Source organism: Paenibacillus endophyticus (assembly GCF_014192395.1).
Taxonomy (GTDB): domain Bacteria; phylum Bacillota; class Bacilli; order Paenibacillales; family Paenibacillaceae; genus Pristimantibacillus; species Pristimantibacillus endophyticus.
Window position 1 is genome coordinate 230,685 of sequence record NZ_JACHXW010000006.1, and the last position, 57,671, is coordinate 288,355.

Consider the following 57,671-nt stretch of genomic DNA (forward strand, 5'->3'; position numbering starts at 1 on the left):
CGGACGTTTGTCGGCGGCGATCAGCGAGGAAGGAGCGGAGCTGTACGTGAACGGGGAGCGGGTAGATGAATCGTTGATCGAGAGGGTTGATAGGCTGACGCCGAAGTTTAGCAGCTAGCGGCTAGACCAGCAATGTGAAAAATGAAAAGCCGGCTTTCCATCCGCATGCGGACGGGAGTCGGCTTTTTATTGCTGGCCCGATCGAAGCGGGGACGTTGCGTACGCGCTAGAATCGCCGGACTCCTCCTATCGTTATAATAGAGACATCTATAACGGAGATTGAAGGCCGCTTGTGGGGAATAAGCTGTTCTGGATCGTGCTGCTGATCATATGCCTCATTCTAATTCTTGATCTAAAAAAGGCATGACTAAACGACGTACTTCATCGGTTGACGAGGTATCCATTAATTGGGTTCTTAGTTCGCTTGCACCTCTAAATCCGCGAACATAGATTTTGAAGAAGCGAAGCAGCGGTTTAAATGGACGCGGCAGATGTTCTTTGGAATATTCATCGTGAAGGTCCAGCTGCAGTAGAAGTAAATGGAGGTAATCCTTCGCGCTGTGTTCTTTTGGTTCTTTTTCAAAAGCAAATGGATTGGTGAAAATGCCGCGGCCAATCATGACACCATCAACGCCGTATTGTTCCACTAATTTCAATCCTGTTGCGCGGTCAGGAATATCTCCATTAATGGTTAACAGCGTATTTGGTGCAATTTCGTCGCGCAGTTTTTTTATTTCAGGGATGAGCTCCCAGTGTGCCTCAACTTTACTCATTTCTTTTTTTGTACGAAGGTGAATGGAAAGATTCGCAATATCTTGTTTCAAAATATGCCCTAACCAATCGCGCCACTCATCAATTTCATGGTAACCCAATCTTGTTTTAACACTGACCGGCAAACCGCCTGCTTTGGCTGCTTGAATAATTTCGGCTGCAACTGCAGGATGTTGAATTAATCCAGAACCTTTTCCATTGGATGCGACGTTCTGGACGGGGCATCCCATATTTAAATCGATACCGCGAAATCCGAGTTTTTTCATGTCGACACTCATCTGTTCAAAAAATGCAGGTTTATTGCCCCAAATATGAGCGACAATCGGCTGCTCATCTTCTGTGAACGTTAGCCGACCACGAGTGCTGTCTCTTCCTGCAGGGTTGCAATAACTATCTGTACTTGTGAATTCCGTGAAAAATACGTCGGGTTTTGCAGCAGTACTGACGACGTGTCGAAATACGACATCTGTGACATCTTCCATGGGTGCTAATATAAAAAATGGCTTTGGTAAATCAAGCCAAAAATTTTGTTCGTTACTCATATTATCTCCTCTTGTTGCAATATATAAAAACATTATAAGCGGTAGTAAAGTCCTTTACCCATCATACATAATATCATTTTTTTTTGTTTGATGCACAAAATCAATCCAGTGAGCGAGCTTCGCCAGCGGCATGTTTAAAAAAATAAAGTCAACTATAGAACCATAGTTTTATAGTTGACTCTATTTTGAACAAAATTAATCTTGAATGGCTTCGCGTTTCAATACATTCTCGACTTTATGTAAATGAGCTTGAATTAACTGGCTGGCAAGCTCGCTATTTCGAGCTGCTATTGCATCATATACGCATTGCTGTAGCAGCGGACCGTGAAGAAGCAGATAAACTGCTGTAGCGCATTTACTTCACTCGCCCGCCATCGCCCGACGACGATACTAGAGGATGCTACTGTACCACGGTCTAAGATTGCGGAAATGATATTGCGTACAAATGCAATCGCCTAAAAATACAATGTGAATATAGCGACCTTTGGGCATACAGGAGATGGATACCTGCATCCAACTGCAACGACTGACGCGCGTGACCATGAAGAGGTGAATCGTGTTGAGCAGGCATTTGCAGAAAATTTTGAAGCTGCTTTCTATGCAATTATCCGAGATGGAATCTATTTACCATCCGCCAGTTCGAAGGGTGTAGTCGAGAGTCTCGGTACTTTTTATCGAGCAAGGGGGAAAGCAATCGCCAAAGTTGTTATGGTGCGCTGCTCGTTGAATATGACCATCTTTACGCAGCATGAGAAAAGTACCGTGAGTGAACAAAGTTGTTTGCTTCAAGAGTGATCGCTGTCAGCAATAGCGAGGATACGAACTTGACCTCCGGGAATCGGAGAATAAGCATGACTGGATACGTACTTCAGGTTTTGAAAAGTAAACCAGGGAAGTCCATAGTTCGCGGCCATATAACTTAAAATCTGGGTATCTGGCATAAAGGGAGCGTGCTTGCCGGTGCCAGCTTGAGCCGGATACCATACCTGAACCATTAATTCTCTCTTACCATCTCTGGCTTCTTCGAAAATCTCTTCCCTCTTTGTATCCACTAAATGGAAGGTTTGTGTTCCTACCTTAAATTCGCCTGTCGGTTTAGGTAGTTTAAATACAGTAAAAGCATACATGAGACCCGCGGTTACAACTAGCATTATCGCTATAACGGTATAAGCTGAGCCAGACATTAAAAACTGTGGCGATCCCGCTTGCAACGATTATTGGAATTTTACGCCGTCCTTTTTTTAATCGGACTGTTAATGCAAACAAGCCTCATCTCGATTCTCCTTTTCAAAAAATGGTATTGTTGTTTGTTCCAATCTTATCCTGCGAGGCTGGCCTAAGCTATCGATTTGTCCTACATCTACCTTACAATGTTGTAATTCGGTCTTGCGGCATTGAAGGACTCATATAAAGAAAACCAGATCTAGTTAAGCGCAATCAAAAAGCGACAGTCTAGGACGTTATTCTCTCGTCCTTGGCTGTCGCTGTTTCAAATTATTTGTTCAGTCTGATCCTTTATGTACTGCCGACAGAAATGATTACTTCTTTAATGCGTCTATCATGTCGGAAATATGAGTATGCATGAGCTGCCTTGCCTGCTCACTGTGGCGTTCCTCAATGGCGACCGCAATTAAAATATGATAATGGGATGCTTTCGTACGCATATGAGGCAAGGTGTTTGTCTGTTTGCGGCCTTCGGAGAGTAGGGGGTAGATAGACTCCAGCATGCGCAATAAGACAGGATGCTGTGCCGATTCCGCAATGAGATGATGGAAGGAAAGGTCGGTATCTAGAAAGGGTCCCCCATCTTTCATCTGGTTAACCATAGAGTCAGCGAGCGCTCGAAGCTGCTTGACCTGCGTGCGGGTAGCATGCTCGGCGCTTAAGGCAGCAAGTTTGGGCTCAATGAGCAGTCTTGCTTCCAGTAATTTGAGGAGCGAAATATCCCCTAGTTCCTTAAGGTCTGCAGTAGGGTCTTCTAACAATAAGGGATCGTTACGTACATACATTCCCCGTCCATGCTCAATGCTGACATTTCCTTGGCTTTCCAGCGTCCGCAGCGCTTCTCTAACCGTAGATACACTTACAGCCAGCTCCTTGGAAATTTTTTGAAGAGTCGGAATGCGCGATCCTGGAGGCCATTCCCTACTAATAATTTTCTGTCTGAGGATTTCTATTGTTATTGAAAAGGTAGTTTTTTTCATCATCATAATCCCCGCTGTATTTTCATATTAAGTCTATATTAGCATAATCATACAAGCTCCTCCTAATCGTAATTACGTATTGACATCCAGAAATATAGATACTATGATACTTCCATAAAGATCAGATCTTTAACGAAAACAAGCCCTTTACTCGAATGTTATAGGTGATTATCTGCCTTTAGATAGGATCTATGTGTGATTAAATTGGATATATCTAATATAGATAGGATCATTGAAGTGAATGTCTGTCGTTATGAGAGGGGAGGAGGATCGAGGAACAATGATGAATAAAGAGGAGCAGCTAAAACGGTTAAAGGATTCCGGCATCGTGGCAGTCATTCGAAAGCCGGCCTATAACCAGGTCATTCAGATTACGGATGCACTGGTTTCAGGTGGCGTTGGAGCGCTGGAGATTACGGTCGATACAGAAAGGGCATATGAAATTATTGCTCAATTAAAAGTAAGATACGAAGGCAAAGCTTTAGTTGGCGCAGGCACAGCGTTAGATGAAAAAACAGCGAAGGAAGCGATTGAAGCGGGAGCGGATTTCATCTTCTCTCCGATCCTGGATGAAGCGACGATCCGTCTAACCAATCATTATGGGCGCATCTCGATTCCAGGAGTCATGACGCCGACAGAAATCGTGAAGGGGTATCAGTACGGGGCAGACCTAATTAAAATTTTTCCGGGCGCCTCACTAGGCGCTACCTATATAAAAGAATTAGCGGCTCCACTCGGACATATTCCGATGATTCCGACAGGCGGGATTACTTTGGACAATGTAGGCTCATTTATTCGCGCAGGCGCTGTGGCTGTAGGCATAGGAAGCTCTTTAACGGATATGAAAGCGATTGCGGAAGAGCGGTATGACGAACTGACAGGATTAGCTCGAACATTCAGGCTGGAAATCAAGAAAGCTAGAGAATAGGGAGCGGGTAAATATGAAAATAACAAAGTTTGAAACTTTTATCGTACCACCCCGGTGGTTGTTCCTAAAAATTGAAACGGATGAAGGAATCGTTGGATGGGGGGAACCTGTCATTGAAGGCAAGGCTCATACGGTACAAGCGGCTGTAGATGAGCTCATGGATCTGTTAATCGGGAAAGATCCGCTTCGCATCGAAGATCATTGGCAAGTGATGTATCGCGGCGGGTTTTACCGCGGGGGATCGATACTGATGAGTGCAATCGCCGGAATTGATCAAGCATTGTGGGATATTAAAGGAAAATATTTCAATGCCCCAATCTACCAGCTCCTTGGCGGGGCATGTCGTGATTCGATGCGTGTCTATTCCTGGATCGGCGGGGATCGACCGAGTGATGTTGGACTAGCGGCATTGGAGAAGCAGCAGCAGGGCTTTACTGCGGTTAAGATGAACGCTACGGAAGAGATGCAATATATTGATAGTTATCATAAGGTCGATCAAGTCGTGGAACGGATAGCAGCGATTCGTACAGAGACCGGACCAAACTTTGGCATTGGCGTAGATTTTCACGGTCGCGTTCATAAACCAATGGCGAAGGTGCTCGCTAAAGCATTAGAGCCTTTCAGGCTGATGTTTATAGAAGAACCCGTGCTTCCGGAAAATAATGAGGCGCTCCGTGATATTGCCAACCATACTAGCACGCCGATAGCGACAGGTGAAAGAATGTTCTCGCGCTGGGATTTCAAATCATTATTGGAAGATGGTTACGTGGATATTATTCAACCCGATTTATCGCATGCAGGCGGCATTACAGAGTGCAAGAAAATATTCGCGATGGCGGAGGCTTATGATGTTGCAGTAGCCCCTCATTGTCCTTTAGGACCTATTGCGCTAGCAGCATGTCTGCAAGTTGACGCAACGGCTCACAACGCAGTCATTCAGGAGCAAAGCCTTGGGATTCATTATAACCAAGGGAATGATCTGCTGGATTATGTAACGGACCCTAACGTATTCGCCTACGAAGATGGGCATGTGAAAATTCCGCAGGGACCAGGGCTTGGTATTACAGTTAATGAGGAGTACGTCCGTAAAATGGCGTCGGAAGCCCCGCATCGGTGGAGAAATCCGATATGGAGACACAAGGACGGATCGGTCGCCGAATGGTAGAAGCCAAGAGGCTTCGATAAGTTCATTGAACTTTTGAAAGTTCGCTTTGGCGCTTGGCAGCGCGATCGAAACGTTCTTCAAGCGGAAGAAGCTTCCATAATAAGATCAAGCAAGTAAGAGGCATGTCCCTTCCTTAGTGAGGCGGTCATGCCTTTTTATATGTTCATATTTCCAGTAACAATGGTCATTATCTTTATCGAAAATTAAAGTATTTGTAAACTCCTCCATCACACCCTATCTAGCATTGATTAAAAGGCAAACAATTTGTATGATAGGATAGGCAACAAGAAAACAATATAAACCACATAAAACTGCTATGTGAATGGTTGAAACGATGGGGAAAACATGCGATTTATCGTATAATTTAAGAAAAATGAGGGATAGGCTTAGCGATGAGTACGATCAGAGAGTCAGAGTTTAATCGCGAGATGAAAAAACTGGTCATTCCATCCGTGCTGCAAATGCTTGTTGGCAACTCATTTTCGTTAGTAAACATGCTAATGGTGACGAGCTTGGGGGACGGGGCAGTCGCCGTAACTGCCGCAGCGGGCAGAATCAGCTTCATTCTATCGATGATCCTTACCGCAATCTATGGGATGACCACCTATATGACCCAGTATTATGGCAAACAGCAGTATTCGCTTATGCGGGCAACATTCGGTTTTATGCTGCTGGCGGGAATCAGTACAAGTCTTCTAGCGTTTGTTGCCGTGTGGTCTTGGAAGGAGCCGATTCTGTATCTTTTTATTAAGGACATTGAATTACTGCCGCTAGGTATGCAATACGTTACGATTATGGCTTTTGTTTTTCTAATTAGTGCGATTAGGGATGCTTACGCTCAAGCGCTTGGATCTATAGGGAAGGTTAAAATTACGTTGTATGTCGGCTTATGTGCGATGGCGATCAATATTATATTGGACTATGGCCTGATTTATGGAAAGCTGGGTTTGCCAAAGCTTGGCGTTGCAGGAGCAGCATGGGGAACGTTAATCGCCTCAAGCGTAAGCTTGTTGTTTTTGTTTGTTTTCATTTATAGTCAATCGTATTATTTAAATATTGGGGTTCGAGAGCTTTTCACTCTCCCTCTTAAGCTGCGCAAGCAGGTGTTGAAAACGATAACGCCGCTCGTGTTCCACGAAGGCATGTGGTCGATCGGCAATATGCTGTATGCCGTCGCTTTCGGATCTCTAGGCATTGCGGCATTGACTACGTTCCAGCTTGCGAATACGCTTCAGGGCTATTTTATGATGGGAATCCACGGATTTGCTTATGCTGCAAAGGTCATGATCGGTCAAAAGCTGGGACAGGACAGGCATGAGCAGGCGCAGGATTATGCTCGGAGATTTACTCGCATTTCGGTAATTGCTGGTATAATTAGTAGTGTTGCCATAATTATCGTTTCACCGTTTATGTCCTCTGTTTTTCCTCATTTAAGTAGTGAGGTTCACGCTTCTTTAAGCCATGTGCTGCTGCTGCAGGCTTTGGCGATGACCGCATTTTTCTTGAATAACGTGTGGATTGTCGGTATGTTTAGAGCAGGCGGGGATAATTTGTTTACGATGAACATGATTTTAATTACAACATGGGTGATTGCATTGCCAACGGTATTCGTTGGCGCATATATGCTCCATCTGCCGCTCGAATGGGTTTATGGCCTTTTTTTATGTGAAGAAATAAGCAAGGCATTGATCGGATATAGACGTTATCGCTCTCAGAAATGGATGCGGAATTTGGTTGGGAATGTTCCTGACTCTCCATCAACCGCTGCATCTTTATAGAATATGGGTGCGTGAGAATAGTAGGGAAGAAGAATAGGAGGGTTTGCGATGTCTCTCGCGGGCGAAGAAAGAAAACTGAGTATTATGAACTTGCTGAACGAGCATGGGAAGGTCATTGCGAGCGACCTGGCCCGTATGTTCGAGGTTACAACCGAAACGATTCGTAGAGATCTGGATGATCTGGAGAAGGAAAACAAGCTTAAGAAGGTATACGGCGGCGCAATTAAGCTAAAGGTTGAGGTCGAGCCTACCTTGTTTGAGCGAGCATGCATCAATCAAGAGGCGAAGGAGAAAATTGGTTATCTTGCATTTACGCTCATTGAAGATTATGACGTTATTTTTATCGATGAAGGCACGACACCGCTTCAGATTATCCCCTTTCTATCTCAGAAGCAGCAGGTTACCGTATTAACGAGCTCGATATCCGCCATGATGTCCTTGATTGAGCTTAAGAAACGAGAGCAATTCGATGGCCGAATGATTATGCTTGGCGGGGAAGTGAATGTGAAGCATCTTCGCGTAACGGGAGCGATTGCGGAAGCGAATATGTCTGATATATTTGTGAACAAAGCATTCGTATCCGTCGATGCCTTATCGATCGAGCATGGATTTACGAGCTATGATTACGAGAAGGCTTCGCTTACCCGCAAGTGGATTCAGCAATCGGAAACGTCCATCATTTTGGCGGATTCATCGAAATGGAACAAGCGGTCTATGGTCAAAATATGCGATTTTCAAAACGTAGATATCGTAATTTCGGAATTAGAGCCTCCGGCAGCATGGAAAGCGCAGCTGGAAGAGGCAAATACGAGATGGATGATGCCATCGGAATCATAGTTTGAAACAAGTAGGAAAGCCAGTAGAGAAGCGAGTCTTCTCTACTGGCTTATTTTATATATAAGCATTTATCTGTTATTACATACCGCGAAACGAAAACTTATCCGTCAGAGGACGGCTTCAGCCGTTTACGCTTGACGTATAGGAAAGGATATGAGTTTGCATATCCTTTCTCTATACGTTTCGCCGAAACGATGGCGTCTATTGTAAGGACGCCGTCAGGCGTTTCTTCTTAATGTTGTTTGTTGTTGTGTAAAGATTGTAATCGCTATGTTAAATCTTTCGAATCGCATTGTAATGGTCATTTTTTCGCTGTAGAATAATTAAAACAACATAAATAAAAGAAAAAGCAATTAAAAGCAATATGTTGTTTGCGGTAGATGTAACAATTCCCAGCAGCGGGTTCGATTGGAACAAAGGACAACAAATAGGAGTGGTGACGATGAAGGACGCCGTATATTTGGATAAAAGCAAGCGGAAATACAAAGGGAACTTGCATATGCACACGACATGGTCAGACGGAACGCAGGAGGCAGCGGATGCTGTTTCTGCTTTCAAGGCGAAGGGCTACGACTTCATTAGCATAACGGATCATGATATATTCGCTCGTACCGCAGCGTATGACACGGAAACTTTTATTGTACTGCCGGGCATGGAGAGAGGCGGCTTGAATCTGGTGCCGGATGAAGATCCAGGCTATCACTTTGGGGTGCTGGACGATCCAACGATCGAACCTATGCAGGAAAGATTCCACCATTTGCAATCGTTTGAGGTCCCGATTCCTTGGGAAGGCCAACAATCCCCGCAGAAGCTGATCGACGATATGAGGGCGCATGGAAATCTGGTTGTATTCAATCATCCCGAATGGCATTTGACACGCTTTGAGGACATGGTTCAGTACGATGGATTCTTTGCAATTGAAATTTATAATCACGCAACGGAATGGACGGCGAGCTCTTCCTATGGAGCAGCTTACTGGGATCACGCCCTTCAGAATGGCAAGCGCGTGTTCGGTATCGCCGCCGATGACTCGCACGACCATGATCCAAGCTGCGAAATTCCTGAGTATGGCGGCGGCTGGGTTTCTGTCGAGGCAGAGGAGCTTTCGCAGGCAGGCATTATTGCGGCTCTAAAAAAAGGACAGTTTTATTCGAGCTCTGGACCTGAGATTACTGATTTCCGCGTAGAGAATGGCTTCGTCCATGTGGAGTGCTCGCCGTGCCAATACATCATGTTTAAAGCATTCCCGCTGCGTGGACCGTTCCACGTAGAACGGGAAAAGGGCGAATTAATGACCTCGGGAAGCATGGTGATCCAGAAGGGCATGAGCTATATTCGGGTGGAGTGCGTGGATGAGAAGGGCAGAGTAGCGTGGTCCAATCCGATCTTTGTAGCAGACTTGGCAGAGGAGGAGCAGCAATGAGAGATGCCATTATTTTGGATGCTGGGCGTCAAAAATATAAAGGCAATATACATTCGCACTCTGTTCGCAGCGACGGCGAATATACGGTAGAGCAAATGATAGAAGCTTACCGCTCAAAGGACTATGATTTTATGTGTTTAAGCGACCATGAAATCTATTTCCATAGCGATGCCTATGATACGGAAACGTTCATTATGCTGGACGGCTATGAAATGGCTTGCGAGATGGAACGTGAAACGACGGGCCAACAATATCATATGCATGGCCTGTTGGATCGTTCATTGCAGGCGGAGAAGCCCTTTCAGCATGATGAGGAGCATGCGAAGCCGGATTATGAGAGCTTGGAAACGATCCAGCAATTAATTAATGAGATGAGAAGCAAAGGCAATCTCGTCATTATGAATCATCCGGAATGGTCCAAAAACCGGGAAGAGGATTTGCTGAAGCTCGAAGGTTATGCCGCGATTGAAATTTATAATCACCAATCCGAGATTCAAGAGGCGGTAGGCTACGGCGTATCTTATTGGGATTATGTGCTGAAGCGGGGCAAGCGGATTAACGCTATCGCGGCAGACGATGCCCATGGCGGTCCGACGGACATGGCCGTTTCGGAATTTTATGGCGGCTGGATTGCCGTAGAGAGTGAGCGCTTAGAGCAGCAAGCGATTATCGATGCGATAAAGGCGGGCCAATATTATAGCTCCAATGGGCCGAAGATTTATGATCTGCGCATAGAGAACGATAAGTTGAAGGTCGTGTGCTCCCCTGTACGCACCATTCGCTTTATTACGTTTCCGGATAATGGCTTGGCGGAGTTGGACCCAACCGGTGAACTCATCACTGAAGCTGAATATTTCATTCAAAATAATGAGCAATATGTACGGGTGGAATGCGTAGACGCATCCGGAAAAATAGCGTGGAGCAATCCGGTCTATCCCAAATACGAGCTGAACGCATTGGAGGAATTATGAGCAATCCATATTTGTTATTAACGCCAGGCCCCCTATCGACAACCGCAACGGTTAAAGAGGCGATGCAAAAGGATTGGTGCACGTGGGATCATGAATATAAAACCATTGTCGAGCAGATTCGTCAGCAGCTGCTGGAGGTGGGCTGCGCATCTAAGGAGCATTATACGACTGTGTTCATGCAGGGCAGCGGCACCTTTGGTGTTGAAGCGACACTTGGATCTGTCATGCCGAGTGACGGCAAGCTGCTCGTTTTGATAAATGGCGCCTACGGGAGGCGTATGGAGGAAATCGCAAAGGTGCTCCGTATTCCGCATCTATCCATGGAATTTGATGCGAATATGCCGGTTGATCCGCATGCCGTTGAAAGGAAACTGATTGAGGATGCGTCGATTACGCATGTCGCTATGGTCCATTGCGAGACGACAACGGGCATTCTGAATCCGCTTGAGGCAGTCATGGATGTCATTAAGAGAAATCACCGCAAAGCAATCATCGATGCGATGAGCAGCTTTGGCGGAATTCCGATCGCAGTAGAAGAGCTGCAGATCGACTTTATCATCAGCAGCGCGAATAAATGCATCCAAGGCGTTCCGGGCTTCAGCTTTATTCTTTGCAGAAGGGATGAGCTTAAGAAATGCAAAGGGAGAGCGCGCTCATTATCGCTTGATTTGTATGACCAATGGGAGACGATGGAGCAGGACTCCGGCAAATGGCGCTTCACTTCGCCAACGCATGTCGTCCATGCTTTTAAGCAAGCACTCAAGGAATTAGCGGAAGAAGGCGGCGTAGAAGCACGTCATGAACGGTACCGCATGAATCAGCAAATCGTCGTGGAAGGGATGACGCAAGCCGGCTTCAAGGCTTACTTGCCGAGAGAGCTGCAATCTCCCTTGATTACAACCTTTTTGTATCCCACGCATATTCCATTCACCTTTGAACATTTTTATACCTTTTTGAAGTCGGCTGGCTTCGTCATTTATCCTGGCAAATTAACAGATATACATGTATTTCGTATCGGGAACATGGGTGACGTGCATCCCAAGGATATGGATCGGTTGAATGCGCACATATTACGTTATGTAGGAGAGAGCCAATATGCAAATTGAAGGCATTATATTTGATTGGGCAGGCACTACGGTTGATTATGGCTGCTTTGCGCCGGTACAGGTTTTTATCGGTATTTTTGAGGAGATAGGCATTCCTGTGACAATGGAAGAGGTTCGCGCGCCTATGGGACAGCTGAAGCGGGATCATATTCAATCGCTGCTGCAAATGCCAAGAATAGGAGCTGCTTTTCAGACGATATTCGGCCGCAGCTATACGGAAGCGGATATTGACGAGCTGCATGACCGGTTTGAGCCTAGGCTGCTCGCTATTCTCTCGCAGTTCGGAAAGCCCAATCCGCATGTTATAGAAACGGTAGAGCAGTTGAGACATCAAGGCTTGAAAATCGGAGCGACTACGGGCTATACCTCCACTATGCTTTCCATCGTGGCGAATGCGGCGAAGGATTACGGCTATGAGCCTGATCATTGGGTAACGCCCGATCAGGTTATGGACAAAGGCAGGCCCTATCCTTACATGATTTATGAGAATATGAAGCAGCTGGGCCTGCGCCATCACGCACAAGTGATTAAGGTCGGAGACACCACCTCTGACATGCAAGAGGCGAATAGTGCTGGCGTATGGGCGATCGGCATCGTGAAAGGCAGCTCCATGCTCGGGCTTACGGAAGTTGAGGTGCAGCAGCTGTCGGCTGAGGAAGAACGTCAAATGATCGCTGCTGTGAGTAAACAGTATATGGAAGCAGGAGCGCATGCCGTGATTGAAGACCTGTCTCAGCTGCCTGCAATGATTGATCATATTAATAATCGATTGCTGAATAAGGAGCTGCCTTATGGATATCCGCATCAATAGCCGTATAGAGGGAGATATCAATGGAACGGATGCTCGTCAGGCTTGGCAGGACGAGCATCTGAGCGAAGAGACGCTTGCTGTACTGGAACAGGACAGCAAGCTTTTTCTTCATCAGTCGATGTCTACCCCATGCTTGAATGCGATCGTCAATGCTGAGGGCATCTACCTGGAGGATCAGGATGGGCGCAAAGTGATCGATTTCCATGGAAACAGCGTGCACCAGGTCGGCTACAAAAATGAATATGTGATGAACGCAATCATTGCGCAGATGCAGCAGCTGCCATTTCTGCCGCGCCGCTATACGAGCAAGATTGCGATTCAGCTGGCGCAGAAGTTAATCGAGCTGGCGCCGGGAGATTTGAACAAGGTGCTGTTTGCGCCTGGCGGCACCAGTGCGATCGGAATAGCGCTGAAGCTTGCGCGCAGGGCAACCGGCAAGCACAAAATGATTTCGACATGGGATTCCTTCCATGGCGCAAGCTTGGATGCGATATCGGTTGGCGGCGAGTCCGTATTCAGAAGCGGGATAGGACCGTTGATGTCAGGGACGGAGCATATGATGCCTTATAACAGCTACCGTTCTATCTTCGGAGAAGGAGAAGCGGCCAACGCCAAAAACCTGGACTACTTAGCCTATATGCTGGAGAGGGAGGAGGATGTGTGCGCGGTCATTCTCGAGCCGATTCGGAGTACGGACGTACAGATTCCGAGCGTTGCTTATATGCAGCGGCTTCGTCAAATCTGCGACGATTATGGCGTGCTGCTCATCCTTGACGAAATACCAACGGCACTCGGCCGTACGGGCACCATGTTCGTTCACGAGCATTATGGAATCGTGCCGGATATTGTGGTGATTGGCAAAGGATTTGGCGGTGGGATTTTCCCCATGGCAGGCATTATTGCCAGAGAGCATTTGGATATCGCGGGGGATATTTCCCTCGGGCATTATACGCATGAAAAAAGCGCTGTAGGCTGTGCGGCTGCACTGGCTACCATTGCATATATCGAACAGGAAAACCTGCTTGAGCATGCGAAAAACATGGAGCGTTGGCTGCTGGTGCATCTTCAGGAGCTTCAGCGTAAATATGCCGTAATCGGCGATGTTCGCGTTAAAGGCATGCTGGCGGCAATCGAGCTTGTTTCGAATCGGGAGACAAAGGAGAAGGAAGCAGCAGGCGCTGAAAAAGTTCTCTATGAATGCTTGTCACGCGGACTAAGCTTCAAGGTATCAAGCGGAAACGTCATTACGCTCGTTCCGCCTTTAATTACAACTGCTGAGCAAATGGAAGAAGCAATCGCTATTTTAGATCAAGCGCTTGAACAAGTGTTCACGAAATAAATCAGACCTGCCAACTTGAAAACAACAACATCACAATTAAAAAAATAATAAAACAATTTATTAATGTGTAATTGACACAGTTTTTACAATTCTCCTTTATAGTTTAGTTAAGCCAGTGAGAACTGGAAAACGAGGAGGGTTTACAAGAATGAAGAAGCTTGCGCTTGGATTAATTAGTGTAATGACAAGTATGACCTTGTTAGCAGGATGCAGTACAGGCTCAAATTCTGGAGCTGCTGCTAATAGCAGCGCAGAGTCTTCCGGTAATGGCGAGAAAATGAAAGAGGTCGTGATCTCCGTTCGCGAGAACACATGGGGAGCGCGGAAGGATAATTTCATCGAAGCTGAAAAACGCGCGAACGAAGAGCTAAAGTCAGAGAATGTACAGATAAAAATAGACTGGTGGCCTGGCATTGGCGATGATGAGCTGATTCTGCAGGCGCAAGCGAATAAAGTAGCGGATGTGTTTATCAACTCCAGCGTGGATATTGGGTGGCAGCTGAATGCCGGACTAATCCGCGACGTGGATTGGGTTGGAGCATCAGATGTGTTCAAAAACATGCCGGAATCCTACAACAACATGATGAAGTACGAAGACCATTATTATGGCGTTATTCAGGATATGGACGCTTCTCCCGTATTCATTAGCCGTAAGGCGCTGGAAGGCATGGGCTGGACAGCTGCGCAAATCGATGAGCTGAAGGCTCGCGTGGATGCTGGCAGCTTTACCTTCGGTGAGCTTGTGGATCTAGCTGATGAGTCGGTAAAGAAAAAGCTGGTTAAGGTAGGTTTCGGCGTTGAGGATACGAGGTTTGAAGGCTGGAATTATACATTCGACAATTTTAATTACAGTGCGGAAGAGAACAAGATGGTACTGTCGAAAAACACGCAGAAGGTGTATGAATTTTGGCAGGATGCGAAGCAGCGCGGCGTCGTTACGGAAGGCATTGGCGAGATTGATACGGACAAGGCTGCCGAGCTGTTCATTAAAGGCGAATTGTTCGCAGAATTTGCCCGTACTGAATTCTATCAAGTGATGCGTACGCAGCTTGGCATGGATGAAGATTTGGCTGGCTATGAAGCATGGTTTAAGGAAAATGCGATTTGGATTCCAGTTCCGTCGGTTGAGCAGGGCGGTAAGCCTGTTTCCTACAGCAATCCTGCATTGATCTACGTTGGGGCTAAGGTCGATGATGAGAAGATGCCGTATGTTCAAAAGCTGATTGAGCATGTACTGGACCCAGACCTGCAAATCAATCATACGCTTAAGAGCGGCAAGCTTCCTGTAACGGCGGCAGCACAGGAGGATCCACGCTTCCAAGAAATGAGCTTCTACAAAGATCATGCCTATTTAATCGATTTCACAAAAACTCGTCCAGCTCAAATGGATTATGCGGTTTACATGAAATCTTTCACGCTTGGCATTGATGCCATTCTGACCAAAGGTCAAACGGCAGCTGAAGCTTTTGAGCTATTCCAAAAGGATGTCAAACAAAACGTGCCAGCGGACAGTCTCATTGTAGAATAGCGATGACACAGAGAAGGTGCTCTGCTTGCAAGAGCACCTTTCCGTATATTTCGTTTAAAGGAAGCAGGTGCAGATCTCATTATGGAGATCCCAGTGACTTTAGCCAAAAAGGCTTACAAGAAGCCTTTAGCCAAGAAAATGTATCCCTATTTTTTCATTATGCCCTTTGCGCTTCTCGTGCTTGTCTTTTTCATTCTACCTGCGATTGCGACTATTATCATGTCCTTCACGGATTTAAATGCGTCGATGAAAATAAATTTTGTCGGGTTCGATAATTTCAAGCGGATATTTTCTGATTACAGCATGCCTCAGATTTTATGGAATACTGTCCTGTTTGCAGTAGTTACGCTTGTGTTTTCTTTATTTTTTGGACTCTTTATATCTATAGCGACCCAGTACTTCTTAAAGGGAAAATTGACGGCAGTCATTTATCGTGTCCTATGGTTAATTCCAAGCATTATACCTGCTGTTGTATATGTTACGTTCTGGAAGTATTTGTTTGATCCGACGGGCGATGGGCTAATCAATAAGGTTGTGCACCTATTCCAGCCAGAAGGTGATCCTGTTTCTTGGTTTACGAAAATCGCGATGGCAATCGTGATCATTGCAACGATAGTATCAACCACTTCAGGAGGCATGATTCTGTTATCGGCCGCTATCAGCTCCATCCCCGAGGATCTGTATAAGGCTGCCAAAGTGGATGGAGCAAGCGAGAAGTCGGTCATCACCAAGATTATTCTTCCTTCATTAAAGTGGCCGTTAATGTATATTACGATATCGGATCTGATCGGCTTTGTGTCTTCCTATTTCTTCATCTTGCTTCTGACAAATGGCGGACCCATGCGGGATACAACAACGTTATCTCTATACGCGTACCAGCAGGCCTTTAATTTGAAATATTATGGATACGGCGCCGCCCTTTCTCTATTGGTTGTGCTGATCTCGCTAATTTTGACATTATGGCTGCTGAGGCTGTTTGATTTCAATGAAATGATAAAGCCATCGCGCATCGAGGATTAGGAGGCCGTTATGTCGACAAGTATCGCAAAAAAACTGCTCGTGCACACGTATATGCTGCTCTTTACGATGCCTATCATTGGCATGATTATCTGGTACGTTATCGCAGCAACCTTCAATGGCACGACGGGGCAATTTACACTCGAGAACTTTACCTTTGTGAAAGAGCCTATCGAGTATGCGGGTGTTGTTCTGCCGGCGATTTGGCCCATTGTTCTAAATACATTAGTCTATTCGGTTCTTATCGTAGTGATTGAAATCGGAATAGCTGTACCAGCTGCATATGCATTCTCGAGGCTGGATTTCAAAGGCAAGCTGGCATCCATGAAGTTCCTGTTTCTTATGCGCTCTTTTCCAGGTATAACGCTTATTATTGCAACGTTTTTCATCCTCGTTCAAATGAATCTGGTGAATACGTATTTAGGTGTTATTCTCGTGGCCATAACGGGTTCATTGCCGGGCCGAGTGTACATTATGAAAGGCTTCTTCGATGAGGTGCCGTGGGATTTGGAGTGGGCGGCTATGGTAGACGGCTGCTCCAGATTTCGGGCGCTCACGAAAGTGCTCGTTCCTTATGTATTGCCGGGCATTGGCGCTATATCAGTGTTCTCCTTCTTAGGCGCCTACGGCGAATGGTTTCTGTTCAAGCTGTTTATATTCGATGACAATATGCTGACGCTGGCGGGTTATCTGTCTCGTTTGGTCACGAAAGAAAATGTCATTTTGAATTATGGGCTGCTTACGGCAATTGGTTTGTTTTATACGATTCCGCTAGTCGTGTTCTATATCTTTACTCAAAAAATATTCCTGAAGATCAATATGGGAGGGGCAAAGCAGGTATGATTTCTCTTGTAAATATCGTAAAAGACTATGATGGGAAGCAAATGGGAAGCCGGGCGGTTGACGGCTTGAATCTCGAAATTGCCAAGGGTGAATTTGTTGCGCTGCTAGGCCCTTCTGGCTGTGGAAAGACGACAACGCTCATGATGCTGGCGGGGCTGCTGAAGCCGACGTCCGGTGAAATCTATTTCAAGGATAAGCTTGTCAATCATGTGGAACCAAAGGACCGGAATATCGGGATGGTGTTCCAGTCCTATGCGCTTTATCCCCATTTGACGGTTCGCGACAATATTGCTTTCCCGCTTCGCGAGAGAAAAATGGCTAAGAAGGACGCATACGAGCGTGCACACGCAACAAGCAAAATATTGCAAATCGACCACCTGCTTGACCGCAAGCCATCACAGCTGTCAGGCGGTCAGCAGCAGCGTGTCGCTATGGCGCGCGCGTTGTCCAAGGATCCGGAAATTCTGCTGCTGGATGAGCCGATGTCCAATCTGGACTCGCGATTAAAGCTTGATGTAAGGGATGAAATCCGCAAAATCCAACGCAAATTAGGAGTCACAACGATTATTGTTACGCATGACCAGGAGGAGGCTCTAGCAATCTCTGATCGCGTAGCGATTCTGAACGGCGGGAAAATTCAGCAATACGCCCCTCCGAGTGAGCTTTTCAATCATCCTTCAAATCTGTTTGTCGGCAGCTTTCTAGGGAATCCGCCTATGAACCTGATTGACGGAGTCGTTGAAACGAGAGGCGAACAACAGTGGATAAAGACGATGTTATTCGAGCTGGAAATACCTCAGTCGCGCAGGCTGGAGGAGCAGCATATGGGGAAAGAGGTTAAGCTTGGCGTACGTCCGCATGATTTGTTCATTACGGAGCAGCCGACTGAAGCTGCGATTAAGCTGCAAATAGATCTTATCGAGCATCTCGGCAACGGGCAATTAATCAAGCTGACGGATCCCGCCGGGCAATCCGACATGATGATTCGTCTTCTGACGGATAATGAGAAGCAGTTAAAGGAGCACGAAACGCTCTCGGTCGGCATAAGGCCGCATAAGTTTCACCTGTTCGATATGACGGACGAAGGGCGTAATCTGTTGCAATTTCAATAGAATGAGAAGGAGTATAGAATGACAATACCTAATTTTTTGATTGATCAGCATGTACATTCATCCTATTCGCCCGACTCGAGCTCAACGCTTGCAGAGATTGTCCAATATGCAATTGCACGGGGGAAGCCTGCTATCGTGACGACAGACCATTTGGAGTATGATTGCAAATATTTCAAGCAAGACGTGGATATTGACTGGGAGAGCTACAATAAAGAAGTGGAAGAGCTATCAAGGCGCTATGCCGTAGAGATTCGAAAAGGCATTGAGGTCGGCTTTCGAAGCGATTATAAGGATGTCATAAACGATTATTTGGCCCAGCACGTATTTGACGTCATTTTGTTGTCTGCGCATAATGACGGGAGACTGGATTTCTCAGAAAAGGCGTTTCATGATTTGCCGATCCAGCAAAGGCTTAGGCATTATTTTACACATGTAAGAGAGGCTGTCGACCAGATGGACAATTACGATATCGTTGCCCATTTGGATTATGTGGTGAGATATACGATATTTCCGGTGCACGAAGAGGATATCGCGGCATGCAAGCCTGTTTTGTACGATATATTAAAGCTAATCATAGAGAAGCAAAAGGTGCTGGAGCTGAATACAACCGGATTGTATCGACAAGGCTGGATTCATCCTCATTCGTATATACTTGATATGTATGTGGATTTAGGCGGCAGAGCCGTATCGATCGGTTCAGATGCACATCAGGTGGGGCATATCGAGCAAGGCTTTGAAGAAGCGATTGAGCTGCTGCACGGCAAAGGCATTCGAGAGGTTGTGCAGTTTAAGGGGAGAGCGCCTTATTTGGTGTCTATATAGTCCTATAAAAACGAGGCATATTCTGAGTTCTTGAGCTCAGCATATGCCTCGTTTTTGATCCATGCAACATTCATGATAGGCATTTTTGTATGAATACAGTCGTTTTTATTTATTTCTTATACTATCCTGCCAAGCTGTGAACCCGATAAAGGCAGAAAAAGTTGAAAGCGCATACATGTCATTCTTGATTTTACCAGCCGTATTCAAAATTAGGTGTATTTCACCTGCCCAAAACGATTGGTAAAACTTGCGCGACGCGATAAACAAAGGGTTTTTGGATCAAAAATGACACATTATTAAAATTGTCTGAATAATCAAACTTGCGGCGCAGTAACCGCTTTCTCATTATAGTGTGCGATTGCATGCGCATCAAAGAATGACATATTTACGATATTTTAATTTGTAGGCTATCGTTGTAAGGGTAAGCGAGAGCAACGGGGATATCCGAACGAGGATCACGAAGCTCACGCAGCCATAACGAAACCGAAAGGAGTGAACCCTGTGCAGCAGGCGAAAAGGATCGCAACAGGCAGTATGCAATTGGAACCCGGGAAAACGAAAATTAGACGATGGAGACAAGCGCTTCAGAATTGGCAGCTGTATCTCTTCATTGCACCCGCATTTTTCTACTTCCTCATATTCTCTTACGGGCCGATGTACGGCATACAAATCGCATTCAAAAACTTTATCCCGACAAAGGGGATCATGGGAAGTCCAGGGGTGGGGTTCGATCACTTTATCCGGTTTTTTAATTCCTATTACTTTTGGGACTTGTTATGGAACACATTGAGCATTAGCCTATATGAACTTGCAGTCGGTTTTCCGATACCGATTATTCTGGCACTCGCTTTCAATGAATTGAAGGGCGGCTACTTTAAAAAACTCGCTCAGACGGTGACATACGCGCCGCATTTTATTTCGGTCGTGGTAATGGCGGGCATGATCATTACGTTTCTATCTCCCTCAACCGGGATGGTTACGAATGTCATCGAATGGCTCGGCTTCGACTCGCCCGATTTCTTGACAGACCCGAAGTGGTTCAAGACGATGTATGTGCTCTCGGGCGTTTGGCAAAGTGCGGGCTGGGGTACGATCATTTATTTGGCAGCGCTGTCAGGCGTTGATCCTGGCTTGCATGAAGCAGCGATTATCGATGGGGCCTCTCGGTTCCAGCGGGTCATTCATATCAACATTCCGACAATTGTCCCTACGATGACCATTTTATTGATCCTCAATATGGGAAGCCTGCTAGGAGTAGGGTTTGAAAAGATTTTATTGCTGCAAAATTCATTGAACATGGAAGCCTCCGATGTGATCTCGACATTCGTATATCGATCGGGACTTGTGGATGCACAATACAGCTTCTCCACGGCAATTGGCTTATTCAATTCAGTTATTAATGCCATTATCCTTGTGGTTGCGAATCAGATCGTAAGGCGTACCAATGAAAACAGCTTGTGGTAGAAGAAGGAGGTGCGGCTGATGATTTCAGCTGTGAAAGAAACCGGCAAAGATAAACTGTTTCTCGCGTTCAACTATATTTACGTGCTCTTGGCGTTTATTATTGTAGCTTACCCTGTCGTTTATATGATCAGCGCTTCAATAAGCGATCCCAAGCTGGTCGGCTCAGGAGAAATGTGGCTACTGCCCAAAGGCATTACATTCGAAGGGTATGAGCGGGTATTCCAAAACAAGAGTATTTGGACAGGATATGGAAATACGATTTTGTACACGGTAGTGGGAACGGCCATTAACCTGTTTGTGACGCTGCCGGCTGCCTATGCGCTAAGCCGCAAAGATTTTGCAGGACGCAACTTCTTTATGGGCATGTTTATGGTCACCATGTTCTTCGGCGGCGGCCTCGTACCAAGCTATTTGCTCATTAAGGAGCTCGGCATGGTCAATACGATCTGGGCGATCGTCATTCCGTCGGCAGCCTCCATATGGAACATCATCGTAGCCCGTACGTTCTTCCAGTCTTCGATCCCGAAGGAGCTGCAGGAAGCTGCGCAAATCGACGGATGCAGCAATATAAGGCTGTTTATGAAAATCATTCTGCCGTTGTCGATGCCGATTATTGCGGTAATGGCTTTGTTCTATGGCGTTGGCAACTGGAACAGCTATTTCTCGGCTCTGATCTACTTGAATGATGCCGCCAAATATCCGCTGCAGCTTGTCCTCCGTCAAATTCTTGTCCTGCAGGAGATGTCTGCACAGGGCGGAGGCGCGATAGACGCGTCAACAGCCTCGGCCCTTAACAGCAAAGCCGAGATCGCCGCATTGGTCAAATATTCCGTTATTATCGTAGCGACGGCACCGATCATCGCTGTGTATCCGTTTCTTCAGCGCTACTTTGTGCAAGGTGTCATGATTGGCTCCGTTAAGGGCTGATTTTGCTCATAAATGATTAGATAAGGGAGAGGGATTTTGGATGAAAAAGGTACATAAGGCATCATCGCTATTATTGTGCGTCACGCTGCTCATCTCCGTATTGACTGCTTGCGGCTCGCCGAACAATGAAGGGTCAACAAATGGCAGCAATGCCGGCAACGAAACATCGACATCCAGCGAGGCAGAAGGAGTCAGCAAGGAAGGCTTCCCGATTGTTAGCGAGCCGATTACGCTCAAGATGATGTCTCAGGACGTCGGAGTTGCGGATTGGACCCAAATGCCCGTGCTGCAAGAGATGGAGAAGCTGACTGGCATTAAGCTGCAGTTCCAGAATGCCCCGCTGGACAGCTTCGCGACCAAGAAAAACCTGGTTTTTGCCAGCGGCGATTTGCCAGACATATTCTATGCAGCTGATCTTAAACCGGCAGAGCAAGTCACATATGGCTCCCAAGGCGTCCTTATTCCTCTTGAGAAATATATTGATGGAGGGTATGCGCCAAATATCAAAAAGATTTTTGACGACCATCCCGATATCCGCAAGTCGTTCACTACGCCGGACGGACATATCTACGCGCTGCCGAATATCGATTTAGCGGCCGTATGGTACCGCGGTCCGATGTGGTACAACGGCAAGTTCTTGAAATCGCTTGGAGCAGCGGAGCCTAAGACGACGGAAGAGCTCTATGCCTACCTTAAGCGAGTGAAGGATGAAGATGCGAACGGGAACGGGAAAGAGGATGAAATTCCGCTTACCTCCGTTAAGCTGGATGATCTGCGGATGTATTTCCTCGGCTTCTGGGGCATCTACGATGAGGCCGTCTATGCGGATAAGGATGGCAAGGTTCATTATACGCCGCAGGAAGAAGGTTATAAGGGCTACTTAACCTTTTTGAACCGTTTGTGGAAAGAAGAGCTGCTTGACCATGAGACTTTCTCGCAAACGGACGAGCAGAAGAAAGCAAAAGGCAAAAACAATCAGGTTGCCGTGTTCAATGACTATTTCCCTTACTTTACGCTAGGCGGCGAGCCAAGCGAGGACAACCCGTTAATGGCGCCTGTACAAAGCGAGGTCGCGGGTTCTCCGGTTTACGGCAAGCATCCAGGCATATCAGCGAACGGCACCTTCGCGATCACGAGCAGCAATCCAGCTCCAGAGGCGACGATGCGCTGGGTAGATTATTTGTACAGCTATGAAGGAGCGACATTGTTCAACCAAGGTCCGGAGGATCTGCTTTGGAAATATAAGGACAAAGCAACGCACGAGAAGGAATGGCTGCCGGTTCCAGGCGGCGGCGACCGCGAAGAGTACCGTGGAAAAATTACGCCGAACTACGGCATTCTGACGCCAGGGATGAATTCGAGCGAGCTTGCTTTGGGACTTCGCAGCGAGTTCGATTTATGGATTGATAAACAAAATGCAGAGAAGCTGACGCCAATTGCCAAATCGCCGTACCCTAACGTTTATTTGACGAATGAAGAGCAAACCGAGGCATCCGCTTTGTTATCGGATTTGAACACGTACGTGAAGCAGATGGAAGCGAAGTTTGTAACGGGACAGGAGTCACTGGAGAATTGGGATAATTACTTGGCACAAATTAAAAAAATGGGCGGAGACCGGATTGCCGAGCTTTATCAAAGTGCATATGACAGATAGGCTATAAGCGATAAGCCCAACCGTGCATGGAACAGGAAACGAGCAGCACCCGGTCATGCTTATCCGTGACCGGGTGTTTGTCTATCGCTCTATTGCCTATTCATCGTCATCGAGCTCGGATGCAGGAAGGGTCTGGCTGTTCTCTCCATACAGCTTGCGGTATTGGCCGGGGGTAAAGCCCGTTTCCTTCTTGAATTTCCTGATAAAGTTTGGCGTGTCCAAGTAACCGACCTGCACAATGATTTCTTTCAGCGGAGCGTTCGATGTTTTCAAATGGCGCATCACTTCATCCATTCTTTTTTGCCAAATGTATTGGATGAAGTTGAGGCCCATCTTTTCTTTGAACGACCGGCTGACATGGGACGGCGATATCGCGAACTCGAAGGCAATCGACTCGAGGCTAATCGTATGGTCCGTGTATCGGTCGTCAATGTAGGAAACGATCTTATCGATCTGCGACTGCTCTTCCTTCTTGTTGATGCGCTCTACTTGCTTGCAAATGCGGGAGGCAAGCTGAAGCAGGCCGTTCTCCAGCTCGTCCAGCGAGTGGCTGTAAATCATATTTGGCGCCATGTCGGGAGTCAAATGCGGAATGCCAAGCTCAGACGCGGTTTTGAGCATCGTATTGAGAACATCAAAGCAAATGCAGCGCTTCAGCAATGCGGACAGCTCGGATGTTTGCAGGCTGCGGATAGACGGACTGATGATCTGCGCCGCGACATCGTAGCTTCCCAGTTTCAGGCTTTGAGAAAGTTTCAGAAGCGTATTGTTCGGTATCCAGAACGTGTGATCCGGCGTATGCAGCAGGTTCTCGAAGTACGTAACAGTACCGTGACCGTTAGCTGCCCGCAGCTCGAACGCGGAGCAGGCTTCGATAAAGGATTGGTTCAATTGGTTCGGGCTTGCATAACAGGTACCGACGGCAATGGTAGGCGTAACGTCAAACGTCTCCAGCATGATGCATCGTACAGCTTCAACAATGTGGCGAACGGCTGTGAAGGGCTGCTCCGTTTGACTATGGCTGAAGCTGATAATAAGTGCGATTTGGTCCAGCTGCGGAAGCTCTACGCCGTAGGCATGGGCAGCCAGCTCCGGAAATTCGATCTGGGCAAGCAGTTCGATCAGCTCTTGCCGTTCTTGACGCTCATCCTCCATTTCGCTCCAGCCGATGACCATGACAAAGTGGCTGCCGCGGTCGAAGTGAATGTCAAAGGCTTCCTGCAGCTCAGGCGCAAGGCTTTGAGCATTGCCGTATTTGAGGAGCATGGAGAGGAAATGGTTGCGCGCATACGGCTCTTGCAGATCGATGCGGGAGCTGTACTCCTGCAGCGCCGTTCGGATCCGGTCGAGCTCGTTTCCGCTGCCTGCCGATTTGTCTATCTCTAGCTTAGGCTTGGATTTGGAATTGGCGAACTCAACAAGCGTAGAGATCGGCTGGTATTGCATACGGGCCAGCACGAGCGCGATGGCGGCGCCGACAAGCACTACAATGATGAATAAGAGAACAATGAAGCTGCGAACATGCACGACGCTGCTGAAAAATTGCGAGCTGGGCATGACGGTCACATAAGTCCAGCCGTTGTTCTCGGACGTCACGGATACGATGGAGTGCGGCTTGCCGTTAAGTATTTTGTCGTGGATGCCGGACGAAAGGCCAAAGAGCGACTTCGCTTCTGTATTCGTAAGCGCTTCGCCCTGCCGGTTGTCTACGAGTATTTGCCCTTTGTTATCTAGAATATAAGTAAGTCCTTGGTAATTGCCGAGTACAGAATCGATTAAGCTTGTGAGCTCGGACTCCTTAATCAGGTACATGATCGTCCCATGGGGATTCGGACTGTACGGTGTAATCGGAACGAGATAAGCGAGCATGGACTCCTTCATGTTGGCGTTGCGAATGACCGTATCAGCTGGACGCATCGTTGGGAATTTAACGTCGTTCAGGTCCTGCACTACCGCTTCCTGGCTCCAGTTGCTGAAGTTGAAGCTGCTCGCGAAAACGTCGAAATCCGATAATCCTTTGGCGGAATAAATTTTCTCGTCCTTGTGGAAATACAAGAACAATTCGCCAATGATCGAGCTAGTCGCTTTGTATTGGTCCAGCGCCTCGATCGCTTCGCCGCTGTAGTAGGAGTCGTGAACCCGGAAGGGCGTCAGCCTCTTGTCATAGCTGATGCGGGATGCTATCTCTCCCAGCTCTTTCATTCTGCCGTCTATGATTACTTTGGTTTGCGTTAATTGGCCGAGACGGGATTGTTCGATTTCGGAGCGTAGATTCGTGACTGCATTTTGATAGATGAAGACGGTCATTAGAATTAAAGGGATTAGTAATATGAACAAGTAGGACCAAATATATTTCATAAACAGTTTGGATTTGAAGTAGTTTCGGTTCATCGATTCTGCCTCCTGTTATCTACTAAGCCATTTCATTGCTTCCTACTATATCAACAAATTTACAATTTGGACATAGAGCCGCAAGAGAGATTGCCGCATGAATGGCTTGATGCCTAACATCACGGAGATAAATGCGAGGGCGTATCGCTAACGGCTTGTTGGTTCAAATGCCGGGCAATAAGCATGCTGATCCAGAGCAATCACGCATGTATTCCGAGTCATATAAGGAAAAGGAGCTGAGCGCGATGCAGGAGTGGTTTAAGGAAGCGAAGCTAGGCATTTTTATTCATTACGGAATATATGCAGTAGATGGAGTTGCAGAGTCATGGTCCTTCTATAATGGGAAAATGAAATACGAGGATTACATGAAGCAGCTGGACGGATTTACGGCTTCCAGCTTCGATGCGGAGAAATGGGCCGATCTTATTGCGAAGTCCGGTGCTCGCTACGCCGTGCTTACAACGAAGCATCATGATGGCGTAGCGCTGTGGGATACGGAATACAGCGACTTGAACGTTGTGAAGAAGACGCCGGCGAAGCGGGATCTGATTAAGGAATATGCGGAGGCAATAACGGGAAGAGGCATCCGGCTGGGCATGTATTATTCGTTAATCGACTGGTCGCATGCCGACTATCCGAGCGTATTCGAAGGAGGAAATGCGCCGGAGGACTTGAACCAAGCGAATCCCTATTCAAGTCCGGCGGACGGCGTTCAGGATGAAGCGAAATGGCAGAAGTTTCTGCAGTTCAACAACGACCAGCTGCGGGAGATTCTAACGAACTACGGGAAGGTTGATCTGCTCTGGTTCGATGGGGATTGGGAACGCAGTGCGAAGCAGTGGAATCTGCCCGAATTCAAGCAATATCTCCAATCGTTCAACCCCGATATCATCATTAACTCGCGGCTTCAAGGTTACGGAGATTACAAAACGCCGGAGCAAGGCATTCCGATTACGCGGCCGGAAGGGCCATGGGAGTTCTGCACGACGATTAACGGCTCATGGGGCTACGTCCCGGATGACAACAACTATAAATCGCTGAATCAGATGATCCGCATGTTCTGTGACTGCATCACCTTGGGCGGAAATATGCTGCTCGACATCGGACCCAAGGAAGATGGGACGATCGACAAACGGCAAGAGGATATATTGCTCGGATTAGGCGAGTGGATTCGAGCGCATGAGGAAGCGGTATTCGGAACGGAAGAAGGCATTATGACTCGTTATTACTTGGGCGGCAGTACGATCGCTAAGGATAGAAAGACGCTCTATCTCTTCGTATACGATGATCCGAAGGAGAATGTATGCCTGAAAGGGCTATGCAACAAGGTTGAAAAAATTACGGTGCTCCATTCGGGCAAGGAGCTGACGCATGTGGTGCATGGCGGGGTTCCATGGTTTAATATCCCTGGAACCACATGGATTCATTTGACGGCTGACGATACCCATAAGCAGGTGACGGTGCTCAAGCTGGAGCTGGACGGAGAGCTGGAAATGTATGGCGGATCAGGAGCGGTTGTAACCCATAATTAGCAGATAGAGAGTTGGAGGAGATTGCATGCATGTAGGACAAGTGCCTGAGCCGAAGATTGAATATGCTCCCAAGCATTATATTTGCCGCAGAGCGGCGGAGAAGCTAACTCTTGATGGCCGTATCGATAAGCCGTTCTGGTCAACGGCGGAGTGGACAGAGGATTTCGTTGATATTGAAGGCGATATCCGTCCAAGGCCAGCGAAGCAGACACGTGTAAAAATGCTATGGGACGATGACTATTTTTATTTCGGCGCGGAATTAATCGAGGACCAAATATGGGCGACGCTGACGGAGCGCGACTCGGTTATTTTCTATGATAATGATTTTGAAATATTCATTGATCCGGATGGTGATTCCCATCATTACTACGAGTTCGAAATCAACGCGCTGAATACCGTGTGGGATCTGCTGCTCATAAAGCCTTACCGCGATGGCGGGCCTCCGGTGAACGGCTGGGATATCACCGGGCTTCGGACGGCGGTGCATATTGACGGGGAGTTGAACCGGCCTGGTGCGGCGAATCGCATGTGGAGCATTGAGGTGGCAATGCCTTGGAGCAGCCTGCGCGAATGCGCGAAGGATACGAAGCAGCCGGCTGAAGGGCAGTTCTGGCGCGTGAATTTCTCGCGGGTCGAATGGCAGGCAGAGGAGCAGGACGGTCAATACAAGAAAGTGATTAATCCGGATTCGGGTAAGCCTTTCCCAGAGGATAATTGGGTTTGGTCTCCTATGGGCCTCGTAAACATGCATTATCCGGAGCTATGGGGCTATGTCGTATTCACGGGTGAGGACGGGCCTGATTCGTTCGAACTGCCGCAGGATGAACGAATCAAGTGGGAGCTGCGCAAGCTCTATTACCGTGAACGCAATTATTTCGCCTGTCATGGCTCATTTACAGAGCACTTACAAGCGTTAATAGCGGAGGATGAGCATTGGAGCATTGTGCCTTCTATCGAGACGACAAGCTCTCTATTTCAAATCTCCGCGCCGTCAACAAATGGGAAGTCCCGCTTCTGTATTAGAGAAGATGGAAAGCTATGGGAGGAGTGAACACTATGACGCAGCAGACCTCTGTTTTTTCATTGGATCAAGATGAAATGGAGCGGATTGAGCGAAAGTTTCAGGTGAAGCAGCAGCTTGCCGCGGCAAGGGCGAATGAGCTGTTCAATATTTTTCAGATGAAGCTGACCGAGGAGGAAGCGTGGGCGCTCAAATATTTGTTCGCCTATATGCCTGTCAACGACATGGCTGACTATGACGGTGCTTTATTTCTCAGTCATGTGCGCCGGACGTTGGCGATTCGGAAGCAGGTGCCATGGGGAGATCGTGTTCCCGATCATCTCTTCCTGCACTTTGTGCTGCCTTACCGCGTGAATACGGAAAATATAGAGGATTCCCGCGGGATTCTATATAGCGCACTGGCGGATCGTACGGCGAGTTTATCCATGGCGGAAGCGATTCTGGAGACGAACTATTGGTGCCATGAGAAGGCGAACTATATCGGGAGCGACTTGCGAACGGTCTCTCCGCTGACGATGATTCGCAATGCGCGGGGCCGCTGCGGGGAAGAATCTACGCTTGCGGTTGCTGCACTCCGCAGCATTGGCATTCCTGCCCGCCAGGTTTACACGCCTCGCTGGGCGCATTGTGACGATAATCACGCCTGGGTTGAAGCCTGGGCTGACGGCAGCTGGCATTATATCGGCGCTTGTGAGCCGGAAGCACGTCTGGACCAAGGCTGGTTCAGCCCGCCTGCTCGGCGCGCGATGCTTATTAATACGCGAATCTTCGCCCATTATCCAGGGCCCGAAGACATTACGCTGAGCGATGAATGGTTTACTGAAATCAATTTGTTGGAGGGCTACGCGCCGACCCGGACGATTAATGTCCTTGTCACAGACGGACAAGGCTTGCCGGTTAGCGGAGCCAACGTCTATTTCGAGCTGTACAATATGGCCGAATTTTACCCGATTGCAGTGCTCCGGGCTAACGAGGCGGGAGAGGCTTCATTCAAATCGGGCTTTGGCGATTTGATGATCCGTGCCGTTAAGGATGGAAGCTGGGGCGAGAAGAAGATCGCGGGATTAGACGGCGAGCGCGTTGTGCTGGTTATGGATGAAACGATGCAGCAGATCGGCAGCGTTGATCTTGACATGGCGCCTCCTCCGGAACGCGTCGGTGATTCATCCGATCCGCTTTCGGACGAAGCCGTTCAGCGCCACAATCTCCGTCTTGAAGAAGGAACGAGGCTCAGAGGCAGCTACGAGCGATCCTTTCTAAACGAAGAGCAATCGCAGGAGCTGGCCGAGGAGGAAGGGCTGCCCTCCGAGCGGGTATGGGAGGTGCTTCGCAAAGCGCGCGGCAATAGCCGGGTGATCGCAGCCTTTCTGCGGAAGCACGCCGCTGAGTACGGGGAATGGCCGCTTCGCTTGCTCGAGAGCTTGAACGAGAAGGATCTTGTCGATACGTTCGGCCCTACGCTTGACGATCATTTAATCGGCTCTTTGACGCAGCGAGGAGAGCTTGCGGAAGACGTTTTCGTCAGCTATGTGCTTTGTCCGCGCGTGCTGTATGAAATGATCATGCCTTATCGGCGGTACTTTCAAGATCGCTTTACAGAAGAGGAAATCCAGCTATTTCGTGAAAATCCTGCTGAGCTTGCCCGCATCTTAGAAGCGGGATGGGGGATATGGGAGGACCTCCCGAACCTCAAGGGCAAGGGGAATCCGTTAGGCACCTTTGAGCTAAAGCTGGGGGACCGCGTTTCGATTGCGATACTGTTCGTGGCCATATGCCGCAGCTTAGGCATACCGGCGCGTCTTCACCCAAGCGAGCAAAAGCCGCAATATATGGCGGACGATAGCTGGATGGATGCCTCGCTGACTAAAGAAGCCCTTTCGAGCATAAAGGGTAACGGCAGCTTGCAGCTTCTTAGAAACAGTGAGCAAAAGGCAGATGCGCCTGCAGCCGCATATTCTGAAAATTTCACGATCGCGAGGCTGGAAAACGGCATTTATAAAACATTGGTCTATCCACACGGGAAAACGGATGTGTACGATGACCCATTCGAGGTGGAAGAAGGCGATTACCGATTAACGACAGGCATTCGTCTGAAGGATGGAACCGTTCATGCGAGATTCACATATTTCTCGGTCCATGCCGGAGAGGAGGCGGTTATTCCGCTTACCTTCCGAGAGGCGATAGTCGAGCTCCCCCTTTTAGGGGCGATGAACCAAAGCGAGAAGTTCAGACTGCTAGAAGAAAACCTTGATAAACCGCTGGGAGAGCTCATTGGCACGAATGGTGCCATTGTGGCATGGCTGGAGCCTGAACGGGAGCCAACCAAGCATTTGATCCGTGAAATCGGCGAGTTGGCCGAGCTAGGAGCGCCAATTATTCTCGTCGTCGGCGATTCCGAATGGACCGCTTCATTCAATCCTGACAGCTATAAGGGACTGCCCTCACGCGTACAATTCGTTCGGGCTTCCTCCTATACGTCATTACCAGCGTTTATAAGCCAGCCGCCGGCAAGCGAAGCGGGTTTCCCGCATCTCTTCGTGCTGGATGGCCAGGCACAGATTCGGTATACGGCATCCGGCTACAAAATTGGAATCGGAAAAGAAGCATTGCGCACGTTATCAAGCCTAGTCCAAATACAAGCGAAACGGAGTGAGATGTGATGACAAAGCGGAAATACATCGTGGCAGGCTATGTTGCCGATTCGAAGCTGCCTGAACTGACGCGGGAAGACCTGATGAAGCTTACCCATCTGAATGTGGCCTTCGGCCATGTGCGCGGCGATGAGATTGCAACGGAGCATTTGAAGCATAAGGATGCGCTCGGAGTGATTAAGCAGGAGCATCCCGAGCTTACCCTGCTATTGTCCGTTGGCGGTTGGAGCGCCGGCGGATTCTCAGAAGCGGCAGCGACCGTGGAGGGAAGAGCGCGCATGGCTGACTCGGCGATCCGGGTACTGACGGAGCTTCCGTTCGACGGCATTGACCTCGACTGGGAATATCCTTGCTACGGCGAGGCGGGCATTGCGTCCAGCCCAGCCGACAAAACAAATTTCACCCTGCTGCTCAAGGCAATGCGTGAAGCGTTGGACCATAAAGGGGCGAATGACGGGCGGCATTACCTGCTCACGATTGCTGCCGGCGCTGATCAATATTATGTAGACGGGACGGAGATGGATCAGGTTCATCAGTACTTGGATTTTGTTCAGCTCATGACCTATGATATGCGCGGCGGCTTCCAAATTCTTACGGGCCATCATACGAATCTGTTTGCGCCAACAGGCGATTTGTTCCGAATCAGCGTAGACGCCTCTGTTAACCTGTTCATTCGGGCAGGCGTGCCGAAGGAGAAGCTCGTCATTGGAGCAGCCTTTTATTCAAGGAAGTGGCAGGGCGTACCCGATCATGCTAACGGGCTTCATCAAATGGCTGGCGGAACCGGCGGATATGGTCCCGACTTTACGGCTCTTGCAGCGGAATACATCGATAAGAACGACTATGTACGATACTGGGATGACGAGGCGAAGGCGCCGTACCTGTTCAACGGAACGAGCTTCATCTCTTATGAGGATGAGCAGTCGCTGCAGCATAAATGCGATTATGTGAAAGAAAGGGGACTAGCCGGCGTCATGTTTTGGGAGTACAGCTGCGATGAGACGCATCGGCTGCTTGATGCCATATTTGAAGGACTCAAGGTGCAAGCATAGCTTCTTGATCGAATGAAAACGACCTATCGCAGGCTCTTCTGAGCAGGCGATAGGTTTTCATTAGGTGCTATTCTTTTGATTCCTTCTGCTGTTCCTTGGCAAGCTGCTGCCGGAGCTCGGCATTTTTTGCCGTTAGCTGCTTGGCTGCTGCAGCTTGTGTAGCGTCTATGCGAGCCGCTTCCTCGGTAAGCTTCGTTATTTGTGTCAGCTTGCTGCTAAGATCGCTCGGCGAGGAGCTTAGCTTGCTGCTTTTTTGCAATTGCTTTATTTTGGCAAGCGCCTTGTCCCTCTTGCTCTTATCATTGGCGCTTTGCTTTTGAAGATCGGCGATTTCTCTTTTCAGACGGCTTATAATGGAAGTCGTGAAACTAATGGACATTCAAGCACCTCATAATCGTATAGTGTTCCATCTGCCCATTTTACTATACAAGGCTTGTTAATGCGAGAAAGAAAGACAAGGGAGGCAGCCGATGCTGGCTGAACGCCTCCCTATATCCCGTTCATTCCGAACGGAAAGACGGAAAGCTCCGTCAGTGATTTGCTTTCTGCTTCTCCGGCGTGGCCGGATCATCCTTTGAGGGCTTTCGTCCAATAAAGCGGCCAATCATCATAAATAACGGCGAGGTTTCGAATTCGATCAGGCTCTGCATCTCAGCCCAGCTGAAAATGACCAGAAACGGAAGCAGTCCAATTGCAAGAATACCTAAAATGAGACCGATGGAAATATTTCGAATCATTTGGCCAAGTGTCATACTTTCATCTCCAATCCTTCGATTTGCCTCACCTCCACATTATATGCCCATGCTGCTTCGTCATTCAACCAACCCGCAAGGAGCTTGGCACTTGTGTCCGCAAAACATAGTGAAGTATTATTAAACGTTGTAGCGTAAATCGTGTTGTTCTGGCATGCTTTTGGGCCAGACACGTGAAAGGAGCTTATTTTGAAAGCAAAAAGCTTGTACGACAACTATGTCAAAAATAATCTCTTCATGAAGATGATATTGCTGTTTGCACTCATCACGACGGTGACCATCGTTACCTTTTCTTATTTTATGTTCAATGTCATGTCGGAATCGATCGTGCGCAATGAGCTTGAAAATCAGAAAAAGGCAATGGAGAGCGTGAACAGCTACATGACCCGCAAATATGAATCGGTACAGTCCACGATGCTGGACGTCTACCGCAATGAATCCTTATCGCTCCATCTCGCTTATTTCCTGCAGCATCCCTTTGAGGATTACATGAATTACCAACTGGATCAATATGCTGACGATACGAATATTGATTTGCCGAAAGGGCTCGATTATTTCGAGAACAAGCTGGATGGCGATCCCGATATCGAGAACTTGATGCTCTACAGCTCAGAGAGGCAATTCCTGTTTGCCTACAAACAGGGGCATGTGACGAAGCTGGTCTCCACCAATGCCGCCCATTCGTATATCCCGGATGCGATGGCACTTGAGAATACAATGGTCTCGGTTCCGAACGCCTGGGTCCGCAATGCAATCGACCAGCAGGATCCGAAGCTGTATGCGATGCGCGTGCCGGTTACGGATAAGAGTACGCTGAAAAATCTGGGGCAGTTGCTTGTCTATTTCAATTCAGATCGGATCAAAAACGCGCTGGACAGCTATAAAGAGCAGTTAAAGGGCTATATCGTTGTGCTTGGTCCGGCAGGAGAGGTGTTGTTCGACTCCTCGGATACGTATTACGGCGTGAGATATCCCTATACGGATCAAATCGACTCCTTATATAATACGGCGATGCTTGAGCAGGAGTCTTATGTAACGACGCTGACACAAAATCAAGCAGGCTATCTTGTCGTGGGCGTTGCGCCAAAAGCCGAGGTGGCAGCTGCCTATGCAGGGCTGAAGCGCACGATTATTTTGATTAGCGCAATCTGCATCGTCATGGTGCTGCTTGTTCCTGTGCTCGTTGTTATTAATTTCGCGAAGCGCACCAATAAAATCATTCGGTTCATGCGCAAGGTGGAGAACGGTGATTTGTCCGCGCGCATTCAAGACGAGAAGGAGGACGAGCTCGGTCAAATCTCTCGCAGCTTCAACGACATGCTGGATGAGCTGTCCCGTCATATCGATAGCGTCTATAAGGCCGAGATCAAGCAAAAGCATACGGAGCTTGCCGCGCTGCAGGCGAGGGTCAATCCTCATTTTCTGTACAATACGCTTGAGGTGATCCGCATGCGGGCGGTTTCGCAAGGCGCAAAGGATGTTGGGGAGATGATCTACAGCTTGTCGGTATTGTTCAAAAGCTTCGTTCAGCCGAAGGGCGAAAATACGCTGAAGGACGAGCTGGAAACCTCGCGCCTCTATTTGGAGCTATTCCGCATACGTTACAAGGATAAGCTGTCCTATGAAATTGCTTGCGAGCATGGGCTGGAAAACAGGCGGATTATGCGAATGGCGCTGCAGCCAATCATCGAAAATTACGTCGTTCATGGGCTCGAGCCGCGCAGACCGGATAACCATGTTCGCATTACCGTTTCTTCGGTTGAAGAGCGAATTCGCATTCAGGCAGTCGACAATGGCAGCGGGATAGAAGCAGACAGGCTGGACGCGATACGCCAGTCGCTCGATGCGGTAGAGGAGACCGGTGAATCCTTCGGCCTGCGAAGTGTCCATGAACGGCTGAAGCTGCTGTATGGCGCGGATTACGGTCTTGAAATTACGAGTACGCCTGGCGTTGGCACGATCGTGACGCTTGAATTTCCCAACACGGAGGACATGCAGCATGTATAGGGTATTTGTTGTAGACGACGAGCCGTTCATTATCGAGGGCTTGTACGATATTATCGATTGGTCGGCGTTTGGCCTAGAGATCGTCGGCTCGGCGGAGAATGGGCAGGACGCGCTCGAAGCGCTCAAGGAATCTGCGCCGGACATCTTGCTCACGGACATTTCCATGCCGGTTATGGACGGCTTGACCTTGATTCGCGAGGCGAGGTTGTTCCGCCCGGATCTTAAAGTGATTATTTTAAGCGGATTTAATGATTTCGATTATATCAAGTCCGGTTTGAAGCTTGGCGTGGAAAATTATTTGCTTAAGCCGATTAACATCGACGAGCTTCAGGAGACGCTGGCTAATACGATTGATAAGCTGAATACGATTCGGCCGGATCGTTTGTTCAGCGATTATGATATTCGGATTTTGAGGGATAATATTTTATATCGGTGGTTAACGGGGCGAATAGCGCCGAACGAGCTGAACGAGCGTACGGATATGCTGGACATCAGGCTTGATGCGCCTTATCTTGTCACCGCGGTGCTTCGGACAGAAAGCCAGTTCGAGCCTTCCTATGAAGCTGCGCAGCGGCTTGCGGTGCTGGACAAGACGATGCTGCCATTCGTCGACATTGACGGTGACCTCGTTATTGTGTTCCTGATTGAAGAACCTGAAGCGGGCAAAAAAAAAGCGATGGACGTGCTGGAAAGCATGCAAAAACGGCTGGAGCCCAATCCGCTGCGCATTTCGCTCGGAAGCGTGCAGGAAATGGGAGATGGAGCGCCGCAAAGCTATGCCCATGCGAAAAAGGCGCAGGAGTACTTCCTGCTGCTGGATGAGCCGGCAATCGTCGATTACGAGGAGCTTTCACAGCGGGGCGGCATCGAGAATACGACGGCTCAGTCGCTGGATTGGACCGACTTCTCCAAGCTGATCAAAGCGAAGGAGCTTGAGCAGCTTCATGCGGCAATCGACGCAGAATTCGAGCGCTACCAGCTGTTGGAAGGCGTAACGCCGGCTTATATTCAGAGCATGGCGATTGAGATGATGATTCGCTTCAAGATGGAGCTTAAAGAAATCAAGCAAGCGGATCAGCCAGAGCTCTACAAGGCAGGCTTCGCCCAAGTGATGCAGGCCGAGACGATAGAAGGCTTGGCAGCCGTCGTTAAAGAAGCAGCGACATTAACCGTCGATTCGTTAATGCGCGACGTGAAGAGCCCCATCATACAGCTGCTGCTCGGGTACGTGCATGAAAATTACGCGCAGGCGCTGTCATTGAAATCATTGAGCCAGCAGTACAACATACATCCCGTTTATCTCGGGCATTTGTTTCAGAAGGAAACGAATGAGACCTTTACCGAGTACATCAATAAATACCGGATAGGCAAAGCGAAGGAAATGCTGAAGGAAACGCAATTAAAGGTACAGGAAATCGCCTTGCAGGTGGGCTACTGGGAGACAGGCTATTTCTACAAGCAGTTTAAGAAATACGTAGGAATTTCACCGACCGATTATAAAGGACTGCTCTAATGCAAGGCGGAGCTGTCCTTTTTTCTTTAATTTGTACAGCATACCTTTAGTTTGTTGCCTATTTGAAAATCGTTACATCCGTTATTTTTAGATTAGGCCTTTTATCACAGGACGAGAAGAGGCTGGCAATAAAGTAAGCGTATGCTTATACATCATGATTCTGCTTCGAAACACAATACGGGGAGGATTTACAAAATGGGTAGTAAGACAAAAAGCTTTACAATGGCACTTTCGCTGCTGCTGGTCATGTCAATCGTGCTTAGCGCTTGCGGAGGCGGCAAAAACGAAAGCTCGGAAGGCACTGCAGAGAAGCCGGTTGAGCTAATCTGGTACACAATCGGTACGCCGCAGAAAGACGTTAACAAAGTTATGGAGGAAGTAAGCAAATATACGGCTGAGAAAATCGGCGTTACGATCAAGATGAACATGATCGACTGGGGCGATTATTCCCAGAAGCTTCAGGTTATGACGGCTTCCGGTGAAGCGGTTGACATTATGTTTACTTCTTCATGGGCGTTCGATTACGTTCAAAGCGCAAGAAAAGGCGCTTTCATGCAAGTCGACGATTTGCTGAAAGAGCATGGACAAGGCATCATTGATACGCTTGATCCAGCTTTCCTTGAAGGCTCCAAAATCGATGGCCACAACTACGGCATCCCGGCTAACAAAGAGCTTCCTGCCCAAGAGGTATGGCGCTTCAACAAGCAGTTCGTCGACAAATACAAGCTGGACACTTCGAAGGTGTATACGCTTGAAAGTCTAGAGCCGCTGCTCAAAACAATCAAAGAAAACGAGCCGGACGTTTATCCGTTCGCCGTTGACAAAAACCAAATGCCTTACGTGCCTTACGACTATGTCATCGAGAAGCTTCCAATGGCGGTATCGCTGGACACAACCGATTACAAAATCGTAAACGTGCTGGACACGCCGGAAATGAAGCAAATCCTGAACACGATGCACAAATATTACAAAGCAGGCTACATCCCAACTGAAGCTGCAACAATGGATTCGATGACAGACGTTCAAACGACTGGCAAATGGTTCGCGGACCGCGCGACATCGCAGCCTTTCGCTGACAACCTTTGGTCTGCAAGCTACGGCTATCCTGTTGTATCTACGCCTGCAAGTGATGCGCTTATCTACAACTGGTCTGTAATGGGCTCTATGCAAGCGATCTCGGCTAACTCCAAATATCCGGAGAAAGCGATGGAATTCCTTAACCTGCTGAATACAGATCCTGTACTTCGCAACATGGTTGATTCCGGAATCGAAGACGTTCACTACAAAAAAGCTGGCGATAACGTAATGGAAAACCTGGATGAGTCGAAAAACTATGATATGCCGACGTTCTCGTTAGGAAACGTTATGCTGACATACTTGAACACGACTGACCCAACGAACAAATGGGAAGAATTCCAAAAGTTTAACGATGCTGGTGTAGAAGCGCCTCTGCTAGGCTTCAACTTCGATACTTCGAAGGTGACGACGGAGATCGCTTCCGTGAACAACGTAAAAGAAGAATATTGGGCAGCTCTTATGACGGGTACCGTTGATCCTGAAACCTACCTTGCTCGTGCAAACGAGAAGTTCAAAGCAGCCGGCTTAGATAAAATTATGGCTGAAGCGCAGCGTCAACTTGACGAGTGGAGAGCCGCGAACAAGTAATCAAGGGGGGAAGGTATGAGGCGGATGCTTGGCATCCGATTCATACCTTCTCTCATTAATCTGACAGCAGAGAGGTGATCACATGGGAGCCTTTGGGCGATTTTTCAAAAATATTAACAAAAATGCGGCAATGCTGATCATGGTACTGCCAGCGACATTATGGTTTATCTTCTTCTCCTACCTGCCGATGGCAGGGATGGTTATCGCGTTCAAGGAGTACCGCTACAGCCGTGACGGATTCCTGGCAAGCATCATTGAAAGCAAATGGGTCGGCTTGCAAAACTTCAAGTTCCTATTCAGTACGAATGATGCTTATATCATTACGCGAAATACGGTCGTCTACAACATCTTCTTCATCGTGCTCGGACTGGTTATTGCCGTTGCAATGGCAATTATGCTCGCGGAGATTACGAATAAGCGGCTAGCGAAGGTTTATCAGACAGGCATGTTCCTGCCTTATTTCCTATCGTGGGTAATCGTCGGTTATTTCGTATTCAGCTTCCTGAGCCTCGATCGCGGCGTCGTTAACCAAGTAGCCGGCTGGTTCGGCATTGATCCGATGAACTGGTACTCGGACCCTACCTATTGGCCGATTATTATCGTCGTCGTCTTTTTATGGAAATCGGTTGGCTATAACAGCGTTATTTATTTGGCAGCCATCATGGGTATCGATAAATCGCTTTATGAGGCCGCTATGATCGACGGAGCGAACAAATGGCAGCAGATCCGGAACATTACGATTCCTATGCTGACGCCGCTCATCACCATATTGACACTGCTTGCCATCGGGAAAATTTTCTATGCGGATTTCGGTCTGTTCTATCAAGTCCCTCGTGATTCGGGAACGCTCTACAGCGTGACGAACGTTATCGACACCTATGTGTACCGCGGGCTTAAATCGACAGGCGAGATCGGGATGAGTACGGCTGCCGGCCTATATCAATCGCTCATCGGCTTTGTCCTTGTCATTACATCAAATGGTATCGTACGCAAATTCAATAAAGACAATGCGCTGTTCTAAATATGCGGGCCTGCTGGCCTGATATGCTCGCATTGCGAAGGGAGGAAACCGTTGTGTCCGCACAAACGACGAAAGGCCGCGATTTTCATAGACTGACACCGGTTTGGAATATAGCTTTTCATGCTGTAGCCGGTATTTTTGCACTGCTCTGCGTATTTCCATTTTTGTTCGTTACGGTCATCTCGTTTACAGATGAGTCTACGTTAGCGAAAAACGGCTATCAGCTGTTTCCGGAAAAATGGAGCGTTGAGGCGTACACCTATTTATTCAAGGCTGGGGACCAGCTTCTTCGCTCTTACGGGGTGACGATTGCGGTTACGCTTATCGGCACGGTTATCGGTGTCGTCTTTACGGCACTATTCGCTTACGCGATTTCGCGCCACAGCTTTAAATACCGCAATTTCTTCGCTTTTTTCGCCTTCTTCACTATGCTGTTCAACGGCGGCCTCGTGCCGACCTATATTATCGTTACGCAGCTTCTTGGACTTAAGGATTCGATCTGGGCGCTTATTTTGCCGCTAGCGGTCAACGCCTTTTACATTATGATACTTCGTACGTTTTTCTCGACCATGGTGCCCGACGCGATTATCGAATCCGGTAAAATCGACGGCGCGGGAGAGTTCGGAATTTTCTTCAAGCTGGTGCTGCCTTTATCGCTGCCTGGTCTCGCTACGATTGCCTTGTTCAGCACGCTCGGCTACTGGAACGATTGGTTCAACGCGCTGCTGTACATTAACACGCCGAATTTAGTGCCCCTTCAGTCGATGCTGATGCGGATTGAAAATAGCATGCAATTCATTATGCAAAACTCGCAAAATGCGTCGCTCAGCATGGGCGTCTTGCAATCAATGCCGCAGGATACGTCGCGTATGGCGATGGTCGTGCTCGCAACGGGCCCGATCGTGTTCGCTTATCCGTTCTTCCAGCGTTATTTCATTCAAGGCTTGACGGTTGGTGCCGTTAAGGAATAATTACGAATCCCTCTCTAAAGGAGCATAACCAATATGGAACAATTCCGTTTACCCAAAATACCGATGCCGGAGCTTACGCTGCCGCAGGCGGTACAAGACGTGCTGAAAGAAGCGGAGGAGAAGCTTGCCCATCGTCCGAAGCTGCTTCAGCTGTTTAAGAACTGCTTCCCGAATACATTGGAAACAACCACGAAGCTGATGGATGACGGTACAACCTTTGTCATTACGGGAGATATTCCTGCCATGTGGCTGCGCGACTCCGTAGAGCAGGTTATTCATTATGTTCCCCTCGCGAAAGAGGACAAGGATTTGCAGCGCATCATCGGCGGATTGGTCAAGCGCCACATGGCTTATATTCAAATCGATCCCTATGCTAATGCATTTAACGAAATCGATAACGATTGGCACTGGAACACAACGGACGAGACAGATATGTCGCCATGGGTGTGGGAGCGCAAGTTCGAGCTGGATTCGATTTGCTTCTCCATCCGCCTGGCCCATGCCTACTGGAAGGAAACCGAGCTAACGGATATTTTTGATTCCGGCTTTAAAGCAGCGATGCGCAGCATCGTGAAGCTATGGAAAACCGAGCAGCGCCATTTCGAGCAGTCGCCTTACCGTTTTGTGCGGGATAACGGCATTCCTACCGATTCACTCCGTAATGACGGACTAGGCATGCCTATCAATTATACGGGCATGATCTGGTCGGGCTTCCGCTCGAGCGACGACGCTTGTGATTTCCATTACAACGTGCCGGCCAACATGTTCGCCGTCGTTGCGCTGCGCCAGATGCGAGATATCGCTGAATGGGTATTCCGCGATATGGACTTCGTTAAGGAGCTTAAGAAGCTGGAAGACGATGTGAACCACGGCATTCAGCTGTACGGCATTTATCAGCACCCTGAATTTGGTCCGATCTATGCCTATGAGACGGATGGCTTCGGCAACTATTGCCTAATGGACGATGCAGGTACGCCTGGCTTGATGTCCATTCCTTACCTCGGCTATACGACTGCCGATGATGCGGTCTACCAGAATACGAGAAGCTTTGCGCTCAGCAAGAGCAACCCATTCTATTACGAGGGAAGCGCGGCAAAAGGAATCGGAAGCCCGCATACGCCTCCAGGCTACATCTGGCATATGGCGCTGTCCATGCAAGGGATTACAGCGATCAGCAGCGAAGAAAAGCTTGCCTTAATCGCGATGCTGGAAGCGACAGACGGAGATACCGGCTATATGCATGAAGGCTTCCACGCCGACGATCCAACCGTATTCACGCGCAAATGGTTCGCTTGGTCGAACAGCCTATTCGCACAGCTCGTCTACAAGGCGATGAAGGATGAGCTTCTATGAGCATGAACACGGTTATTTTCTACGATTCTTCTTTTCCGCTTGATTCAAAGCTTAGCGAAGGCACGGAAGGGCAATTGCTTAAGCTTGGCAACGTCGTTCGCGCGTCGAGCTTAGCCAAAGCGCTGCAAGCAGCAGAGGGAGGCAGCTTCGTCAATCTGCATGCGCCATATTTTCCAAAGGAAGCATGGGGAGAAATATTGGCGTTTCTAAAACGCGGGGGCGGCTTAATCAGCAGCGGGGGGGCGCCGTTCAAGCGCCCTGTCATCCGTGTGGAAGACGGCAGCTGGGTGGCAGAGAATGAGCAAACGGCGTACCACCGCGAGCTTCACATCCATGAAATGCTGCCCGTAAGCGCAGCGCCAATTCAAACGCTGTCTGCCATGGATGATATTCCGCTGCTGGAAGGCAAAGAATCGATGTTTGAGGTTGCAAGCACTTGGAATATGGTGCCTCATGTGACTAAAAGCAGCGACTTGCCGCATCAAATGGGCTCTGCGGGCCCGATGGACGCACAGCTGTATCCGCTCCTGAAGGGCATATCGGCGGAGGGAAGAGAAGTTGCCGCACCAGTCGTGCTCTGGGAGAATACGAAAGGCATGTTCGCGGGAGCGCGCTGGCTTTTTGTTAACCTGCCGCTTACGGAGCTGTTCTGGCAATCGGAAGGAGCAGCCGAGCTTGGACGCTGGGTCGCATTCTGCGAAGCAGGCGTAACCGAGCTTTGGCTTAAGCCTAATTACGCATCCTATGAGCCTGGTGAGCGAGCGCTTCTAACGCTTCAGGTGCAGCAGCTAGGCCGCAATGGGGTCCAAACGCCTGCAAGCCCCAGCTGGAGCTTCTCGATTAAAGTTCAGCATGATCGCAAGCCTGAGCAGCGCTGGACAACCCAAGTGCAAATCGATGCGAACGGCAGCCAGAACATCACGCGTTTACCGGTCTTGCTTGCTGTTGAGAGCGGCTATTACAACGTAGAATGCAAAGCAGAATCGTCCACGGGTGAAGTTCGATTGCTTCGCCAAGGCTTCTGGGGCTTTGACTCGGAACTGCTCAAAGAGGGCAGTCCGGTTACCTGCGAGCGCGATTATTTCATTAAAGACGGTCGTCCGATGCCGGTTGTCGGCATGACGTATATGACCTCGGACGTTGCGCGCAAGTTTTTGTTTCTGCCTAACGCTTCTGTATGGGACCGGGATATGGCTCAGATGCGCAAAGCGGGCATCAATTGGATCAGGACCGGCATATGGACGGCTTATCGAAATGTGATGCAAGTAGACGGACATGCTTCGGAGGAGGCGCTTCGCTCGATCGATGCATTTCTGCTGACGGCGAAGCGACATGATCTGCAGGTCACGTTTACATTCTTCTCGTTTACGCCGGAAACGTGGGAAGGGCAGAACCCCTACCTGGATCCGCGGAGCGTTGAAGCTCAGAAACGTTTTATCCGCTCTATTATTTCTCGCCATAAGCAGTCGAAGCATGTGGATTGGGATCTCATTAATGAGCCATCGATGTTCGATCCGCCGCGCATTTTTTCGGATGGTCCAAGATCGGCTCGCGATCCATTCGAGAAGGCCGCTTTCGCGGCTTGGCTGCAAGAGCGCCATGGGTCAGTTGAGCGGCTGCAGAAGCTGTGGAACATGACGCCGGACCAGCTGCCAAGCTTTGAGTCGGCTGTACCGCCTGAGCCGGAGGAAATCAATTTCGACGTTCAGGACATGCATCAAGGCAAGAAGGGTACCCGCTGGCTTGATTACGTGCTGTTCTCCATGGATATGCACAATCGCTGGGCAGCGGAGCTGTACAAGACGATTAAAGAGGAATGCCCGGATCATATGGTGACGGTTGGACAGGATGAAGCGCTCGGCGCGCAGCGTCCATCTCCGTTTTTCTACGGCGAAGTCGTGGATTATACGACCGTGCATTCGTGGTGGCTGAATGACCATCTGGTATGGGACAGTATCTTTGCCAAGACCGCGGATAAACCTAATCTCGTGCAGGAAACCGGCATTATGTACGTAGAAACGCCGGATGGCCGCGCCAAACGCTCGGAGGAGGAGCTTCGCAGTATCCTAGAGCGCAAGTACGCTTATGCCTTTGCGACAGGCGGGGCAGGCGCGGTGCAATGGATCTGGAATACCAATTATTATATGGACAACGCAAATGAATCGCATATCGGCGCGCTTCGGGCAGACGGTACGGAAAAGCCGGAGGCCGATGTTTCCTATGATTTCGGTTCTTTCATGGCGGAAATCAGAGATTTGTTCCAAGGGCGCGAGCTTGAGGATACCGTCGTCGTCTTCCCGTACTCGAATGACTTCTCCAATCGCAAGCTGGCTTTCGATGCAACAACGAAAGCGACTCGTGTGCTCGCGTATGAGCTGAATAAGCCATTCCGCGGAGTGAGCGAATATCATCTGGATGAGCTGGAAGCAACGCCTGTTAAGCTGGTCATTGTGCCAAGCGCGCATAATATGGACGATGCCGCATTCGATCAGCTGCTCGCTTATATTGAACGTACTGGCGCGACTTTGCTGCTAACAGGTCCAACCAGCTTGGATGCCTATTGGCGTCCAGTCGAGCGGCACTCGGAGCTGTTTGGGACGCGCGAGCTTGTCAATGTACGCCGCGAGGAGCTGCTCCATATTGGCAATCGATTGCTGCCGGTGTCTTATGGCAGCCGCAAAATTGCGGAAGTATGGAAGGAAGCGCGCCTTCATACAGGAAGTGCCGAAGCTGATCAGCTTATTGAGCTTCCGCATGGCAAGGGAAGAATACTGTGGTGTCCGCTTCCCGTAGAGCTGAATGATCGGATTGAGCCGATTTCAGCGATCTATCAGTATGCACTTCAGTCCTCGGGCTGCAGAGAGGAACTGCACTGGATGAAAGGCGGCAACTTCCCAGGCGTATATGGCCGCAAGCTGAACTTCCAAGAAGGAGCGCTGCTTACCTTCGTATCCGAGTTCAGCTTGGATGTCGAAATTGAGGTGCAGGATCCTGCAACGGGCGTTCGCTACGCGTTCACGCTGGAGAAGGAACGTTCGGTATTATTCGCGGTGAACAAGAGCGGACAGCTGTTGTCCGTCTATCGGCCGAATCAGGTGGACGTATCGGTACTGCCGGCTCACGAACATTAAGAAGAAGAGGTGTTCAGCAATGACCTATGAAAGAACAGCCCATATCATCTCGCATACCCACTGGGACCGGGAATGGTATTTGCCATATGAGAAGCATCATGTCCTGCTCGTGAAATTGATGGATACGCTGCTTCATACGCTAGATACCGATCCAGACTTTAAAAGCTTTTACCTGGACGGCCAAACGATTATTCTTGAGGATTATTTGCAGGTTCGACCGGAAAACCGGGAACGCCTGGAGCGCTATATCAAAGAAGGCCGGATTCCAATCGGTCCTTGGTATATCCTGCAGGATGCATTCCTGACGAGCAGTGAAGCGAATATACGCAATCTGCAAATCGGTCATCAGGATGCCGGACGTTACGGTACGATTGCCAAAGTCGGCTATTTCCCTGATACATTCGGCAATATCGGCCAAGCCCCGCAAATTTTGCGCCAAGCCGGCATTGACAACGCAGTGTTCGGTAGAGGCGTGAAGCCTACGGGCTTCAATAATACCGTAGCGGATTCCGACTATGAATCCTCTTTCTCTGAGCTGATCTGGGAAGGTCCGGATGGCTCACGCGTGCTGGGCGTCCTGTTCGCGAACTGGTATTGCAACGGAATGGAAGTGCCGACGGATGAAGCGGGCGCGAAGGAATATTGGGAGCGTAAGCTTGCGGAAGCAGAGAAATATGCGGCAACGGGACAATTGCTCTTCATGAACGGCTGCGACCACCAGCCGATCCAACAGGATTTGTCTGCTGCCCTTGCAACAGCAAGAGAGCTTTTCCCGGAGACGGAGTTTATCCACTCTAATTTCCATGATTATTTGGCTTCCGTCAATGCGTCGCTTACCCGTGAGCTGTCGGTTGTCAAAGGGGAGCTTCGCAGTCAGCGCACGGACGGCTGGTCCACGCTCGTAAATACGGCTTCTGCCCGCGTATATTTGAAGCAGATGAACCAGCTTGGCCAAGCGATGCTGGAGAAGGTGGCTGAGCCGCTGGCAACGCTGGCTTATTCACTAGGCCATGAATATCCGCATCATCTGTTCACTTATGCTTGGAAAACGCTGATGCAGAACCATCCGCATGACAGCATTTGCGGCTGCAGCGTGGATGAGGTTCACCGTGAGATGGTCACGCGTTTTGATAAAAGCCGCCATGTTGCGGAATCCATCATAGATGATAGCAAAAAAACGATCGCGGATCATGTGGATACGTCGGTATTCGGTCAATATGGCGAAGCTGCATTGCCGTTCGTAGTATTCAACACAACTGGCTGGAACCGCACAGGTGTCGTAGAGGTTGAGCTTGATATCGAGCGCATTTACTTCCGTGACGGCTTGCCGCTGGATCAAATGAACCAAAACATGTACGCGGTCGATGTGGCAGGCAGAACGCTTGTTGATCGCAGCGGCACTGCTATCCCGCATACAGCTGAAGATTTGGGACTGCAGTTCGGCTATGACCTGCCGGATGACAAATTCCGCCAGCCGTACATGAGCCGCCGGGTTAAGCTGACGTTCGAAGCGGAGCAGGTTGCTGCGCTAGGCTTCACTTCGTATGCCTACGTTCGGAATGCAAAAGCAGAGCTGGAGCAAGCACAATCACTGATTGCCGGCGAGCATGCGCTTGAGAATGAATGGCTGCGGGTTGACGTAGCGAGTGACGGATCGTTTAGCCTTCTGGATAAACGCAATGGCCAAGCTTATCAAGACCTTGGCGTTTATGAGAACACAGGCGATATCGGCAACGAATATATGTACAAGCAGCCAGATGGCGAACAAGCTTTAACGACTAAAGGGTTGACTGCAAGCATTGAGCTTGTGGAAAATACGCCTTACCGGGCAACATTTGCCATCGTTCATGAATGGGCGGTACCAGCTTCGGCTGACGAGCAATTCGAGATCGAGAAGCGCGAGGCTGTCTATTTCCCTGATCGGAAGTCGCAGCGTACGGCACATACGGTGCCGCTTACGATTCGTACGGAAATCTCGCTTACGCGCGGCGGACAAAGCTTGGAATGGAAATCATTCTTTAACAACCAAGCCAAAGACCACCGTGTACGGGTGTTGTTCCCAACAGATCTAGCTGCCGCAGCCCATCATGCGGATGCGATATTCGAGATTGCAAAACGCGACAACGAGCCGGCTGCGGAATGGGTAAACCCAAGCAACGCGCAGCATCAGCAGGCATTCGTTGATGTGAGCGGCGAGCATGCAGGCTTGACGGTTGCGAACCTCGGCTTGAACGAATACGAAGTGCTGCGTGACGGTCGGAATACGATTGCGGTTACGCTGCTTCGCTCCGTTGCAGAGCTCGGCGATTGGGGCGTGTTCCCTACGCCGGAAGCGCAATGCCTAGGCGAGCAAAGCTTCAGCATCAGTATTGTTCCGCATAGTGGAAACGGCGCAGAATCAGGTGCTTATGCGGCAGCCTACCAGTTCCAGGTGCCTTGGACAGTCAGCGCTACTGACGTTCATGAAGGCAAGCTGGCATCAGCCGGCGCACTCTTTGGCTGGGAAGGAAGCGCGCTTGCGTTCTCTTCCTTAAAGGTAAATGAGCCATCCGGAGATATGATGCTCAGATGGTATAATATGCTGCCTTCAGCTGCTGAGCTGAAGCTGGCTTCAGGCGATGCTGCGCAAACCATCGCACAAGCTTATAAAAGCGACGTGCTCGAGCAGCAAGGGCAAGTGCTGGAAGGAAATAACGCGTATCAGCTGCCTGTAGGACCGTGTGAAATCGTGACGGTCGGCATTAAGCATTCTTAATCGTAATGAAAAGGGTCTGACTTAAAAGGGGTTCGCTCCCTGAAGAAGCAGCTCGCACAATCAAAAATAAGAAGAAATTCGCATTAAACAAGCGTTGCAGAGGGCTATTCTGCAACGCTTGTTTTTGATTTTGGTCTCTTGCTGATTTCTTTGGAAAATGATAGTAAACGGAGCATTTAAATGATTCTGGAGAAGCGTCAGCGTTCGTTTTTGTGAAGGGATTAGGGCCTTTCCTCGTTGATTCAAAGGAAACCCCGAGCGATGGCGATCGGAAGAATAGTTAAATGTGCAGTTTATGTGCAGTTTGCCGTTTAGCCGAAATAACAACGGATATTGCATAGGTAAATGGAGCATTTAAATGATTCTGGAGAAGCGTCAGCGTTCGTTTTTGTGAAGGGATTCCAACCTTTCCAGTTTGATTCAAAGGAATCCCTGAGCAATGGCGATCGGAGGAATATTTAAATGTGCAGTTTATGTGTGCAGTTTGTCGTGCGCCGCTCTCCCAAAGGACGGCGATAGCCGTTCGCCTTGCTGCGCGGCTTGAATGTGTTTATCCCGATTGCAAGGTGGTCATAATGGGAAGAGACAACAGAAGCGGAGACGACAGCCAATGATAAAGCCTTCACAGGAACCATTAGACAACATGTCCAAGCAGGTACAAGGGAGTGCTCCGCTATTTGATGATATTGGGCGAAATATAGAAACGATCATGCGCGAAATGGGCCGCAGCGATGACATTGTCGTTCGGGAAATCCGAAGCGAGGGAAGCCCGCTGCCTGCTGCCGCAATCGTTTATATTGACGGCATGTCGGATGCCGCAATTATTAATACGTATATATTTGACGTGATGAATCGATCTCTTCAAGAAAAGCTGGGCATTGACGAAGATTCCGTTGGCAAAATAAATATCATAGAAGGCCTGATTGCCGCGATGGGCTCCATTCATATCGTGACTGACATGGACAAGCTCTATCTGTCGCTGTTGTCGGGAGAAGCCATTATCTTTCTGGCAGGAAGCGATCGCGCATACCGCATTGATATTCGTCAATGGAAAGGCAGAGACGTTACGGAATCAACCAATCAGACGTCTATTCGGGGCCCGCGGGAAAGCTTTACCGAAACGCTGCGCGTGAACACTTCACTCGTGCGGAGGAAGATTAAGGACCCTCGCTTGTGGCTGGAGACGATGCCGATCGGCCGCATTACAAAAACCGATGTCACGATCATGTATTTGAATGGCATTGCGAAGCCTTCTGTTATTAATGAGGTTCGGACGCGGTTAGAAGCCATTGAAATAGACGGCATATTAGAGGGCGGCTACATCGAGGAACAAATCGAGGACGCCAAATATTCGATTTTCCCAACGGTGTACAACACTGAGCTTCCGGACAGCGTTGCTGCGCAATTGATGGAAGGCAAAGTAGCTGTTCTGATCGATGGCACACCGAACGTTCTAGTGGTGCCTACCCAATTCGTCAGCTTCGTGCAGTCGACAGAAGATTATTATCAGCGGGCCTTGTATGCGAGCTTGCTTCGCTTGCTGCGTTTTGTCAGCGGATTTATATCGCTGCTGCTGCCCTCGTTATATATCGCCATTACGACGTTTCATCGGGATATGCTGCCGACATCCCTATTAATAAGCTTGGCTGCTCAGCGTGAAGGAGTTCCCTTCCCCGCCTTTATTGAGGCGGTAGCGATGGAGATCACCTTCGAGATTTTGAGGGAGGCAGGACTGCGCATGCCGCGGGCAATCGGACAAGCCGTATCTGTTGTTGGCACGCTCGTAATCGGCCAGGCAGCCGTAGAGGCGGGAATCGTCTCCGCTGCGATGGTTATCGTCGTATCCGTCACTGCAATCTCGACCTTCACGGTGCCGGCATATAGTATGTCAATACCTGTCCGTATGCTGCGTTTTGCATTCATGGCACTCGCGGCGAGCTTCGGGTTATTCGGCATTATTATGGGGTTGTTTACGTTATTGCTGCATTTATGCTCGCTGCGCTCTTTTGGCGAGCCATATATGGCGCCGTTTGGCCCATTTATCGCGTCAGAGCAGGAGGATGCGCTCATCCGCTTGCCGCGCTGGCTCTCGTTCAATCGGCCAAGCAGTTCGCAGAAGAGCAACCGAACAAGGCAGCAAAAGTGATGGCGGGAGGCGGAAAGGAGCGTTAGCGGGATGCTGCATAAAGCAATGATGGTCTTACTGTGCATGCTGCTACTGACAGGCTGCTGGAGCAGGCGCGAGCTGAATGATCTGCTGATCGTACTCGGAGTAGCCGTCGATTGGGAGGACGGGGAATACCTCGTATCGTTCCAGGTTGTAAATCCGAGCGAAATATCAGCACAGCGGAGAGGCGGGGACCGGCCGCCGAGCACGCTTTACCAGGGGAGGGGCAAGACGATGTTCGAGGCCGCACGCTCCGTTACCGCAGAAGCCCCGCGCAAGGTGTACATCGGACATCTGCAAATTTTCGTGATCAGCGAAAGTCTTGCCAGACGTGGTATACGAAATTTTCTAGATAATACACTGCGGGACAATGAAGCGCGCATGGACTTTAATGTCGTAGTTGCCAAAGGCACCAAAGCTGAGGATATTTTGAAAATCTATACGCCTCTGGAGAAGCTGCCTACCCAAAACATGCTGCGATCACTTGAGACCTCTGAGAAATCTTGGGCGCCGACTGTATCGGTCACGATGGACGATATTTTGAATGCACTCTCTGATGATGGCAAAGAGCTTGCCCTCACCGGCATCCAAATTCTCGGAAGCCAGAAAAAAGCGGAATCGAAGGAAAATGTGGAAACGTTCCTGCCCCATGGCCATTTTCGCTATATGGGCATTGCTGCCTTCAAAAAAGATAAGCTTGTCGGCTGGCTAAATGAGAGGGAAAGCAAAGGGTATACCGATATTACAAACAAACTGGACAGCACGTCGGTCGAGCTGCGTTGCGATGAGCGCAACTACATGGGAATTGAAATTTCGTCATCCGAGTCACGCATCAAGATGAACGTTCAGGATAGCGTGCCTATCGCTCATATTTATTTCCAAACGGAAGCGAATATCGTAGATCGGTCCTGCAAGGATGAAAATCTTACTGATCCTGCCGTCATTAAAAAGCTGGAGCAGCAGGTGGCGAAGGTCATCCAGGGCAATGCGGATGCTTCGGTTAAACGTGCGAAGAAGCTTAAGGCAGATATATTTGGACTCGGCAGCGCGCTTGGCAGGCAGCACCCGGAACAATGGAAGTCGATGCGGCAATCATGGGGTGACAAAGGCTTTCAGGCGGTCAAGCTTTACTACCATATTGACGTGAACATTCGCAAAACGGGAACGATAGGCAACTCAACGATGAAATAACGTCGTATGGCAGGAGGCATGAGCGTTGTCAGCTTTAATGGGTGTTTTGGTTTTTTCGGCATGTGTGGCATGGTTGGAGCTGCCGAAGCTTAAGGAGAAGAAACAAAAGAAAGAGATGGCCGTATTTGTGGCGATGCTCCTGCTCGGCACAGGTTTGTATGGAGCTCTTGTCATGAATGCGAAGCTGCCCAATCCGTTTTTGCTGCTAAAAGCGGTTTATGGAATGTTTGCGTAATGCCAGCCGCAAGAGTCATGGGGGAGTAGAAATGAGTGATCGCATAACAAGGGATAATGGTCAAATATCAGCTAGACAATTCATGATTCTGGTCATCTTATGCACGGTCGGTGACTCCATTCTTATTCTCCCTACGATCATTGCGGCTAATTCCAAGCAAGATGCATGGATAACAATGTTAATCAGCTGTCTAATCGGTATTGGAATAGGAACCTTATACGGGCTGATGATCAAAAAAATGCAGGGAGCCAGCTTGACTGCTTTCATGCAGCAAACACTTGGAAGGGCTGTCGGCGGTTTCATTTGCCTGCTCTTTATCGTCTATTTCATCTACTTGCATATTACGTTGACGAGCGAGATGACCCAATTCATTACGACGCAGCTGATGCCGGAAACGCCTGGCAACGCCGTGCTCATTCTTTTTTTGACCGTCGTTATTATTGCCTACCGATTAGGGTTGGAGACTTTCGCCCGAATGGGTGAGATTTTGTTTCCGTTTTTTATGCTGTTTTTTATGTTTATGGTCGTCTTTCTACTGCCGCAGATCGATGCTTCGAAGATGCAGCCGATTTTAGCTGAAGGCTTCTCACCGATATGGAGCGGGCTGCCCATCACAACGGCTGTTCCTTTTATGGAGACCATTATTATCCTAGCCGTTGTTCCGCATCTTAAAGGGAATAAGTCAGCCTTGAAGCCACTGCTCAAAGGGCTGGCAATCGGCGGACTGATATTGTTTATAACGGTTCTGTTTTGCGTGCTCGTGCTGGGCTCGAGCTTAATGGAAACGAAGTATTATCCCACCTTTATTCTCGCTCAGAAAATTACGGTTGGAAGCTTTTTGGAGCGGATGGAGGCCATACTTACTTTTATGTGGATCACAACCGTGTATTTTAAAACGCTGCTGATCTTTTTTGCGATAATCAAAAGCATTGAGCAGCTATTCCGCTTAAAGAAAAGCAATATGCTGACGATTCCGCTTGCAATGATTCTGCTTGTTGGTTCTGTCATCAGCACGCCCAATATCGTGGTCTACAATAATCAGATCAAATTTTATTGGGCTCCGTATGACATCACGATGTGCCTTGTGCTTCCGATTTTGCTGATGGGCCTGTCTTCTATGAGAGGGAATGGAAAACGGAAGCCCAACCCCACCACCACCAAATCGGAGCAATCAGGCCATAACTGAGAGGTGGCTTGGTTTACTCTTATTCCCGCTAACAGAGTTAAATGGGTACATGCTATAATAGAGGTATTCGTGTAACGTAATAGGATCGAATCAGGGTCTCCTCGGAACGCAGGGACTCTTTTTTATTGCAAATCCGAGTTGCCATACATAGCAGGAGGGAAATGAAATGGCTAAAGGACCGAAGCGGCCGACCAGAGATGAATTCGAGCTGGAGGAGCTGGGTGAACGATTGGTAGAGGCTAAGCAGGAAGGCACGGAGCTGCTGCTCACGATATGGGCTGCGGAAGAGCGGGTACGAGGCGTAATCACAACGCTCGATTCTCGAACGAAGAAGGTTCATGTAGAATACATGGGCAGCGTCACGAAGGTTCCTTTTATGGATATTATGAAGATCGAGAGCCCTTATTAATCTAATTCGCGTATGGATAAAACCTCCTTCGTTCTCGATTTGAACGAACAGGAGGTTTTTTGCTTCGTTCCGTAAGATGCGTTTGAGCAATGGGGAGCATAGGTCTATAATAGAGTAGTGACATCAAGGGAACGCTCATTTAAATACACTAAAGGAGGAATTACATAGATGCATCCAACACAGCAGCATTTGGAAAATTACGCGGCGCTTGCCGTTCAGGTAGGCGTCAACGTACAACAAGGCCAAACGGTGGTCGTCATGGCTCCGATTGCGTCAGCGCCTTTGGTAAGGCTTATCGCCTCCAAAGCTTATGATGCAGGAGCGAAAAACGTTCATGTGGAATACAACGACGAGCAGCTGTCTCTCATTAAGTACAAGCAGGCTCCGGAGGAGGCTCTTGCCGAGTACCCGATGTTTCGTGCCAAGGCATGGGAGGATTTCGTAGAGCAGGGAGCGGCGTTTATTACGATTTATTCGCCTAACCCTGACCTGCTTAACGAGGTTGATCCGGCAAGAGTAGCGGCTGCATCGAAGGCAGCGTCGACTGCGCTTAGTGGATATAGAAGCTCGCTTATGAACCATACCAATGCTTGGTCGCTGCTCTCGTACGCGACGCCGGAATGGGCGGCTAAAGTGTTTCCGGACGTCTCGCAGGACGAAGCTTTGCATAAGCTGTGGGATCGGATCATTGATGCGACGCGCATCGGCTTGGATGATCCGATTGAGGCTTGGAAGGAGCATAACGCGAAGCTGCTCCAAATGGTCGATGTACTCAATGCCAAGCGCTATAAACAGCTGGAATATGAAGCGCCAGGCACCAGCTTGACAGTTGAACTGCCGGATGGCCATATTTGGCTGGGCGGCTCCAAAGCGAATGCGAAAGGCATATACTTCAATCCAAACATGCCGACCGAGGAAGTATTTACGATGCCGAGAAGGGGCGGGGTAAACGGTACGGTACGCAGCACGAAGCCGCTTAACTATAACGGACAGGTCATTAACGGCTTCACCTTGACCTTCAAGGATGGCAAAGTAGTGGATCATTCAGCCGAGCAAGGCTATGAAGCCTTGACGAACTTATTGAACACGGATGAGGGAGCAAGGCATCTAGGTGAGGTAGCGTTGGTGCCTCATGATTCTCCGATCTCCAATTCGAACGTAACGTTTTTCAATACGCTATACGACGAGAATGCTTCCTGCCACTTGGCATTAGGGCAAGCTTATCCGGTTAATATCAAAGGCGGCACGAAGATGAGTGCCGAGGAGCTGCTCGCCCATGGCGCCAACAGGAGCTTGACGCATGAGGATTTCATGATCGGCTCTCCGGATATGAACATTGACGGCGTCACGCAAGAGGGATCACGCGAACCGATATTCCGAAACGGAAATTGGGCGATTTAATAGGAAAGGGCTCTAGTTCTGCGGCTGATGCTGCCGAGCTAGAGCCCTTTTGCCGTTTCAGTCTTCCTTTCATGCGTAAAAAGTTTTGCTTTAGAAATAAAACTTTTCCATTTCGGCGGGCACGCCGTTGCGCATCAACAGCTCCGCGAGCGTGTCGCTGGCAGCGGGCGAATCACCGGAAGTCAGCAGCCGGACCGCAAATTTGTTCGCTTGACGCTCGTACTTCCCCGCGTTGAAAAAGGATTGCTCATCGAGCCAGAAACGGTTGAAGCCGGGATGAAGCCGATCATGTCCAAGTTCATGGGCACAGACGAACCTGCACCAATCCTCCGGAAGCTTATCGTGGATGACGATAAAGCGCCGCCGCAGCTTTTTGAAATAAAGGCCTCTCGTCCCTTCCCCGAGATCCGCATAACGGATATGGATGCCAATACCCTGAGCGATAGTAAAGGGATCGTTGGTCTTGAATTTTCGAATGAGCTTTACGATCATTTTATCCATAGCAACACCTACCCTTTGGCATCATCAGGAGCATCGCCTGCCGACTCGGACTTTTTTTTGTGTTTATTCATCTGCTTGGCTTCCCAGAACAGTCCGGTTAATACATCCATGACGCGTTGACGATCGACGGGACTCATCGGCACGCCGTCGAACATAATTTCCCCATCCTCCTCAAGCAGCTTCTTGAAATCGCGTTTATCCTTATACGTCGCCCATTCGGGTATGTCTGCTGCTGCCACATCGCGCCCTAGCAAAAAATCGGTTGTCGTTTGGAGAATATCAGCCAGCTTCTGAAGGTCCTCGCTTGTTGGCATCACGCGGTCATTCTCGATATGTCCCAAATTGGATCTGCCCATGTCGAGATGGGTGGCCACATCCTGCTGTGTTAACCCTCGTTCCGTGCGCAGTTGTTTAATTCTAGCTCCTAATGACATTTTAAATACCCTCCAATTATAAATTTAGGTATTTTGAATACTTGACGGTAATTAAAATACCTATTAGAATGGATTCCACTAGAAACACGCTTTTAATCGTTTGAATATTGCATTTAACGATATTTTAAATACCCTATCTATAGTATATCGTTTAGCGATATTCGAATCAACACGATTTTTCAAATTTGGCAAAGGTCATTATAGATCTATGGAGCTTTATTTGTTACTGGCACAAATAGGAACATGTGTTCTTATTTTGGTTGATTTTTAAGAACAGTATATCACTTTATCTATAAAAAGAAATCAGAGAGGAAGTGTCCATTTATGACAATAAGCCAATCTTATTTATCGAAAGAAGAGTTTGAACAGTTTCTGCATTATAAAAAAAAGCATGCAGAACTGTTTAAGGATCGCGTAGTGCAAAGTTTTTTTCAAAATGAAAGACATATCAGATTATTACTTTTGGGTATTAATGGCCATTATGCTAGCAGAGTGCAGCTAGAGGAAGCTTTTCGAAAATGCTTTTTCGAGTTTCGATTTGTGAAATATGTAGCTTCTACGATTCGGTTCTCTTCTATTGATTTGATGAGAAGCAGGCAGAAACACAAACTGCGAAATCAGCTTGTTTTCGATGCGCCTGTCTCTGAGACGGGAGGGAGGGTTAGAGGGGAAACGTTGCTTGTTAACGAGACACAGGAGCCGGTCCTAACGCTGTATACGCCTGATCCAGTCAAGATGGCAGCATCCTTTTTAAACGAAGACTTGCGAAATAGTTTCAACTCACTATCGAATAAGCAGCAGGTTATTGCTACATTAGCTTATGGCATGTGCTATCAGGACAATGAAATAGCCAGAATGCTAAATGTTAGCCCGCAGGCAGTGAACAAGACGAGAAAAAAAGCTTTAGATAAAATACGTGCCTTGTTAATAGGAAAGGGGGTGAGCTAATGCTGGAAACGCTGACGATCGCGCCGTTGCTAGCCGCAATAGGAGAAGTAGGTTTTCCAATCGTTTTGGCTGGTTATTTGCTTATACGATTAGAGAAGAAAATGGATGCCTTGTCAGGCTCTGTTGCTGAATTGATTCATGCAAAACGGAATAAAACGAGTGAAAGGGAGGAGAGTGATGGAACTAAAATGGTATGAGCTTGTACTGAAAGCACAGCAGGGCGATAAGGAAGCTTTAACAATCATTATTCAAGCTTTTTTTCCGGCCATTGGCCAAGCGAAGCATAAAGCAAATCGAAATGAGCATGATGATATCCAGCAAGCCATAATCGAAATGATGATTCACAAGATTCTTAACTACGACATATCACAATCACTGAATTATTCATCCTTTTGCAAGCATTTGAATTGCGGCATAGATCCAATGAATTTATGGACTTAGATGGATAGATTAGCTTTGTTTATATACAATAGCAAAGGCTTTGGTTTTCTATGAGTATAGATAACTAAAGCCTTTAACCTATGCCTTTGGGTATTCGGGTTGCTCTGAGAATAAGGCTGAAAGGTTTGACTGCCAATAACAACCTCTTAGCAAAAAGGATCATGCAACGGTTCGTTTGCTCGGATTAGGCATCTGCTCATTTCCTCCAAAAGCCCATACGCTTTTGTCCTGAAATCATAGGATACTGTGTAAGTTAACAAAAAGGAGATGGCCAAATGAGCTATGGAGTAGCAGGAGCAAATGTAGGTCCAGGACACTGTGCGCCTTACCCGGTTGCAGGCGTAGGCAATAACTGCGGCGGTGGGTTCTCGAACATTGGATTTATCCTCGTTCTGTTTATCCTACTTGTCATAATTTCTCGTTCTTGGTTGTAATCAACACACCTTTACCGCAATAATAATCCTCTAAAAACGTTATTCCACGATCTGACAGCATAAATAACCGCCTCAAGCGCATGAGTGCTTGGGGCGGTTATCGTGTTAGCGCCATCGATCGACCGATTCTGTCAGGCCGCGTTGATTGATTCCGAAAGGGTGTGGGCGGGAATGAAAAATGAGCAAGAGCACATTTTGATCAATCGCCTATACGTTTTCCACTGAAAATCATAGGATACTGTACCTTAACAAAAAGGAGATGAACAAATGAGCTATGGAGTAGCAGGTGCAAACGTAGGTCCAGGACACTGTGGCCCCGTTTACCCGGTTGCAGGCGCAAATTGCGGTCCTGCAGTTGGCGGAGCATTCTCAAGTCTGGGAGTTATTCTGGTCCTCTTCATTCTGCTTGTCATTATTTCCCGCGCTTGGTGCTAGGAATAACAGCTTACTTGTAAATCGGCTTGATGGTGTTTCCACTAATTGAAATAGCATAAATGCCCCCAAGTGCCTGAGCCTTGGGGGTTTTGCATGCCGGCAGCTATTTAGCGAACCTCAGCGATAAGCTCGATCTCAACCGGTGTATGGAACGGAAGATCGCTAGTTCCGATTGCTGAGCGGGCGTGGCGGCCGTTCTCTCCGAATACTTCAATCAACAGATCGGAGGCGCCGTTCAGTACATAAGGCTGATCGCCGAAGCCGGGAGCGCTGTTGATGAAGCCAAGAATTTTAACGATTTTGACGACGCGGTCGAGATCGCCAAGATGCGTTTTCATGGCTGCAAGCAAGTTGATGACAACCTGACGTGCTGCTTCCTGGCCTTGTTCAATGGTGAGATCGGAACCCAGTTTACCCTCATACATAAGCACGCCGTCAATCCGGCAATCAAAGCCCGAGGTATAGATGAGATTGCCAGTTTGGTTAACCGGGATATAAGAAAATTTAGGTTTTGTCGTTTCTGGCAGGACGATGCCAAGCTCGGCAAGACGCTTCTCGATAATAGACATAATGAAAACAGCTCCTTATAGTTTGAATAGTTTGAATGTAGATGGTTGACTTCACCGCGGATAGGGGGTGATAGCTAGCCGTCATGCGCTCACATTCATTCTGCGAAGCAGGGCGATTCTCGAAGCCCGTTACCGCGATACGCAGCATGCCGTGCACGACATAGGTGGTGATGTGCTCGGACGGATTTGATCACCAGACCAGTTCCATATATTATCCAATGTTTCCCAAGCCCGCACCCAGCTCATGCTGCCGAGAGCATTTA

49 protein-coding genes and 2 pseudogenes (1 of these 51 only partly in view) are annotated in these 57,671 nt (G+C 48.6%); 42 read left to right on the forward strand and 9 right to left on the reverse strand.

From position 1 onward, the window contains the following. Nucleotides 1–118: the end of a type 1 glutamine amidotransferase family protein gene (locus tag FHS16_RS12465; protein WP_183562482.1), read on the forward strand. Its footprint begins 2,078 nt before the window's first position; only the last 118 of its 2,196 coding nucleotides appear in the window; its start codon lies beyond the left edge, outside the window; it ends in the stop codon at nucleotides 116–118. A gap of 217 nt (nucleotides 119–335) precedes the next feature. Here the strand turns inward: FHS16_RS12465 and FHS16_RS12470 are convergent, their stop codons facing one another. After that, complete coding sequence (locus FHS16_RS12470; RefSeq protein WP_183562484.1) at nucleotides 336–1,313, reverse strand: tRNA dihydrouridine synthase; 978 nt, start codon at nucleotides 1,311–1,313, stop codon at nucleotides 336–338. Between the two features lie 348 nt (nucleotides 1,314–1,661). On the opposite strand from FHS16_RS12470, the pseudogene FHS16_RS31720 reads away from it, so the two are divergent. After that, nucleotides 1,662–1,907, forward strand: a pseudogene (locus FHS16_RS31720) (FAD-linked oxidase C-terminal domain-containing protein); the annotation flags it as partial. 248 nt (nucleotides 1,908–2,155) lie between these two features. On the opposite strand, the pseudogene FHS16_RS31725 reads toward FHS16_RS31720, so the two are convergent. Both FHS16_RS31725 and FHS16_RS12485 read right to left on the reverse strand, forming a co-directional pair. Then, a pseudogene (locus tag FHS16_RS31725) lies at nucleotides 2,156–2,579 on the reverse strand (alpha/beta hydrolase family protein); the annotation flags it as partial. A 272-nt stretch (nucleotides 2,580–2,851) separates the two neighbouring features. Continuing rightward, nucleotides 2,852–3,520: a FadR/GntR family transcriptional regulator gene (locus FHS16_RS12485; RefSeq protein WP_183562486.1), complete on the reverse strand. Its 669-nt coding sequence runs from the start codon at nucleotides 3,518–3,520 to the stop codon at nucleotides 2,852–2,854. A gap of 280 nt (nucleotides 3,521–3,800) precedes the next feature. Between FHS16_RS12485 and FHS16_RS12490 the strand changes: the two genes are divergently transcribed. From FHS16_RS12490 to FHS16_RS12570, 17 genes are all read left to right on the forward strand, one after another. Next, nucleotides 3,801–4,445, forward strand: a complete 645-nt coding sequence (locus FHS16_RS12490; RefSeq protein WP_183562717.1) for a bifunctional 4-hydroxy-2-oxoglutarate aldolase/2-dehydro-3-deoxy-phosphogluconate aldolase — start codon at nucleotides 3,801–3,803, stop codon at nucleotides 4,443–4,445. 13 nt (nucleotides 4,446–4,458) lie between these two features. Next, nucleotides 4,459–5,610 (forward strand): galactonate dehydratase, encoded by a 1,152-nt coding sequence (gene dgoD, locus FHS16_RS12495; RefSeq protein ID WP_183562488.1) that lies wholly within the window; start codon nucleotides 4,459–4,461, stop codon nucleotides 5,608–5,610. Nucleotides 5,611–6,002: 392 nt separating this feature from the next. Further along, complete coding sequence (locus FHS16_RS12500; protein ID WP_183562490.1) at nucleotides 6,003–7,388, forward strand: MATE family efflux transporter; 1,386 nt, start codon at nucleotides 6,003–6,005, stop codon at nucleotides 7,386–7,388. A gap of 48 nt (nucleotides 7,389–7,436) precedes the next feature. Further along, complete coding sequence (locus FHS16_RS12505; RefSeq protein ID WP_183562492.1) at nucleotides 7,437–8,225, forward strand: DeoR/GlpR family DNA-binding transcription regulator; 789 nt, start codon at nucleotides 7,437–7,439, stop codon at nucleotides 8,223–8,225. Nucleotides 8,226–8,667: 442 nt separating this feature from the next. After that, nucleotides 8,668–9,648: a CehA/McbA family metallohydrolase gene (locus FHS16_RS12510; RefSeq protein WP_183562494.1), complete on the forward strand. Its 981-nt coding sequence runs from the start codon at nucleotides 8,668–8,670 to the stop codon at nucleotides 9,646–9,648. Further along, the gene (locus FHS16_RS12515) at nucleotides 9,645–10,619 is read left to right on the forward strand and encodes a CehA/McbA family metallohydrolase (protein WP_183562496.1); all 975 of its coding nucleotides are present in this window, start codon (nucleotides 9,645–9,647) and stop codon (nucleotides 10,617–10,619) included. The genes FHS16_RS12510 and FHS16_RS12515 overlap by 4 nt, the downstream gene beginning before the upstream one ends. Next, nucleotides 10,613–11,725, forward strand: coding sequence for a 2-aminoethylphosphonate--pyruvate transaminase (gene phnW / locus FHS16_RS12520; protein ID WP_312890883.1), 1,113 nt, complete (start codon nucleotides 10,613–10,615; stop codon nucleotides 11,723–11,725). Before FHS16_RS12515 ends, phnW begins: the two co-directional genes overlap by 7 nt. After that, the gene (gene phnX / locus FHS16_RS12525; RefSeq protein ID WP_183562500.1) at nucleotides 11,715–12,536 is read left to right on the forward strand and encodes a phosphonoacetaldehyde hydrolase; all 822 of its coding nucleotides are present in this window, start codon (nucleotides 11,715–11,717) and stop codon (nucleotides 12,534–12,536) included. Before phnW ends, phnX begins: the two co-directional genes overlap by 11 nt. Beyond that, nucleotides 12,517–13,875 (forward strand): aspartate aminotransferase family protein, encoded by a 1,359-nt coding sequence (locus FHS16_RS12530; protein WP_183562502.1) that lies wholly within the window; start codon nucleotides 12,517–12,519, stop codon nucleotides 13,873–13,875. Before phnX ends, FHS16_RS12530 begins: the two co-directional genes overlap by 20 nt. Nucleotides 13,876–14,023: 148 nt before the next feature. Next, on the forward strand, nucleotides 14,024–15,403 hold the full coding sequence (locus tag FHS16_RS12535) for an ABC transporter substrate-binding protein (RefSeq protein ID WP_183562504.1): 1,380 nt from the start codon (nucleotides 14,024–14,026) through the stop codon (nucleotides 15,401–15,403). Nucleotides 15,404–15,496: 93 nt separating this feature from the next. Beyond that, on the forward strand, nucleotides 15,497–16,423 hold the full coding sequence (locus tag FHS16_RS12540; protein ID WP_183562506.1) for a carbohydrate ABC transporter permease: 927 nt from the start codon (nucleotides 15,497–15,499) through the stop codon (nucleotides 16,421–16,423). Between the two features lie 9 nt (nucleotides 16,424–16,432). Next, the gene (locus FHS16_RS12545) at nucleotides 16,433–17,263 is read left to right on the forward strand and encodes a carbohydrate ABC transporter permease (RefSeq protein WP_183562508.1); all 831 of its coding nucleotides are present in this window, start codon (nucleotides 16,433–16,435) and stop codon (nucleotides 17,261–17,263) included. Next, a complete protein-coding gene (locus tag FHS16_RS12550; protein WP_246431726.1) occupies nucleotides 17,260–18,375 on the forward strand; it encodes an ABC transporter ATP-binding protein in 1,116 nt (371 codons plus the stop codon). The genes FHS16_RS12545 and FHS16_RS12550 overlap by 4 nt, the downstream gene beginning before the upstream one ends. Before the next feature lie 18 nt (nucleotides 18,376–18,393). Next, nucleotides 18,394–19,197: a histidinol-phosphatase HisJ family protein gene (locus FHS16_RS12555; RefSeq protein WP_183562510.1), complete on the forward strand. Its 804-nt coding sequence runs from the start codon at nucleotides 18,394–18,396 to the stop codon at nucleotides 19,195–19,197. A 534-nt stretch (nucleotides 19,198–19,731) separates the two neighbouring features. Continuing rightward, on the forward strand, nucleotides 19,732–20,661 hold the full coding sequence (locus FHS16_RS12560) for an ABC transporter permease (RefSeq protein WP_183562721.1): 930 nt from the start codon (nucleotides 19,732–19,734) through the stop codon (nucleotides 20,659–20,661). 18 nt (nucleotides 20,662–20,679) lie between these two features. Continuing rightward, nucleotides 20,680–21,588, forward strand: a complete 909-nt coding sequence (locus FHS16_RS12565) for a carbohydrate ABC transporter permease (protein ID WP_183562512.1) — start codon at nucleotides 20,680–20,682, stop codon at nucleotides 21,586–21,588. A gap of 40 nt (nucleotides 21,589–21,628) precedes the next feature. Continuing rightward, the gene (locus tag FHS16_RS12570; RefSeq protein WP_183562514.1) at nucleotides 21,629–23,242 is read left to right on the forward strand and encodes an extracellular solute-binding protein; all 1,614 of its coding nucleotides are present in this window, start codon (nucleotides 21,629–21,631) and stop codon (nucleotides 23,240–23,242) included. A gap of 96 nt (nucleotides 23,243–23,338) precedes the next feature. Here FHS16_RS12570 and FHS16_RS12575 read toward each other — a convergent pair whose 3' ends face one another. Continuing rightward, nucleotides 23,339–25,633 (reverse strand): helix-turn-helix domain-containing protein, encoded by a 2,295-nt coding sequence (locus FHS16_RS12575; RefSeq protein WP_183562516.1) that lies wholly within the window; start codon nucleotides 25,631–25,633, stop codon nucleotides 23,339–23,341. 131 nt (nucleotides 25,634–25,764) lie between these two features. Here FHS16_RS12575 and FHS16_RS12580 point away from each other — a divergent pair, with 131 nt between their 5' ends. Genes FHS16_RS12580 through FHS16_RS12595 form a run of 4 tightly spaced genes read left to right on the forward strand, consistent with a single transcriptional unit; the run spans nucleotide 25,765 to nucleotide 31,889 of the window. Then, the gene (locus FHS16_RS12580) at nucleotides 25,765–27,165 is read left to right on the forward strand and encodes an alpha-L-fucosidase (RefSeq protein WP_376769665.1); all 1,401 of its coding nucleotides are present in this window, start codon (nucleotides 25,765–25,767) and stop codon (nucleotides 27,163–27,165) included. A 25-nt stretch (nucleotides 27,166–27,190) separates the two neighbouring features. Next, on the forward strand, nucleotides 27,191–28,216 hold the full coding sequence (locus FHS16_RS12585; protein ID WP_183562518.1) for a carbohydrate-binding family 9-like protein: 1,026 nt from the start codon (nucleotides 27,191–27,193) through the stop codon (nucleotides 28,214–28,216). Nucleotides 28,217–28,221: 5 nt separating this feature from the next. Further along, the gene (locus FHS16_RS12590; RefSeq protein ID WP_183562520.1) at nucleotides 28,222–30,846 is read left to right on the forward strand and encodes a transglutaminase-like domain-containing protein; all 2,625 of its coding nucleotides are present in this window, start codon (nucleotides 28,222–28,224) and stop codon (nucleotides 30,844–30,846) included. Further along, a complete protein-coding gene (locus tag FHS16_RS12595; RefSeq protein ID WP_183562522.1) occupies nucleotides 30,846–31,889 on the forward strand; it encodes a glycoside hydrolase family 18 protein in 1,044 nt (347 codons plus the stop codon). The genes FHS16_RS12590 and FHS16_RS12595 overlap by 1 nt, the downstream gene beginning before the upstream one ends. Nucleotides 31,890–31,956: 67 nt before the next feature. Here the strand turns inward: FHS16_RS12595 and FHS16_RS12600 are convergent, their stop codons facing one another. Together FHS16_RS12600 and FHS16_RS12605 are read right to left on the reverse strand one after the other, a co-directional pair. After that, entirely contained in the window at nucleotides 31,957–32,268 is a 312-nt protein-coding gene (locus FHS16_RS12600; protein ID WP_183562524.1) for a hypothetical protein, read from the reverse strand. 151 nt (nucleotides 32,269–32,419) lie between these two features. Beyond that, complete coding sequence (locus FHS16_RS12605) at nucleotides 32,420–32,641, reverse strand: hypothetical protein (protein ID WP_183562526.1); 222 nt, start codon at nucleotides 32,639–32,641, stop codon at nucleotides 32,420–32,422. Nucleotides 32,642–32,830: 189 nt separating this feature from the next. Between FHS16_RS12605 and FHS16_RS12610 the strand changes: the two genes are divergently transcribed. The 14 genes from FHS16_RS12610 to FHS16_RS12675 all read left to right on the forward strand — a co-directional run bounded on the left by FHS16_RS12610 (nucleotide 32,831) and on the right by FHS16_RS12675 (nucleotide 53,646). Beyond that, nucleotides 32,831–34,648: a sensor histidine kinase gene (locus tag FHS16_RS12610; protein ID WP_183562528.1), complete on the forward strand. Its 1,818-nt coding sequence runs from the start codon at nucleotides 32,831–32,833 to the stop codon at nucleotides 34,646–34,648. Further along, nucleotides 34,641–36,161 (forward strand): response regulator transcription factor, encoded by a 1,521-nt coding sequence (locus tag FHS16_RS12615; protein ID WP_183562530.1) that lies wholly within the window; start codon nucleotides 34,641–34,643, stop codon nucleotides 36,159–36,161. The genes FHS16_RS12610 and FHS16_RS12615 overlap by 8 nt, the downstream gene beginning before the upstream one ends. Before the next feature lie 195 nt (nucleotides 36,162–36,356). Further along, the gene (locus FHS16_RS12620) at nucleotides 36,357–37,826 is read left to right on the forward strand and encodes an ABC transporter substrate-binding protein (RefSeq protein WP_183562532.1); all 1,470 of its coding nucleotides are present in this window, start codon (nucleotides 36,357–36,359) and stop codon (nucleotides 37,824–37,826) included. Nucleotides 37,827–37,908: 82 nt separating this feature from the next. Beyond that, a complete protein-coding gene (locus FHS16_RS12625) occupies nucleotides 37,909–38,847 on the forward strand; it encodes an ABC transporter permease (protein WP_183562534.1) in 939 nt (312 codons plus the stop codon). Nucleotides 38,848–38,870: 23 nt separating this feature from the next. Continuing rightward, nucleotides 38,871–39,818, forward strand: a complete 948-nt coding sequence (locus FHS16_RS12630; RefSeq protein WP_183562536.1) for a carbohydrate ABC transporter permease — start codon at nucleotides 38,871–38,873, stop codon at nucleotides 39,816–39,818. 33 nt (nucleotides 39,819–39,851) lie between these two features. Next, entirely contained in the window at nucleotides 39,852–41,171 is a 1,320-nt protein-coding gene (locus FHS16_RS12635; RefSeq protein WP_183562538.1) for a glycoside hydrolase family 125 protein, read from the forward strand. Further along, on the forward strand, nucleotides 41,168–44,302 hold the full coding sequence (locus tag FHS16_RS12640; protein WP_183562540.1) for an alpha-amylase family protein: 3,135 nt from the start codon (nucleotides 41,168–41,170) through the stop codon (nucleotides 44,300–44,302). Before FHS16_RS12635 ends, FHS16_RS12640 begins: the two co-directional genes overlap by 4 nt. 19 nt (nucleotides 44,303–44,321) lie before the next feature. Then, nucleotides 44,322–47,057 (forward strand): alpha-mannosidase, encoded by a 2,736-nt coding sequence (locus tag FHS16_RS12645; RefSeq protein ID WP_183562542.1) that lies wholly within the window; start codon nucleotides 44,322–44,324, stop codon nucleotides 47,055–47,057. A 610-nt stretch (nucleotides 47,058–47,667) separates the two neighbouring features. After that, nucleotides 47,668–49,203, forward strand: coding sequence for a spore germination protein (locus tag FHS16_RS12650; protein ID WP_183562544.1), 1,536 nt, complete (start codon nucleotides 47,668–47,670; stop codon nucleotides 49,201–49,203). 30 nt (nucleotides 49,204–49,233) lie between these two features. After that, the gene (locus FHS16_RS12655; RefSeq protein WP_183562546.1) at nucleotides 49,234–50,415 is read left to right on the forward strand and encodes a Ger(x)C family spore germination protein; all 1,182 of its coding nucleotides are present in this window, start codon (nucleotides 49,234–49,236) and stop codon (nucleotides 50,413–50,415) included. Nucleotides 50,416–50,440: 25 nt separating this feature from the next. Further along, a complete protein-coding gene (locus tag FHS16_RS12660) occupies nucleotides 50,441–50,650 on the forward strand; it encodes a hypothetical protein (protein WP_183562548.1) in 210 nt (69 codons plus the stop codon). Nucleotides 50,651–50,681: 31 nt separating this feature from the next. Beyond that, nucleotides 50,682–51,836: a GerAB/ArcD/ProY family transporter gene (locus FHS16_RS12665; RefSeq protein ID WP_183562550.1), complete on the forward strand. Its 1,155-nt coding sequence runs from the start codon at nucleotides 50,682–50,684 to the stop codon at nucleotides 51,834–51,836. Between the two features lie 166 nt (nucleotides 51,837–52,002). Beyond that, the gene (locus tag FHS16_RS12670; protein WP_183562552.1) at nucleotides 52,003–52,245 is read left to right on the forward strand and encodes a YolD-like family protein; all 243 of its coding nucleotides are present in this window, start codon (nucleotides 52,003–52,005) and stop codon (nucleotides 52,243–52,245) included. 168 nt (nucleotides 52,246–52,413) lie between these two features. Continuing rightward, on the forward strand, nucleotides 52,414–53,646 hold the full coding sequence (locus tag FHS16_RS12675; RefSeq protein WP_183562554.1) for an aminopeptidase: 1,233 nt from the start codon (nucleotides 52,414–52,416) through the stop codon (nucleotides 53,644–53,646). A 90-nt stretch (nucleotides 53,647–53,736) separates the two neighbouring features. Here the strand turns inward: FHS16_RS12675 and FHS16_RS12680 are convergent, their stop codons facing one another. Both FHS16_RS12680 and FHS16_RS12685 read right to left on the reverse strand, forming a co-directional pair. Continuing rightward, on the reverse strand, nucleotides 53,737–54,147 hold the full coding sequence (locus FHS16_RS12680) for an ImmA/IrrE family metallo-endopeptidase (RefSeq protein WP_183562556.1): 411 nt from the start codon (nucleotides 54,145–54,147) through the stop codon (nucleotides 53,737–53,739). Between the two features lie 8 nt (nucleotides 54,148–54,155). Continuing rightward, nucleotides 54,156–54,581 (reverse strand): helix-turn-helix domain-containing protein, encoded by a 426-nt coding sequence (locus tag FHS16_RS12685; RefSeq protein ID WP_183562558.1) that lies wholly within the window; start codon nucleotides 54,579–54,581, stop codon nucleotides 54,156–54,158. A gap of 324 nt (nucleotides 54,582–54,905) precedes the next feature. Between FHS16_RS12685 and FHS16_RS12690 the strand changes: the two genes are divergently transcribed. The 5 genes from FHS16_RS12690 to FHS16_RS32615 all read left to right on the forward strand — a co-directional run bounded on the left by FHS16_RS12690 (nucleotide 54,906) and on the right by FHS16_RS32615 (nucleotide 56,839). Beyond that, on the forward strand, nucleotides 54,906–55,529 hold the full coding sequence (locus tag FHS16_RS12690) for a sigma-70 family RNA polymerase sigma factor (protein ID WP_183562560.1): 624 nt from the start codon (nucleotides 54,906–54,908) through the stop codon (nucleotides 55,527–55,529). Beyond that, the gene (locus tag FHS16_RS12695; protein WP_183562562.1) at nucleotides 55,529–55,726 is read left to right on the forward strand and encodes a YvrJ family protein; all 198 of its coding nucleotides are present in this window, start codon (nucleotides 55,529–55,531) and stop codon (nucleotides 55,724–55,726) included. Before FHS16_RS12690 ends, FHS16_RS12695 begins: the two co-directional genes overlap by 1 nt. Then, nucleotides 55,707–55,970 (forward strand): helix-turn-helix domain-containing protein, encoded by a 264-nt coding sequence (locus FHS16_RS12700; protein WP_183562564.1) that lies wholly within the window; start codon nucleotides 55,707–55,709, stop codon nucleotides 55,968–55,970. Before FHS16_RS12695 ends, FHS16_RS12700 begins: the two co-directional genes overlap by 20 nt. Before the next feature lie 275 nt (nucleotides 55,971–56,245). Next, entirely contained in the window at nucleotides 56,246–56,404 is a 159-nt protein-coding gene (locus tag FHS16_RS32610; protein ID WP_183562566.1) for a hypothetical protein, read from the forward strand. A gap of 267 nt (nucleotides 56,405–56,671) precedes the next feature. Continuing rightward, a complete protein-coding gene (locus FHS16_RS32615) occupies nucleotides 56,672–56,839 on the forward strand; it encodes a hypothetical protein (RefSeq protein WP_376769666.1) in 168 nt (55 codons plus the stop codon). 107 nt (nucleotides 56,840–56,946) lie between these two features. Here the strand turns inward: FHS16_RS32615 and FHS16_RS12715 are convergent, their stop codons facing one another. Further along, the gene (locus FHS16_RS12715) at nucleotides 56,947–57,408 is read right to left on the reverse strand and encodes a RidA family protein (protein ID WP_183562568.1); all 462 of its coding nucleotides are present in this window, start codon (nucleotides 57,406–57,408) and stop codon (nucleotides 56,947–56,949) included. Nucleotides 57,409–57,671 lie beyond the last annotated feature (263 nt).

Bases quoted from the DNA above. Each gene is read 5' to 3' on its own strand.
- FHS16_RS12600 (WP_183562524.1), bottom strand. From the start codon at position 32,268: ATGTCCATTAGTTTCACGACTTCCATTATAAGCCGTCTGAAAAGAGAA.
- FHS16_RS12555 (WP_183562510.1), top strand. From the start codon at position 18,394: ATGACAATACCTAATTTTTTGATTGATCAGCATGTACATTCATCCTAT.
- FHS16_RS12685 (WP_183562558.1), bottom strand. From the start codon at position 54,581: ATGTCATTAGGAGCTAGAATTAAACAACTGCGCACGGAACGAGGGTTA.
- FHS16_RS12650 (WP_183562544.1), top strand. From the start codon at position 47,668: ATGATAAAGCCTTCACAGGAACCATTAGACAACATGTCCAAGCAGGTA.
- FHS16_RS12715 (WP_183562568.1), bottom strand. From the start codon at position 57,408: ATGTCTATTATCGAGAAGCGTCTTGCCGAGCTTGGCATCGTCCTGCCA.
- FHS16_RS12590 (WP_183562520.1), top strand. From the start codon at position 28,222: ATGACGCAGCAGACCTCTGTTTTTTCATTGGATCAAGATGAAATGGAG.
- FHS16_RS12570 (WP_183562514.1), top strand. From the start codon at position 21,629: ATGAAAAAGGTACATAAGGCATCATCGCTATTATTGTGCGTCACGCTG.
- FHS16_RS12580 (WP_376769665.1), top strand. From the start codon at position 25,765: ATGCGAGGGCGTATCGCTAACGGCTTGTTGGTTCAAATGCCGGGCAAT.
- FHS16_RS12470 (WP_183562484.1), bottom strand. From the start codon at position 1,313: ATGAGTAACGAACAAAATTTTTGGCTTGATTTACCAAAGCCATTTTTT.
- FHS16_RS12655 (WP_183562546.1), top strand. From the start codon at position 49,234: ATGCTGCATAAAGCAATGATGGTCTTACTGTGCATGCTGCTACTGACA.
- FHS16_RS12585 (WP_183562518.1), top strand. From the start codon at position 27,191: ATGCATGTAGGACAAGTGCCTGAGCCGAAGATTGAATATGCTCCCAAG.
- FHS16_RS12550 (WP_246431726.1), top strand. From the start codon at position 17,260: ATGATTTCTCTTGTAAATATCGTAAAAGACTATGATGGGAAGCAAATG.
- FHS16_RS32615 (WP_376769666.1), top strand. From the start codon at position 56,672: ATGAGCTATGGAGTAGCAGGTGCAAACGTAGGTCCAGGACACTGTGGC.
- FHS16_RS12530 (WP_183562502.1), top strand. From the start codon at position 12,517: ATGGATATCCGCATCAATAGCCGTATAGAGGGAGATATCAATGGAACG.
- FHS16_RS12515 (WP_183562496.1), top strand. From the start codon at position 9,645: ATGAGAGATGCCATTATTTTGGATGCTGGGCGTCAAAAATATAAAGGC.
- FHS16_RS12620 (WP_183562532.1), top strand. From the start codon at position 36,357: ATGGGTAGTAAGACAAAAAGCTTTACAATGGCACTTTCGCTGCTGCTG.
- FHS16_RS12615 (WP_183562530.1), top strand. From the start codon at position 34,641: ATGTATAGGGTATTTGTTGTAGACGACGAGCCGTTCATTATCGAGGGC.
- phnX (WP_183562500.1), top strand. From the start codon at position 11,715: ATGCAAATTGAAGGCATTATATTTGATTGGGCAGGCACTACGGTTGAT.
- FHS16_RS12485 (WP_183562486.1), bottom strand. From the start codon at position 3,520: ATGATGAAAAAAACTACCTTTTCAATAACAATAGAAATCCTCAGACAG.
- FHS16_RS12680 (WP_183562556.1), bottom strand. From the start codon at position 54,147: ATGGATAAAATGATCGTAAAGCTCATTCGAAAATTCAAGACCAACGAT.
- FHS16_RS12575 (WP_183562516.1), bottom strand. From the start codon at position 25,633: ATGAACCGAAACTACTTCAAATCCAAACTGTTTATGAAATATATTTGG.
- FHS16_RS12490 (WP_183562717.1), top strand. From the start codon at position 3,801: ATGAATAAAGAGGAGCAGCTAAAACGGTTAAAGGATTCCGGCATCGTG.
- dgoD (WP_183562488.1), top strand. From the start codon at position 4,459: ATGAAAATAACAAAGTTTGAAACTTTTATCGTACCACCCCGGTGGTTG.
- FHS16_RS12625 (WP_183562534.1), top strand. From the start codon at position 37,909: ATGGGAGCCTTTGGGCGATTTTTCAAAAATATTAACAAAAATGCGGCA.
- FHS16_RS12675 (WP_183562554.1), top strand. From the start codon at position 52,414: ATGCATCCAACACAGCAGCATTTGGAAAATTACGCGGCGCTTGCCGTT.
- FHS16_RS12605 (WP_183562526.1), bottom strand. From the start codon at position 32,641: ATGACACTTGGCCAAATGATTCGAAATATTTCCATCGGTCTCATTTTA.
- FHS16_RS12500 (WP_183562490.1), top strand. From the start codon at position 6,003: ATGAGTACGATCAGAGAGTCAGAGTTTAATCGCGAGATGAAAAAACTG.
- FHS16_RS12645 (WP_183562542.1), top strand. From the start codon at position 44,322: ATGACCTATGAAAGAACAGCCCATATCATCTCGCATACCCACTGGGAC.
- FHS16_RS12700 (WP_183562564.1), top strand. From the start codon at position 55,707: ATGGAACTAAAATGGTATGAGCTTGTACTGAAAGCACAGCAGGGCGAT.
- FHS16_RS12665 (WP_183562550.1), top strand. From the start codon at position 50,682: ATGAGTGATCGCATAACAAGGGATAATGGTCAAATATCAGCTAGACAA.
- FHS16_RS12510 (WP_183562494.1), top strand. From the start codon at position 8,668: ATGAAGGACGCCGTATATTTGGATAAAAGCAAGCGGAAATACAAAGGG.
- FHS16_RS12690 (WP_183562560.1), top strand. From the start codon at position 54,906: ATGACAATAAGCCAATCTTATTTATCGAAAGAAGAGTTTGAACAGTTT.
- FHS16_RS12595 (WP_183562522.1), top strand. From the start codon at position 30,846: ATGACAAAGCGGAAATACATCGTGGCAGGCTATGTTGCCGATTCGAAG.
- FHS16_RS12560 (WP_183562721.1), top strand. From the start codon at position 19,732: ATGCAATTGGAACCCGGGAAAACGAAAATTAGACGATGGAGACAAGCG.
- FHS16_RS12630 (WP_183562536.1), top strand. From the start codon at position 38,871: ATGCTCGCATTGCGAAGGGAGGAAACCGTTGTGTCCGCACAAACGACG.
- FHS16_RS12505 (WP_183562492.1), top strand. From the start codon at position 7,437: ATGTCTCTCGCGGGCGAAGAAAGAAAACTGAGTATTATGAACTTGCTG.
- FHS16_RS12545 (WP_183562508.1), top strand. From the start codon at position 16,433: ATGTCGACAAGTATCGCAAAAAAACTGCTCGTGCACACGTATATGCTG.
- FHS16_RS12565 (WP_183562512.1), top strand. From the start codon at position 20,680: ATGATTTCAGCTGTGAAAGAAACCGGCAAAGATAAACTGTTTCTCGCG.
- FHS16_RS32610 (WP_183562566.1), top strand. From the start codon at position 56,246: ATGAGCTATGGAGTAGCAGGAGCAAATGTAGGTCCAGGACACTGTGCG.
- FHS16_RS12635 (WP_183562538.1), top strand. From the start codon at position 39,852: ATGGAACAATTCCGTTTACCCAAAATACCGATGCCGGAGCTTACGCTG.
- FHS16_RS12670 (WP_183562552.1), top strand. From the start codon at position 52,003: ATGGCTAAAGGACCGAAGCGGCCGACCAGAGATGAATTCGAGCTGGAG.
- FHS16_RS12695 (WP_183562562.1), top strand. From the start codon at position 55,529: ATGCTGGAAACGCTGACGATCGCGCCGTTGCTAGCCGCAATAGGAGAA.
- FHS16_RS12535 (WP_183562504.1), top strand. From the start codon at position 14,024: ATGAAGAAGCTTGCGCTTGGATTAATTAGTGTAATGACAAGTATGACC.
- FHS16_RS12640 (WP_183562540.1), top strand. From the start codon at position 41,168: ATGAGCATGAACACGGTTATTTTCTACGATTCTTCTTTTCCGCTTGAT.